56 protein-coding genes and 1 other RNA gene (1 of these 57 running past the window's edge) are annotated in these 57,671 nt (G+C 45.2%); 20 read left to right on the top strand and 37 right to left on the bottom strand.

Annotated elements, in window-relative coordinates:
- The 6 genes from ASD24_RS21325 to ASD24_RS21295 all read right to left on the bottom strand — a co-directional run.
- On the bottom strand, nt 1-846 hold the 5' portion of the coding sequence (locus ASD24_RS21325) for a glycosyltransferase family 4 protein (protein ID WP_056700326.1). Its footprint begins 291 nt before the window's first position; only the first 846 of its 1,137 coding nucleotides appear in the window; the start codon lies at nt 844-846; its stop codon lies beyond the left edge, outside the window.
- A gap of 240 nt (nt 847-1,086) precedes the next feature.
- Nucleotides 1,087-1,641: a GNAT family N-acetyltransferase gene (locus ASD24_RS21320; RefSeq protein WP_056700323.1), complete on the bottom strand. Its 555-nt coding sequence runs from the start codon at nt 1,639-1,641 to the stop codon at nt 1,087-1,089.
- 100 nt (nt 1,642-1,741) lie between these two features.
- A complete protein-coding gene (locus ASD24_RS21315; RefSeq protein WP_056700320.1) occupies nt 1,742-2,866 on the bottom strand; it encodes a hypothetical protein in 1,125 nt (374 codons plus the stop codon).
- Between the two features lie 109 nt (nt 2,867-2,975).
- On the bottom strand, nt 2,976-3,779 hold the full coding sequence (locus ASD24_RS21310; RefSeq protein WP_056700318.1) for a Cof-type HAD-IIB family hydrolase: 804 nt from the start codon (nt 3,777-3,779) through the stop codon (nt 2,976-2,978).
- Nucleotides 3,780-4,501: 722 nt separating this feature from the next.
- Nucleotides 4,502-5,248 carry a pseudouridine synthase gene (locus ASD24_RS21300; RefSeq protein ID WP_056700315.1) on the bottom strand — a complete coding sequence of 249 codons (747 nt, stop codon included), beginning with the start codon at nt 5,246-5,248 and terminating at the stop codon, nt 4,502-4,504.
- Nucleotides 5,245-6,936: an RsmF rRNA methyltransferase first C-terminal domain-containing protein gene (locus ASD24_RS21295; RefSeq protein ID WP_056700313.1), complete on the bottom strand. Its 1,692-nt coding sequence runs from the start codon at nt 6,934-6,936 to the stop codon at nt 5,245-5,247. Before ASD24_RS21295 ends, ASD24_RS21300 begins: the two co-directional genes overlap by 4 nt.
- A gap of 242 nt (nt 6,937-7,178) precedes the next feature.
- Here ASD24_RS21295 and ASD24_RS21290 point away from each other — a divergent pair, with 242 nt between their 5' ends.
- Nucleotides 7,179-7,724 (top strand): thioredoxin family protein, encoded by a 546-nt coding sequence (locus ASD24_RS21290; RefSeq protein ID WP_056700311.1) that lies wholly within the window; start codon nt 7,179-7,181, stop codon nt 7,722-7,724.
- Nucleotides 7,725-7,792: 68 nt separating this feature from the next.
- On the opposite strand, the gene ASD24_RS31355 is transcribed toward ASD24_RS21290, so the two are convergent.
- The 4 genes from ASD24_RS31355 to ASD24_RS21275 form a co-directional block, all read right to left on the bottom strand.
- Nucleotides 7,793-7,918 (bottom strand): hypothetical protein, encoded by a 126-nt coding sequence (locus tag ASD24_RS31355; RefSeq protein WP_268795351.1) that lies wholly within the window; start codon nt 7,916-7,918, stop codon nt 7,793-7,795.
- A 47-nt stretch (nt 7,919-7,965) separates the two neighbouring features.
- Complete coding sequence (locus tag ASD24_RS21285; protein WP_056700308.1) at nt 7,966-8,448, bottom strand: DUF309 domain-containing protein; 483 nt, start codon at nt 8,446-8,448, stop codon at nt 7,966-7,968.
- Nucleotides 8,435-9,250: a GTP pyrophosphokinase gene (locus ASD24_RS21280; RefSeq protein ID WP_056700306.1), complete on the bottom strand. Its 816-nt coding sequence runs from the start codon at nt 9,248-9,250 to the stop codon at nt 8,435-8,437. The genes ASD24_RS21285 and ASD24_RS21280 overlap by 14 nt, the downstream gene beginning before the upstream one ends.
- 131 nt (nt 9,251-9,381) lie before the next feature.
- Nucleotides 9,382-10,479: a quinone-dependent dihydroorotate dehydrogenase gene (locus ASD24_RS21275; protein WP_056700305.1), complete on the bottom strand. Its 1,098-nt coding sequence runs from the start codon at nt 10,477-10,479 to the stop codon at nt 9,382-9,384.
- 339 nt (nt 10,480-10,818) lie between these two features.
- Between ASD24_RS21275 and ASD24_RS30785 the strand changes: the two genes are divergently transcribed.
- A complete protein-coding gene (locus tag ASD24_RS30785) occupies nt 10,819-10,956 on the top strand; it encodes a hypothetical protein (RefSeq protein WP_164848664.1) in 138 nt (45 codons plus the stop codon).
- A gap of 99 nt (nt 10,957-11,055) precedes the next feature.
- On the opposite strand, the gene ASD24_RS21270 is transcribed toward ASD24_RS30785, so the two are convergent.
- From ASD24_RS21270 to ASD24_RS21260, 3 genes are all read right to left on the bottom strand, one after another.
- Nucleotides 11,056-12,477, bottom strand: coding sequence for a L,D-transpeptidase family protein (locus tag ASD24_RS21270; RefSeq protein WP_056700302.1), 1,422 nt, complete (start codon nt 12,475-12,477; stop codon nt 11,056-11,058).
- A 192-nt stretch (nt 12,478-12,669) separates the two neighbouring features.
- Nucleotides 12,670-12,912 carry a ferredoxin gene (locus tag ASD24_RS21265; RefSeq protein WP_056700300.1) on the bottom strand — a complete coding sequence of 81 codons (243 nt, stop codon included), beginning with the start codon at nt 12,910-12,912 and terminating at the stop codon, nt 12,670-12,672.
- A gap of 118 nt (nt 12,913-13,030) precedes the next feature.
- Entirely contained in the window at nt 13,031-14,332 is a 1,302-nt protein-coding gene (locus tag ASD24_RS21260) for a DNA polymerase IV (RefSeq protein WP_056700298.1), read from the bottom strand.
- Between the two features lie 711 nt (nt 14,333-15,043).
- Here ASD24_RS21260 and cimA point away from each other — a divergent pair.
- Nucleotides 15,044-16,663: a citramalate synthase gene (gene cimA, locus ASD24_RS21255; RefSeq protein ID WP_056700296.1), complete on the top strand. Its 1,620-nt coding sequence runs from the start codon at nt 15,044-15,046 to the stop codon at nt 16,661-16,663.
- 125 nt (nt 16,664-16,788) lie between these two features.
- Here the strand turns inward: cimA and ASD24_RS21250 are convergent, their stop codons facing one another.
- Nucleotides 16,789-17,340: a TlpA family protein disulfide reductase gene (locus ASD24_RS21250; RefSeq protein ID WP_056700294.1), complete on the bottom strand. Its 552-nt coding sequence runs from the start codon at nt 17,338-17,340 to the stop codon at nt 16,789-16,791.
- A gap of 207 nt (nt 17,341-17,547) precedes the next feature.
- On the opposite strand from ASD24_RS21250, the gene ASD24_RS21245 reads away from it, so the two are divergent.
- Nucleotides 17,548-18,042 carry a Mov34/MPN/PAD-1 family protein gene (locus tag ASD24_RS21245; protein WP_056700291.1) on the top strand — a complete coding sequence of 165 codons (495 nt, stop codon included), beginning with the start codon at nt 17,548-17,550 and terminating at the stop codon, nt 18,040-18,042.
- Here the strand turns inward: ASD24_RS21245 and ASD24_RS21240 are convergent.
- From ASD24_RS21240 to ASD24_RS21230, 3 genes are read right to left on the bottom strand one after another with little or no spacing between them, the layout of a single operon-like run.
- Entirely contained in the window at nt 18,028-18,765 is a 738-nt protein-coding gene (locus tag ASD24_RS21240; protein ID WP_056700289.1) for an exonuclease domain-containing protein, read from the bottom strand. The two genes, ASD24_RS21245 and ASD24_RS21240, sit on opposite strands and share 15 nt — an antisense overlap.
- On the bottom strand, nt 18,762-19,847 hold the full coding sequence (locus ASD24_RS21235) for a DUF294 nucleotidyltransferase-like domain-containing protein (RefSeq protein ID WP_056700287.1): 1,086 nt from the start codon (nt 19,845-19,847) through the stop codon (nt 18,762-18,764). The genes ASD24_RS21240 and ASD24_RS21235 overlap by 4 nt, the downstream gene beginning before the upstream one ends.
- A gap of 41 nt (nt 19,848-19,888) precedes the next feature.
- Nucleotides 19,889-21,292 (bottom strand): ammonium transporter, encoded by a 1,404-nt coding sequence (locus ASD24_RS21230; RefSeq protein WP_056700285.1) that lies wholly within the window; start codon nt 21,290-21,292, stop codon nt 19,889-19,891.
- A gap of 352 nt (nt 21,293-21,644) precedes the next feature.
- On the opposite strand from ASD24_RS21230, the gene ASD24_RS21225 reads away from it, so the two are divergent.
- Together ASD24_RS21225 and ASD24_RS21220 are read left to right on the top strand one after the other, a co-directional pair.
- On the top strand, nt 21,645-22,073 hold the full coding sequence (locus ASD24_RS21225; RefSeq protein ID WP_056701120.1) for a MerR family transcriptional regulator: 429 nt from the start codon (nt 21,645-21,647) through the stop codon (nt 22,071-22,073).
- 28 nt (nt 22,074-22,101) lie between these two features.
- Entirely contained in the window at nt 22,102-22,782 is a 681-nt protein-coding gene (locus tag ASD24_RS21220; RefSeq protein WP_056700283.1) for a zinc metallopeptidase, read from the top strand.
- Nucleotides 22,783-22,819: 37 nt separating this feature from the next.
- Here ASD24_RS21220 and ASD24_RS21215 read toward each other — a convergent pair whose 3' ends face one another.
- Complete coding sequence (locus ASD24_RS21215; protein ID WP_056700281.1) at nt 22,820-23,731, bottom strand: LysR family transcriptional regulator; 912 nt, start codon at nt 23,729-23,731, stop codon at nt 22,820-22,822.
- A gap of 84 nt (nt 23,732-23,815) precedes the next feature.
- Entirely contained in the window at nt 23,816-24,442 is a 627-nt protein-coding gene (locus tag ASD24_RS21210; RefSeq protein WP_056700279.1) for a rhomboid family intramembrane serine protease, read from the bottom strand.
- 144 nt (nt 24,443-24,586) lie between these two features.
- On the opposite strand from ASD24_RS21210, the gene tpx reads away from it, so the two are divergent.
- A complete protein-coding gene (gene tpx / locus ASD24_RS21205) occupies nt 24,587-25,105 on the top strand; it encodes a thiol peroxidase (protein ID WP_056700278.1) in 519 nt (172 codons plus the stop codon).
- Nucleotides 25,106-25,338: 233 nt separating this feature from the next.
- Here the strand turns inward: tpx and ASD24_RS21200 are convergent, their stop codons facing one another.
- From ASD24_RS21200 to ASD24_RS21190, 4 genes are all read right to left on the bottom strand, one after another.
- Nucleotides 25,339-25,731, bottom strand: coding sequence for a DUF1499 domain-containing protein (locus ASD24_RS21200; protein WP_056700276.1), 393 nt, complete (start codon nt 25,729-25,731; stop codon nt 25,339-25,341).
- 172 nt (nt 25,732-25,903) lie between these two features.
- Nucleotides 25,904-26,094: non-coding RNA, 6S RNA (gene ssrS / locus ASD24_RS30020), on the bottom strand.
- A gap of 51 nt (nt 26,095-26,145) precedes the next feature.
- Nucleotides 26,146-26,955 carry a YesL family protein gene (locus tag ASD24_RS21195; RefSeq protein WP_056700274.1) on the bottom strand — a complete coding sequence of 270 codons (810 nt, stop codon included), beginning with the start codon at nt 26,953-26,955 and terminating at the stop codon, nt 26,146-26,148.
- 201 nt (nt 26,956-27,156) lie between these two features.
- Nucleotides 27,157-28,740, bottom strand: coding sequence for a DEAD/DEAH box helicase (locus tag ASD24_RS21190; protein ID WP_056700272.1), 1,584 nt, complete (start codon nt 28,738-28,740; stop codon nt 27,157-27,159).
- A 302-nt stretch (nt 28,741-29,042) separates the two neighbouring features.
- On the opposite strand from ASD24_RS21190, the gene ASD24_RS21185 reads away from it, so the two are divergent.
- From ASD24_RS21185 to ASD24_RS21170, 4 genes are all read left to right on the top strand, one after another.
- Nucleotides 29,043-29,864: a YitT family protein gene (locus tag ASD24_RS21185; protein WP_056700271.1), complete on the top strand. Its 822-nt coding sequence runs from the start codon at nt 29,043-29,045 to the stop codon at nt 29,862-29,864.
- Between the two features lie 174 nt (nt 29,865-30,038).
- Nucleotides 30,039-30,227 carry a hypothetical protein gene (locus ASD24_RS21180; RefSeq protein WP_186380855.1) on the top strand — a complete coding sequence of 63 codons (189 nt, stop codon included), beginning with the start codon at nt 30,039-30,041 and terminating at the stop codon, nt 30,225-30,227.
- Nucleotides 30,228-30,387: 160 nt separating this feature from the next.
- Complete coding sequence (locus ASD24_RS21175) at nt 30,388-31,569, top strand: putative glycoside hydrolase (RefSeq protein WP_056700266.1); 1,182 nt, start codon at nt 30,388-30,390, stop codon at nt 31,567-31,569.
- Between the two features lie 189 nt (nt 31,570-31,758).
- The gene (locus ASD24_RS21170; RefSeq protein ID WP_056700263.1) at nt 31,759-33,108 is read left to right on the top strand and encodes an MATE family efflux transporter; all 1,350 of its coding nucleotides are present in this window, start codon (nt 31,759-31,761) and stop codon (nt 33,106-33,108) included.
- Between the two features lie 65 nt (nt 33,109-33,173).
- Here ASD24_RS21170 and pfkA read toward each other — a convergent pair whose 3' ends face one another.
- Entirely contained in the window at nt 33,174-34,145 is a 972-nt protein-coding gene (pfkA, locus tag ASD24_RS21165) for a 6-phosphofructokinase (RefSeq protein ID WP_056700260.1), read from the bottom strand.
- A gap of 54 nt (nt 34,146-34,199) precedes the next feature.
- A complete protein-coding gene (locus tag ASD24_RS21160) occupies nt 34,200-35,279 on the bottom strand; it encodes a tetraprenyl-beta-curcumene synthase family protein (RefSeq protein WP_200956179.1) in 1,080 nt (359 codons plus the stop codon).
- Between the two features lie 178 nt (nt 35,280-35,457).
- On the opposite strand from ASD24_RS21160, the gene ASD24_RS21155 reads away from it, so the two are divergent.
- Nucleotides 35,458-36,798 (top strand): hypothetical protein, encoded by a 1,341-nt coding sequence (locus ASD24_RS21155; protein ID WP_056700257.1) that lies wholly within the window; start codon nt 35,458-35,460, stop codon nt 36,796-36,798.
- 36 nt (nt 36,799-36,834) lie between these two features.
- Nucleotides 36,835-38,007 carry an MFS transporter gene (locus ASD24_RS21150; protein ID WP_056700254.1) on the top strand — a complete coding sequence of 391 codons (1,173 nt, stop codon included), beginning with the start codon at nt 36,835-36,837 and terminating at the stop codon, nt 38,005-38,007.
- Nucleotides 38,008-38,177: 170 nt separating this feature from the next.
- Here ASD24_RS21150 and ASD24_RS21145 read toward each other — a convergent pair whose 3' ends face one another.
- Nucleotides 38,178-38,375, bottom strand: coding sequence for a cold shock domain-containing protein (locus ASD24_RS21145; RefSeq protein WP_056700251.1), 198 nt, complete (start codon nt 38,373-38,375; stop codon nt 38,178-38,180).
- A 163-nt stretch (nt 38,376-38,538) separates the two neighbouring features.
- Between ASD24_RS21145 and ASD24_RS21140 the strand changes: the two genes are divergently transcribed.
- The 5 genes from ASD24_RS21140 to ASD24_RS21120 all read left to right on the top strand — a co-directional run bounded on the left by ASD24_RS21140 (nt 38,539) and on the right by ASD24_RS21120 (nt 42,623).
- On the top strand, nt 38,539-38,772 hold the full coding sequence (locus tag ASD24_RS21140; protein ID WP_056700248.1) for a hypothetical protein: 234 nt from the start codon (nt 38,539-38,541) through the stop codon (nt 38,770-38,772).
- A gap of 4 nt (nt 38,773-38,776) precedes the next feature.
- Nucleotides 38,777-38,962 (top strand): hypothetical protein, encoded by a 186-nt coding sequence (locus ASD24_RS21135; protein WP_056700245.1) that lies wholly within the window; start codon nt 38,777-38,779, stop codon nt 38,960-38,962.
- Nucleotides 38,963-39,161: 199 nt separating this feature from the next.
- The gene (gene pepF / locus ASD24_RS21130) at nt 39,162-40,952 is read left to right on the top strand and encodes an oligoendopeptidase F (RefSeq protein ID WP_056700240.1); all 1,791 of its coding nucleotides are present in this window, start codon (nt 39,162-39,164) and stop codon (nt 40,950-40,952) included.
- Between the two features lie 135 nt (nt 40,953-41,087).
- Nucleotides 41,088-41,468 (top strand): LapA family protein, encoded by a 381-nt coding sequence (locus ASD24_RS21125; RefSeq protein ID WP_056700237.1) that lies wholly within the window; start codon nt 41,088-41,090, stop codon nt 41,466-41,468.
- Between the two features lie 117 nt (nt 41,469-41,585).
- The gene (locus tag ASD24_RS21120; RefSeq protein ID WP_056700233.1) at nt 41,586-42,623 is read left to right on the top strand and encodes a M42 family metallopeptidase; all 1,038 of its coding nucleotides are present in this window, start codon (nt 41,586-41,588) and stop codon (nt 42,621-42,623) included.
- 176 nt (nt 42,624-42,799) lie between these two features.
- Here the strand turns inward: ASD24_RS21120 and ASD24_RS21115 are convergent, their stop codons facing one another.
- The 4 genes from ASD24_RS21115 to ASD24_RS21100 all read right to left on the bottom strand — a co-directional run bounded on the left by ASD24_RS21115 (nt 42,800) and on the right by ASD24_RS21100 (nt 47,394).
- On the bottom strand, nt 42,800-43,741 hold the full coding sequence (locus ASD24_RS21115; RefSeq protein WP_056700230.1) for a hypothetical protein: 942 nt from the start codon (nt 43,739-43,741) through the stop codon (nt 42,800-42,802).
- Between the two features lie 250 nt (nt 43,742-43,991).
- Nucleotides 43,992-45,938: an ABC-F family ATP-binding cassette domain-containing protein gene (locus ASD24_RS21110; protein WP_056700228.1), complete on the bottom strand. Its 1,947-nt coding sequence runs from the start codon at nt 45,936-45,938 to the stop codon at nt 43,992-43,994.
- Nucleotides 45,939-45,992: 54 nt separating this feature from the next.
- Nucleotides 45,993-46,571, bottom strand: a complete 579-nt coding sequence (locus ASD24_RS21105) for a TetR/AcrR family transcriptional regulator (RefSeq protein WP_056700222.1) — start codon at nt 46,569-46,571, stop codon at nt 45,993-45,995.
- A gap of 13 nt (nt 46,572-46,584) precedes the next feature.
- On the bottom strand, nt 46,585-47,394 hold the full coding sequence (locus tag ASD24_RS21100; RefSeq protein ID WP_056700219.1) for a DUF92 domain-containing protein: 810 nt from the start codon (nt 47,392-47,394) through the stop codon (nt 46,585-46,587).
- A gap of 265 nt (nt 47,395-47,659) precedes the next feature.
- Here ASD24_RS21100 and ASD24_RS21095 point away from each other — a divergent pair, with 265 nt between their 5' ends.
- Nucleotides 47,660-48,076: a hypothetical protein gene (locus ASD24_RS21095; protein WP_056700216.1), complete on the top strand. Its 417-nt coding sequence runs from the start codon at nt 47,660-47,662 to the stop codon at nt 48,074-48,076.
- 108 nt (nt 48,077-48,184) lie between these two features.
- Here the strand turns inward: ASD24_RS21095 and ASD24_RS21090 are convergent, their stop codons facing one another.
- From ASD24_RS21090 to hemE, 6 genes are all read right to left on the bottom strand, one after another.
- Nucleotides 48,185-48,817: a fumarylacetoacetate hydrolase family protein gene (locus tag ASD24_RS21090; RefSeq protein WP_056700212.1), complete on the bottom strand. Its 633-nt coding sequence runs from the start codon at nt 48,815-48,817 to the stop codon at nt 48,185-48,187.
- A gap of 103 nt (nt 48,818-48,920) precedes the next feature.
- Nucleotides 48,921-49,673, bottom strand: coding sequence for a glycerophosphodiester phosphodiesterase (locus ASD24_RS21085; protein ID WP_056700209.1), 753 nt, complete (start codon nt 49,671-49,673; stop codon nt 48,921-48,923).
- Between the two features lie 80 nt (nt 49,674-49,753).
- Nucleotides 49,754-51,166, bottom strand: a complete 1,413-nt coding sequence (locus ASD24_RS21080) for a CapA family protein (RefSeq protein WP_056700207.1) — start codon at nt 51,164-51,166, stop codon at nt 49,754-49,756.
- A 153-nt stretch (nt 51,167-51,319) separates the two neighbouring features.
- Nucleotides 51,320-52,744 carry a protoporphyrinogen oxidase gene (gene hemY, locus ASD24_RS21075; protein WP_056700206.1) on the bottom strand — a complete coding sequence of 475 codons (1,425 nt, stop codon included), beginning with the start codon at nt 52,742-52,744 and terminating at the stop codon, nt 51,320-51,322.
- Complete coding sequence (hemH, locus tag ASD24_RS21070) at nt 52,744-53,694, bottom strand: ferrochelatase (protein WP_056700204.1); 951 nt, start codon at nt 53,692-53,694, stop codon at nt 52,744-52,746. The genes hemY and hemH overlap by 1 nt, the downstream gene beginning before the upstream one ends.
- Complete coding sequence (gene hemE / locus ASD24_RS21065) at nt 53,687-54,751, bottom strand: uroporphyrinogen decarboxylase (protein WP_056700202.1); 1,065 nt, start codon at nt 54,749-54,751, stop codon at nt 53,687-53,689. Before hemE ends, hemH begins: the two co-directional genes overlap by 8 nt.
- Nucleotides 54,752-54,953: 202 nt before the next feature.
- On the opposite strand from hemE, the gene ASD24_RS21060 reads away from it, so the two are divergent.
- Nucleotides 54,954-56,165, top strand: a complete 1,212-nt coding sequence (locus tag ASD24_RS21060; protein WP_082560499.1) for an MFS transporter — start codon at nt 54,954-54,956, stop codon at nt 56,163-56,165.
- Between the two features lie 120 nt (nt 56,166-56,285).
- Here ASD24_RS21060 and ASD24_RS21055 read toward each other — a convergent pair whose 3' ends face one another.
- The gene (locus ASD24_RS21055) at nt 56,286-57,485 is read right to left on the bottom strand and encodes a cytochrome P450 (protein ID WP_056700198.1); all 1,200 of its coding nucleotides are present in this window, start codon (nt 57,483-57,485) and stop codon (nt 56,286-56,288) included.
- Nucleotides 57,486-57,671 lie beyond the last annotated feature (186 nt).

Genomic DNA, 57,671 nt, shown 5'->3' with positions numbered 1-57,671 from the left:
CTCCGCACGTGAAGGAAGTACAAAAATATCAAAGAACGGCATAAATTCCTCAGGATGCAGCGTGTAACCATAAAATATCGTTTCGTTATATATCCCAAGGCGCTGTGCCAACTCCTCCAGATCAGGGCGAATTGGTCCATCTCCGATAATATGAAGAACGTAATCTAGTCCTCGATCCTTAAGTTCCGCGCATGCCTTGAACAGAATATCCAGACCTTTGGCCGGTACAAGGCGACATACGGTAACTAACTGTGGGATGGCATTGTCATGTGCAATCGGTTTAAACCTTTTTTCATCGAATCCATTGGGTATAATGCCGATGATATCCGGTTGTTGAACATAAGCACCCAAATAACCACGGAACGAGTCAGACACAGTTAACAACCGCTCTGCCTGATGCTCCAGCTCACGGTAAATCGCCACCAGGAATTGATGTTCCAATCCATCGGGCTCGATCCGGCCATTCAGAATCAACTCTCGCTCATAACTGGAGTGAATCGTTTGAATGAGAGGGGTGTCTGGGAAAACCTTTTTCATCGCAAGACCGGCAATTGGATGATGTGCGTGGATGAGATCATACGGCTTCTGGATTCGTAATTTAGTCCACCATAAGTAATCACGATACGTTTGCATATATTTCTGAACAATCGGACTGTCCTGATACAGTGTCCAATCGAACGTCTCAAAAGCAATATCTTCTTTACCTTTGTTGCGGATACGTTTGGGTAGCGAGAACAGATCCATCTCCCATCGTGGAGTTGTGAACCTCTCTTGCATATACGGTATCATAGAGGATACACCTCCGGGCTGCTCCGGAGGAAAGAATAGCGCCTGCAGCAATTTCACCGTTAGTTTCCCCCTTTCTTGCTTCGATCTTATAAGTACATCTTCAATTATGATATATTAGAACGTATGTTTCAGTAAAGCAATAACTGCACATTTCCTCTCCATTCTTCTTACACTGGGATAACATGTTACATGATGAGTCATTTCTCCCTTTATCATTATACGTGCATAATAAGAGCCGGTGAGCTGCAATCTACGCTCCCGGCTCAGTATATTTATTTTATTCAGTACGCAATCAACTTAACATTCATTTAATCCTAAAGACTTCTCATACGTGCTATATCCCTCAGCATCACCTACAAACGTGTAACCATGGCGAGCGTAAAACGCATTGAGAGTGGTATTGTCCGCACCACAATCCAATCGCATCGTGTGTTTACCCTCAAACTGAATGCCTTCGGTCGCCCAGTCCAATATACTGCGTCCAAGACCCGTCTTAGCATGCTTTCTACTAATGGCTAGGCGGTGCAAATAAACTGCTCCATCTTTCGCATGTGCTCTCGTTCCCCATAGTTTACTGTCCCAAGCACTCGGCTTACGCATCAGAATGACCATTCCAGCCACATCAGCGCCTTTTTTGAACACAAAAACATCACCACGCCGAATGGCGCCTTCCGTATCATGCGAATCCTCTCCCTCTAGTAGGGCACTCCATTGGGATGAACCCTGACTCCGTAGCCATTCCGCCGTCTCTGTCAGAAGAGCCATTACCGCCTCCGTATCTTTTGGCTCAGCCAACGTAGCTCGAAAGTCTTCATTAATGATATCTTGAATGATTGTAAATGATTGCTCCATCTTTCTCCGCACTCCTTTGTCTCTTATGAATAATGGAACTATACCCGGAAATGAATATTTCGTCAAAAAAGCAAATAAAAAAGTAAAGAGCCGCAGCCCTTTACCTGTCAATCCTTGCTTCATCAATAATCTGATTGCGATATAACATCGTCAGATGCAACGTATCGAACTCAAGCTCTTTGTCCAGTTCCTTCAGAAGCACCTCAACTAAGCTCTGTCGCTGCACATTGGTACCTGGAATCTGATAATCCATATATCCGGTTAGATCCGGATGTGAAGTGTCAATTGTAGCTGTTCCCACCGGTAGTCCACCACGTTCCTGAAGGTACAGTGCGTACTCACGGAACTCTCGGTCTTTACGTACAAGCATGACGTAAGAGATATCCTCTACATCTCTGTCTTGCATCTCATCTACAGTTCGGCCTGTTGTATCGTATTGAGAAGCATTACTTAGGGCACTAACTGCTCGGTATTCGTCATCCGAAGTTACATCATCTTCATCTGCATGATCATCTTCCCCAGCAAAGTCACGGTGTACCCACTCTACCGAATCGAATTGGTTCCCCTGATGCCAGAAGTGAATCGCGATCGTATCGATCAATTCTTCATCCAACTCTCGCACAAGCAACTCTGCAGCAATCTCTTGCTGTTGTTCATCCGGCTCGTCATACCAGTGAATTTCCCCTTGGACATCTGCTCCATACTGTTTCAGCGTCGCTTCGGCAAGTTCTTGACCTTGTACATCATTAAATACATACGTCGATATGTTGCGTCCCGCTGATACTAGTTCCATCTCCAGCAGTTGCTCCTGATCCTGATATGTAAAAGATTCATCTTGCGAGCCGGGAATGATCTGAATCTCACTCACATCCGTATCATCGTAATCCCTATCATATATGTTCTCATCTTCGTACCATTCCACCTCAACCTCGGTATCGGGTTTCAGCAACACCGAACGCAGTGTTCCGCAGTTGACTAACACTTCGTAATAATCAGCTTCCACCGCATCAACAAGCGCACGAACATATTCATGTACCTTGTCCATAACGATTTCTTCAGATGTTTCCGATAGCGATCCACGTTCCAATTGAAGACTTCCCGATAACCGATCATTCTCTCTATACACGACTAAAAGAGAACCTACGTATTGACCATGTACCATAACATCCAGTACTTCGCCGCCTAATGTTCGCAGATTCGGAATGAGCTCCACATGTAGTTCCATGAATCCGTCCTCCTTGGTCTTCTAAGATTATTCTCTTAGGTTGCCCAGGAAGACAGTAGATTATGAGATCAAACCTTAGCGTTTTCTAGTTCGTACGTTTAATTTGTTCCTATTCACCTAATACATGTTTCCGAATCGAATGCGCCACTCCCTGATCATTGTTCGAAAGTGTCACTTCATCTGCAGCTGCTTTCACTTCATCAGGAGAATTGTCCATAGCAATTCCTTTGCCTGCATAGGTCAGCATCGTTATATCATTATAATAATTACCAATAGCCATTACCTCAGAGGGCTGAATGCCTTTGGATTCAGCTAATCTTTTCAATGCTGTACCTTTGGTTGCTTCAGGGTGCATCAGATCAATGAAAAAGTCTCCACTACGTGTCATGTAGTAGGGAAGATTCCAGTTCCCCCACTCTTGCTGTACTGTGTTCATTTGCTCTAACGGTCCAAAGGCCGTAAATTTGACAAGCGGTTCCGTTAGATCTGCCCACTGGGGCAACTGTTGTGGCTTCATCATAAAGTTGCGGTACATCTCTTGTACTTGCAATTCCAGCCCTTCCGGCTGATCCACATACAATCCAAATGCCGTGTTAATGTCAAAATGAACTCCATTCTCCCGACAATACGTGATAAACGGCTCTAGCCCCTGACCCTCCATAGCAAAACGATGAACAATTTCACGTGTGCTTACTTCAGCAGTTACCGCTCCGTTATGTGTTATCACATAGCCTGCCAAACCCATCTGCTCCATAAAAGGAATTGTGTTGGCTGGCCCTCTTCCTGAGCACAGCACAATCTCTATCCCTTGACGGGATGCACGAATCAAGGTTTCTTGTGTCATCTCAGTTAGTTCATGGTGATCGTTCAGCAATGTTCCATCGACATCAAGTGCAATTAATTTATATGTCATTTTGTATTCACTCCTTAAATAGGGGGGATCGCACCCACCCAAACCCTCCCTTCCGAGGGAGGGCCCCAGAGGGCTCTGCCCTCTGGACTCCCGTTTGCGGAAGCGGCGGTGGGTCGGGTCTTGCTATGTAACGGTTGGTGTCGGAGCGCTTGTCTGCCAGGATCACCGCTAAATATAGCGGTGATCCTGGCCAAGCTTACCGGGACCATCTCGGGCATTGCTGCGCTCCTTGCCCGGGCTCCCTGCTCCGCTTCGCGAAGGGCGGGAGCTTTGCGCCTTTGGCGCGTGGGCATGGCTGCGCCTCTTGCCCGGGCTCCCTGCTCCGCTTTGCGAAGGGCGGGAGCTTGCGCCTTTGGCGCGTGGGCAAGGCTTCGCCCCTTGCCCGGAGCTCCCTGCTCCGCTTCGCGAAGGGCGGGAGCTTTGCGCCTTTGGCGCGGTGGGCAATGCTGCGCTCCTTGCCCGGGCTCCCTGCTCCGCTTCGCGAAGGGCGGGAGCTTTGCGCCTTTGGCGCGGTGGGCAAGGCTTCGCCCCTTGCCCGGGCTCCCTGCTCCGCTTCGCGAAGGGCGGGAGCTTTGCGCCTTTGGCGCTAGGGCAAGGCTGCGCTCCTTGCCCGGGCTCCCTGCTCCGCTTCGCGAAGGGCGGGAGCTTGCGCCTTTGGCGCGGTGGGCAAGGCTTCGCCTCTTGCCCGGAGCTCCCTGCTCCGCTCCGCGAAGGGCGGGAGCTTATTTGCGCAGAATATTTAATTCTTCTGCGGTAAGTTCGCGATAGCTGCCGAGCGGTAGATCGGCTGCTAGCTGCAGGTCACCCATGGCTACTCGTTTGAGGTAAACCACTCGTTTGCCAACAGCCTGAAACATACGTTTTACTTGGTGAAACTTGCCTTCGTGAATAATTAACGATATGGATGAATACACACCCTCATCCGTCTCTTCGTGATGAAGAATCGTTAGATCCGCCGGTAAAGTTTTATAGCCATCATCCAACTGTATACCTGCCTTGAATTGCCGGATATCCTCTTCATCCACCCGTCCTAATACACGAGCTTCATACGTCTTAGGAACGTGTTTACGTGGGGATAGAAGATCATGCGCAAGCGGCCCGTCATTGGTTAGGATCAGCAGACCTTCTGTGTCTTTATCCAGACGTCCAACCGGGAACGGGTTGAAGACACGATCCTCTTTGCGGAGTAAATCTAATACCGTTCGATCTCTATTGTCTTCGGTAGCCGACACAACACCCGGTGGTTTATGCAACATCAGATAGATCATTTCCCGGTAGACGATCCGTTCGCCATCTACCTCGATGACATTCAGGTCTGGATTCACCTGTAATCCGCTATCTTTCACAGCCTTGCCATCCACTTGTATGCGGCCTTGCTTCACTAACTTTTTGAGTTCACTTCGTGTACCCACACCCATATGACTCAGGATCTTGTCCAGACGCAAGGTCTGTTTTCCCTTTCCACTCATACCGATGTCCACCTCCAGCCTGCCGGATATTCATTTTTCAGCACGCCATCCAGCCATTTTCCCCAGCCAGCGGCATAACCATCAACACACACTAAAGCATAACCCTTGGCAACTACTCCCGCCTTGAGCTGAACCCGAGACTCCTCAACATTTAAAGTCTCTCCTTTTAGATACCTCACCGCTTCACCATTTGCAGAATCCAGGTTGATCACTCGCACCGCCTCTGCACTATGCAACGCACACGCCAACGGATGGGATGGCACAAATCGTCCATTTTTCACCGTTCCCATGAACCATCCAGGACGAATGACTTTAAGTCCCTTTAGACGCTCAGCACCTACCGAAGATTGATATACACGGTCACCGTAATACACCGTTTCTCCTGGAAGCTCTATCTCCAGATGGTCTTGTACAAACTGCTTGTAGATGATCTCCGGTTCCAGCTGCTCTGTTCCACGACCCTGTCCACGTCGCTCTGATTTGCGTCCGCCACGTTCGTTTCCTTTCACCTGTTTCCCCTTCGATTTCCCATCATAGTCCTGTCTAGGTTTGTTCTCTCTCGCCTCTGTTCTCAGAAGACGCTCTCGTTTACGATCGGCTTTACTAAGGGGGGCAGACGCTGCAATGAAACGCTCTTGCTCTGAATCATGCTCAGTATCGACATGCGCTCTATCATCTGCTACTCCGTCCACAATGTCATCCACCTCTGAATCCACCAGATCTTGTCCAGCGAAAGATTGACTCCGATGCTGTAGCACCGCCACATAATGACCTTCCCCTTCTAACAAATGAGGCCATAATCTCGCTGTTCCAGCCACTTGATCCAATACCAATGCTGTCTCCTGAGCCGTTTCTGGCATAGTTTGACGCACCCAATCAGGTCTACCCGGCTCAAATCCTGCTTTATTAGGGATGTCTTTCACAACAAAATCAGGATTCAACTTCAGAAATTCCGCAATCATTGCTTCATTTTCTTCAGGTGCGAATGTGCATGTCGAATAAACGATCGTACCTCCTGGAGCCAGCAATCTTGCAGCCGTCTCTAGAATGTCTCGTTGCATCAGAACACACTTATCAATGGAATGATCCTCCCATGATTTCACCATGTCCTCATCTTTGCGGAACATACCTTCCCCTGAACAAGGAGCATCTATTAAGACCTTATCAAAATAATGGTCAAATGCACCTGCTATGCGCTCTGGAGATTCGTTCAACACAACTGCATTTCGAACTCCGTATAATTCCACGTTTTTGGCAAGTGCCTTCGTTCGTTCAGCATGAATATCATTGGTTACCAGCACACCCTTACCTTGCAGTTTGGCTGCAATCTGGGTAGACTTCCCGCCTGGCGCAGCACACAGATCAAGCACTCGGTCTCCTGGCTGTACGCCTAATAATTCAACAGGGGCCATCGCACTCGGTTCTTGAATGTAATATAGACCCGCATGATAATAAGGATGCAAGCCCGGCTTCACCCCGTGAGGCACATATAAACCTGTCCCACACCAAGGAATGGGACGCAAGTCGAATGGAGCGATCTGCTCGAATGACTCCATGGATATTTTTAACGTATTCACTCTCAGCCCCGCATGCGGGGACTGATCATATGATGACATAAATTGTTCAAATTCATTACCGAGCAATGTTTTCATTCGCTCAGCAAATTTCAAAGGTAGCTGTACAGCCATAATTGCACTCATCCTGTCCTGTTATAATACCAGCATCTCTTAGAATGCCTACATCTTGCTCTATGTTATCATATCCGAGTTTTGCTGTCTTATCGGTTCAGTAGATATTCCACTACAGCCTGTAATGTTGTATAATGACAAGTAGGTTAATTCTTGAGCAAAAATTCGGTGTATTATGCATATTATCCCAGACTATATTTTTGCCAAAGCCATATCACGATATGAATAATGGGGGATGTTCAATGAAATCTAAGAAAAAGAAAAGTGCCACGATCCTTATTTTCCTAGGCATTTTTGTCATTTTGCTAGCCGCACTTGTACTGGTGAATCAACAATCCAAGAAGCAGATGGATGCTGTAGAGAATGCGTATGGTATTCCGGCTTCCAAGCTCACTTCAGCTACTCGCGAATTGCTCGATGATCCGAATTACCAACAAATTATTTTGCCTGGTGATATGAAAGCTAAGATTGATAACAAAGAAAGCTTTTTTGTTTATTTCTTCGCATCTGATTGCTCACACTGCCGTGCTACAACACCTCAATTGATGCCTCTAGTGGATCAAGAAGGTATTCAATTGCCACAGTTCAACCTACGTGAGTTTGACTCTGGATGGACAGATTACAATATCGAGTTCACACCAACGCTTGTTTATTACCAAGACGGTGTTGAGAAGGATCGCATGGTTGGCGGACTTCAGGAGAATGGCAGTGATAACGGCTATACCCTGGATGACTACAAACAATTCTTTGAGAAATACAAGGATAGCGCAACGCCAGCAGCAAGCTAAGCACAAGTTCGGTGTTATGGATACCGTTACTTGGAGATGTTGTTGATGGAGGGACAAGCATTGAGCACTTAGGTTGTACTGCTCCATACTTGTCCCTCCTCTCCTTCTCTATCCATCGCTAGAATACGAAACACCCCGATCGCCTGTAAGGCATGATCGGGGTGTTTTTTATATTTTTCCTGCAAGGCTGTCACAGCCCTGTCAGCAACGATGCTTGAGCTTGAGTATCATGTATCCCGTTTTATTGCTCTTTCTGCTGCAATGCCTTCATCTTCTCTTCATAGATCCGTCCACGCGTCGGACTTCGCCGCTGCGGTATGTTAGGTTTCACGTGCTGGCTTCTTTGGCTAACAGCTTGAATCAACACTTCATCCTGAATCACAATCGTTAGATCACGATAAGGCAAGCTGTCCGAATCTGAATCTGTCAGTCCCTCTAACAACTCACGAACTTCTTGGACTAATCGTCCAAGCTCAATTCCCTGTTGGGCAGCAGGATACGTCTCCAGAAGCTCTAATGCACTTTGAAACATCATCCGCGCTCCACGAAGATTGCCGTTTCTAAAATGATACAGTCCAACGGCAATTTGCAGCATCCCTTTATAAAATGAATCACGCTCACATTTTAACCACAGTTCTTCCAACACTTCATGGCATTCAAAATAGTCCTGATCGCGATTAAAGTAGATTAAGTAGTCGATGTACAGTGGCTCATAGCTGTTCATCTGGGTTCTCGCCCTTCCTCGCATTGTTCAAAAGTGCCTTCACATCATCTAGAAGGTCTTTAAGCCCTTCCATGTCATGACGCTCCCAGCAATCATTAAACCGTTTCTGGGCTTCAATCGCTTCATTCACTAGGTGGTAGAAATACAATTGATGTATGATGTTCAGTGTTCTTGATACGATATTAGAGTCATCCTCAAATGCCTTCTGTGCCTCAAGGATTTGCAATCGAATTGCAGACATCTCATTATCAAGTACAAATGCAGCTTCAGCCGTCTTTTTCAGCCTAGCTCGCATATCATCGGGAAGACTCTCCCGAAACTTATAACTGAGGGAATGTTCGATGGTCGCCCAGAAATTCATCGCTAACGTCCGGATCTGAATCTCGGCCAACACGATTTTTTGTCCAAGTGCCGTCTGAACAGGGTATTCAATGATCATATGGAAACTGCGGTATCCACTCTCTTTGAAGTTGGTAATGTAATCTTTTTCAATGAGAACGGTTAGATCCTTACGTGCGCGAATATATTCGGCCACTCGGCGAATATCATCCACAAACTGACACATAATCCGTATTCCTGCAATATCCTCTATCCCGGTTTCTACCTGATCCAGCGGCACATTCAAACGCCTGGACTTCTCCAAAATGCTGGATATTTTTTTGACACGACCCGTCACGAATTCGATTGGAGCGTATTCTTCCCTTTTCTTCAGCTCCGCCCGCATTGTCTTGAACTTAACCTTCAATTCCTCTACCGCTTGTTCATAAGGAAGTAAAAATGTACCCCAGTCTCTACCGTCCATGCTTATGCCTCCTGTCTCTATAGCGTCCCCTATATTACCTATTATACATGATGTTTGTCGGGGGGAAGAGTCCCGTACAATTAACCTCTTCCAAGCTTCTATATTTTGCTATTGGGGAACTTCCTTCTCTTCTACTTGTGCTCCGCACCTACCGCTTCGGAAATATGACTATAACCATCTTGGCGCAACAATTCGCGCAATCCGGCATGGATGCGGCGGTTTACTTCTGGCCCTTCATAGATCAGAGCTGTATAAATTTCCACAAGGCTTGCTCCCGCCTTAATTTTCTCATAAGCGTCCTCGCTTGTAAAAATACCACCTGAGCCGATAATCGGGAGCTTACCTTCGGTCTGGCGATAGATCTGACGAATGATTTCCGTAGAGCGATCACGGAGTGGCTTACCGCTTAGTCCACCTGTTTCCTTCGCATGCTGGTGAGACAGCCCCTCCCGACTAATCGTCGTATTGGTTGCGATAATACCGGCTACACCGCTATCAGCTATCGTTCTCACCATATATTCAAGCTCCTGATCGTTGACATCTGGTGCAATTTTGACAAGAACGGATTTGGCTGCGCCACCAACAATTGCTCGCTGGGCTTCCATCTCATTCATAACCGCAGCAAGCAATTCTTTTAATTCATTCCCATGTTGCAGATTACGCAAATCCGGTGTATTTGGTGAGCTAATATTGACGACAAACAGATCAGCATATTGGTACAGTGCTCGGATGCACTTCGCATAATCTAGATGCGCCTCTTCATTTGATGTTGCCTTGTTCTTACCGATATTCACAGCGACTGGAATACGACGTCCCTTCAGACGAGATAGTTCACCTGCCATCGCTTCCGCACCCAGGTTATTGAATCCCATACGGTTCACTAGCGCCTCATCGGGAGGCAAACGGAATAATCGTGGCTGATCGTTTCCTGGCTGTGCTAGAGGTGTTACAGTACCCACCTCCATGAACCCAAATCCAATCGAAGAGAACCCCGTTACTGCTTGTCCGTTTTTGTCCAGACCTGCTGCTAATCCTACAGGCGTAGGGAAGTGGCATCCAAACATATCCACTGCGAGATCAGCCGTTTCACGCACACCATACATCACACGTAAACCAGAGGGCACCGGGCGTATGCTTCCCATACCACTAAGGCCACCAATAATGAGATGATGAGCCTGCTCAGGGTCCATTTTGAACAATAGCGGTTTTGCAAGACTTCTGTATAACAAATCGTTCACTCCGTTCTCGTCCGGTACGCTTTTAAAAAAAGGCTTTCCCGTCTTTTCATATGTAAAAAAACACTCTATACACAAGTCTATCCGTTTCTTCTTCAAAAGGAAAGTGATTTACGTATAGACACAATCATTTATTCAGATCATCCAAAGATCGGATTCAAGTATACGCTTTCCGCAAGAATGCTATGATCAGATCCTTACACACGATACCGATTCTTATTTCAAAAAGGCACAATAAGAAATCTACCTGCATACTGGAAAAGAGAAGGGGAATTCTTTACAATGATACCATAGTCACATTAATAATAGCTCGATGATAAGGAGGAACAGCTCATGGCTCCCAAACGTAAACCACCAACACTTCAGCAGAAAAAAGAAGAAGTGAATCGAAAAGCTATCATCTGGACAGCAGCCAGTGTGGTCGGATTAATCATTATTATCAGCGCACTGATTATTATCGCCAATATGTAAATGAACCAACCCATGCTTCACATTTTACATAATCATTAAGCAGGCTGTATAAGGGCAGTTCGATGATGATGAAGGTGCATTATTGTACGATGTATGTACCTAGTTCAACCAGTGATACGTCTTGTTCGGGTTATTCTGCTTAGGCACGAGCGTGTACTTGTAGCGATCCTTTGCTTCTGGAACAACCACGGTTTCTGGAAGCAGATCCGTCCCAATCCGCACGGGAGTACCCTGAGGAGCAAGTGCGAATAGTTCTTCCACGTCTGCCTTGTTCATCCTCACACATCCAAGGGATTCATCTAGTCCGATACTATCCGGCTCGTTGGTCCCATGGATGGCATAATTGGTATCCGAGAGCTGCATTCCCCTCGTCCCAAACTCTCCGTTGGAGCGACCATTCGGATTGACCACTTTATCACTGATGACAAAGGTACCTTCTGGCGTTCGATCTCCGCCTAGACCCACCTCATAATTACGAATAATCGTGTTTCCACTGAGGAGCGCGAGCCTATGATTCTTCTTATCCACAACAATCTCGAGCGGTTCCTTCAGGAAAGGCTCGCCACCTAACGTATCTCCAAACACATCTGCTGAATCTACTGCGTTTTCGCCTGCGGCGGTACCCGTTTGAGCCTCGGTTTCCTTACCTTGTTGATGCATTGCAAGTAGAACAGGGAACATTTGACTCATGCCAGGCGAGGTCTCACCTAGCACATTATTAGGAAACGGCTGAGCAAGTTGGTTCACATTTTTGGGCCAAGATCCATTTTTTTTTCGATAAGTTCCGATTGCACTAGACAACGATGCTGCCACCTCTTGCTTGGCCGTCCAAGCCGCTGCTAACTGTTTCACTTCCGTTGAAACCTCTGGAGGCTCACAGTCACACTGCTTCGCATCATAGCTTTGAGCTGTCAATCTTCCTTTGTTGTTGGTCTGTATGATGTATTTCACTGGCATATTACGTTTCCACAACGACCATTGATCAGACACCTGCATACCGAGGACGGCTGACGTCTGCACGTTCGATCCCGCACTAGCCCAGGCTGCAGCTAATGCAGTTTCACCTTGACTTCCACCCCCAAAGGTGCCGGCAGTAAATACACTGGAATCGTTACCCTCTGGATCTGCGACCGATGCCTCACCAGCTTGTTCTTCCTGATCTTCCGTTGCAGCCAGCGCATCTGTGAGTGCTGTAGCTGTATCACGGCTGAACCCAGGAGCATCGGCAGGCGGTACTAACGCAAGCACCAGCAACATTAACAAGGTTAACCATAACTTGCGAACCCGTTGTTTCTTCTCCTTTTGCTCGCCCATCTCCACGAGTTTATTCTGATAATCCACCCATATATCTGCTGGCGCTTTACTGCGCTCAAAAGCTTCATATACCTCCCCAGCCTGTTGAAAGCAGTAATTGGCTTTGGCTTCTTGGCCTTCATTCAAGTACTCCTTGCCAAGCAAATACCAAGCCATTTTATTATCTGGGTGTTTCTTGACATATGTACGTAAATGAGTATTTTGCATCCGATCCTCCATCAGTTCGCCATTTTCCGTTTCTTCCTATATATCGGCAGATTGACGATTGAAATCCATAGGACTTGAGTCCTCGGATTACTTTCGATCATTTTCTGGCACATACGTGTAAACAACGAAAAAGCACGTCCCACTGTGAAAGACAGCAGAAAGTGCTTAGCATGTTACAATATAAATAATGGATTAACCTTCTTTGTTAAAAGGCTCATCCGCAACTTTAATGGAATCTGTAGGGCATCCGTCGCAAGCGTCCTGCATATCATCGAAGAACTCATCTGGAATAGCTTTGATCCCTTTGTTTGCATCACCATCGAAGATTACTTCTGCCAAGCCTTCATCGTCGTAATCGTAGATGTCAGGTGCAGTTGCTCCGCAAGCTCCACATGCAATACATGTATCTTTTTCAACCCAAGTATATTTACTCATTACAATCTCTCCTCCTAAAAATTCACAAACGTACAGTATTTTTATCTAGAAACATATTAATACAAAGTAAGAGTAATTACAAACAATTTTATAACCGCAAGTCTCTATTATGCCTTATTTAATCAAGACTTTGCAAATTATCTTTTTGCAAGGAAGTCCCCCGTACTTTATGGTCGCGCAGTAACACGGATGGATCGTCACCGATCATACCCGCGGTTACAACCGCATTTTCCCCGAATTTGTCACGCAATTGATCCATGATTCGAATCAAGCTCTCTTTCTTCGGCTTCTGCTCATATTCAAACAGATCCATCTGAATGGCAGATTCCTCACGCGGGATCAACGTTTGTAGAGTGATACCTAACATTCGAACCGGCCTCCCACTACCCCAGTGTTTAGCGAACAACGCACAAGCTTCCCGATATATGATGGACGAATCCTCTGTAGGCACTTCCATTAACCAAGAGCGGGTAATAGTCTTCATGTCCGGCGTACGAATGGTGATCTGAATGCCCTGACTCAACATTTCATGCTTACGCAGCCTTCTGGCGACCTGGTCACTAATATTTAATAGAACCCGCTGCACATCATTCATATCCGATATGTCCGCTGGCAGTGTTGTTGTATGCCCGATGGACTTGTTCGCTTCCCGCTCAGCTTGCACAGGCGAATGATTAATCCCTTTAGCTGAATTCTTCAACCAGGTACCGTTGACACCAAATAGATCTCTAAGCATTCGCTCATCTGAATGAGCAAGCTGTCCAATTGTCTCAATACCGATCTTCTTTAGCTTCTCCGCTGTTTTCTTACCTATGCCAAACAGCTCATTGCAAGGTCTATGCCATAGAATTTTAGGCACGTCTCTCATTCGCAGAATTGAAATCCCATTAGGCTTTTTCAGATCCGATGCCATCTTAGCCAGCAGCTTATTAGGCGCGATTCCAATAGAACAAGGTAATCCTAGCTCCTCTCGAATTCGATCCTGTATGCTGGCTGCTATCTCCATAGGTGTGCCGAACTGTTTCGAACCGGTGATATCTAGATAACACTCATCAATAGAGGTTGCCTCAAGCAGCGGTGTATAGCTATATGCAATTTGCATGAATGCTCTGGAATACTTCCGATATAAATGAAAATCAGGTCGAATCACAATTAAGTCAGGACACTTCTTCATGGCCTGGTGGACAACCATGCCTGTTGATATCCCTCTGCCTCTAGCTACGTAAGAGCAGGTTACAATAACCCCTTTTCGCACCTCACTGCTGCCAGCCACAGCCGTCGCTTTGCCTCGATATAACTCAGGCTCCTCTGCTTCATGCACAGAACAGTAAAAAGCATTCATATCCACATGCAAAATGACCCGCCCGGCGGTAGGATAATATTGTTCAACATGGGTATAGCGCGTTCCGTCTGAAGACATATTTAACCTCCGCCCTTCGTATACCGATTCGTAGACCATTGGAAATGTAACATCACATCCACAATCTATAGTTTATAATATTCCAGTTTCTTATGTAAAATTATTTATAGAGCTTGTTCAACAACTCGCATTTATACAACCTTTTTTCATCCTGTTGATCATCCTCTTGGAATTCAAACTGCTTCAATGAACTTGCAATAGATTATGATTAGATGCAAAATGCTTCTCGTTTAATGAATTCCATACCTTTAATAGCTTCATCTATACCTTATAATAGCTTCATCATGACTCGATCCAGTTTATTTCTGAATGGACTTGATGATCAATCGAACGATCACCCAAATGCCGACTCCAAATATGATTGTAGCTATGAATCAAATAATTGTAATTTCCTTAATAAAGCTCAAGACATCTCCCTCCTTTATCCAATTCTAACAAGCATAACATAATTTTCTCAGTCGTTCACGCTGTGCTAAAATTCAAAAATCCTATTTTTGTTACATGAAACTGCGAATTCTATGTAGCATTTGGCTATAATGGTGCTATAATAATTAATTATACAAATTCACGACTTTAGGACAAATCAACGCAGCGAGTTTAACACAGTGTAGCGTTGCAGAATCGAAGGATTGATACAACTTAAGCTTTTCTTACTTTTCCAACTAATCAATTAACTTTTAAAAAAGCGCTTTATCTCAAAGGAGGATCTTCATGTCAAAGGCCATTTCCATCTTCGATACGACTTTACGTGACGGCACACAAGGGGAGGGTGTCAGCTTATCGGCAGATGACAAGCTCAAAATTGCCAAAAAGCTAGATGACCTGGGTGCTCATTATATTGAAGGCGGAATTCCGGGCAGCAACACCAAGGACATTGAGTTTTTCAAAAGAGTCAAGGAATTGAACTTAAACGCCAAGGTGGTTGCATTTGGCAGCACACGTCGGAAAGGCTCTGTCGCCAGTGGGGACGCTAACTTACAACGAATTCTTGAATCAGGTGCTCATGCAGCGACTCTTGTTGGGAAGTCATGGGATTTCCACGTGCACACTGCACTGCAAACCACTTTAGAAGAAAACCTCTCCATGATCTATGACTCTATCGCCTATCTTAAACAAAAGGGAATGGAAGTCATTTTTGATGCAGAGCACTTCTTTGATGGCTTCAAACATAATCCAGAATATGCCCAAGCGGTGCTAACCAAAGCGCATGAAGCTGGAGCGGACTGGCTGGTTATGTGTGACACCAACGGCGGAACGATGCCCCATGAGGTGCATGAAATTGTATCCACACTCTATCGCGGACTGCCCTTAGCTCAGCTTGGCATTCATACGCACAATGACTGTGAACTGGCTGTTGCCAACACATTAAGCGCAGTACAAGCCGGTGCAAGACAGGTACAAGGTACGATGAATGGATATGGAGAACGTTGTGGTAATGCCAACCTGGCTTCCATTATCCCTAACCTACAATTGAAGCTTGGCTATGAGTGCGTGTCTGAAGATTCGATGAAACAACTGACCAACGTAGCACGCTACGTAAGTGAGATCGCGAATGTTAACATGCCAATTAACCAGCCATACGTTGGTAATGCCGCTTTTGCTCACAAAGGTGGAATTCACGTCTCCGCCATCTTGCGCGATTCCCGAACGTATGAGCATATCGTGCCAGAACTTGTTGGGAATAAACAACGTGTACTTGTCTCCGAACTCGCTGGACAAAGTAACATTGTGTCTAAGGCTCAAGAACTCGGGCTTGAGTTCGACCCTAGCAGCGAAAATTCTCGCCAGATTATTGAGAAAATCAAAGATCTGGAGCACCAAGGCTACCAGTTTGAAGGTGCGGATGCTTCACTCGAATTATTGATTCGTGAGGCCAATGGAGACATCAAAGAACTATTCACCTTTGAATCTTTCAAAATGCTAGTGGAGAAAACAGCCGGAAAACCCGTTGTTTCCGAAGCTTTTGTTAAATTGAATGTAGGCGGAAACAGTGTGTACACCGCTGCGGAAGGTAACGGCCCTGTCAACGCACTCGATAATGCTGTTCGTAAGGCGCTTGTACAATACTTCCCTTCACTCGGTAACATGCACCTTTCTGACTACAAAGTACGCGTCCTGGATGAGAAAGATGCTACAGCAGCCAAAGTACGTGTTCTGATCGAGTCCAAAAATACGGAAAACACATGGAATACGGTTGGTGTATCTGAGAACGTCATTGAAGCGAGCTGGGAAGCACTCGTGCACAGTTTCCGCTACGCGTTACTTCAGGAAAACATACAGGACGAGCCTAGCATCGTTTCAATCGCTGCACATGGGCTAAATAATCATTAAACGCATATTTCCCGGAAAATAAAAGAAGCGCTCTTCTCCAACATCGGAGAATGGGCGCTTTATTTTGCATTGAGATATCATTTTTCGCCTTATTGAAGACAGGATCGGGATTTCCCTTTAAACAGTTACTTTTTAATTACTTCCTTGATTTTACGCTCCAACTCTTCCTCAGGTAAAATACCAAGAATAACCTCCTGAATCACGCCGTTGGCATCAATCAGTACATTTGTAGGAAATGCCACTCCGTTATACTTTGCATAAGTAGCTCCGTCCTCATCCAGCAAGATCGGGAAGGTAAGCTTATACTCATCTACAAAGGCTTTGGCATCCTTAAGTTTATCGTACGATGTCACATTAACACCATACACATCTAATTTATCTTTGTACTTTGCCGCTAATGCATTGAGCTCTGGTGCCTCCTGTTTGCATGGCTCACACCAAGACGCCCAAAAGTTCACAAATATTGCTTTATCCTTAGCCCCACCTACATTGTAGGTTTTCCCGTCCATTGCTGTTAGAGAAAACCCAGGAGCAAGCAACCCTGCACGAGGCCCAGTCTCCGTAGGAAGAGGTTCCTCCTGCTTGAATACCGCTGCAATCCCATCCCCTGCATTCTGCACCAACGCAAAACCAACGAGCAATACAGCAACAAACCATATGTATAGATTTCTTTTCACGGTTATTCACCCTCTTATTGTCAGTATCCCGCATGATTTTAACGTTCATATGGAACAAACCCATATCCTCTCTCATATTGTACCCTTTTCCTTAAAAATTTTACAATCTGAATCCATAAAAATTGGACTTTTTTAACAGCTTCTATAAAATAAAATGAAAAAGGACTCCTGCCGAAACAGGAGCCAAAGAGAGAGGGGTGAATACAAATGGCAGCACTTCGTGGACAGCAGAACACACTCTACATCCCTTCCTCCGTGGAGCAAGAAATGTCGGAGTACATGTTCCATTCGCTGCCGCAGGAAGCCTGCGGGATTGTGCTGGGTGAAGCTGCAGCGGGCGGCATACGAATCAGTCGGTTTCAGCCCATTCGTAACGTAGCACCTGACCCGCTGCATCATTTCCAACTAGAACAAGCGGAATGGATTCGTTGCATCTTTCAGGAACCTACGCTTATTGGCGTATTCCACTCCCATCCTCGAACAGAGCCGTTACCATCTCTGGAGGACATCCACGCCCTTCCGACTTTCGCCGGTTTGCTGAACGTATATCTCATTGGATCACCTGTTCATCCCAGTGATTCAACAAGTCATAACAAGATGAACTTACATGCTTATGAGATTGAATCCGCGACACAGACACCTGATGAAGTTAATGAAGGTAGCACACATACATTACAGCCACTACAATTACGCATGACTTAATTGAGTGTACAGATCTCCCAACGTTTCTACGTTATGCTGAATCATATCTTCCAAGTAACAGGACCACAGTTGCGCCGTCATCTTCGCATCTTCCAGAGCATGGTGACGACCCTGAATGGTAATGCCTCTTGATTCCAGCAGCTCATCCAGCCCGTAACCTGGCCTACCAGGCTCCAGCCATCGCGCCAACATCATCGTGTCGATCAGCCGGTGTGTAAGCCTTACCTTGGTAGTACGCCACAACGCTGCATTCAGAAAAGCACGATCATGCCCACTCGCGTGTGCGACGAGCACACTACCTCCGACAAATGACATAAAATCATGTAATCCCTCCAGTAGGGAGGGTGCATCCAATGTCATCTCCTGCGTAATGCCCGTTAGTTCAGTGATATGTTCCGGAACTACCGTCTTGGACTGTACCAACGTGTAGAACTGCTCACCCTCCACGATGGCACCTCCATTAATCCGTACTGCTCCAAACGAAAGAATCTCATCTCCATGTTGAGGTGAAAAGCCCGTCGTTTCCAAATCGAACACAACTGCGTCCAACTCGTTCAACGGGGTGTGAAGCACCTCCGGTCTACGTTGTTCTCTCATCATAGAACGGATAAAAGCCATGTGTTGCGCCGTAGGGGCTCCCATTATGGAAGCGATGGCGGAAGGAACCCCTCCCTGACGCAGCGAATTCCAAAATCCTGTATTGCCCCGTGCCGGCTCTCTCATGGACGTCTCCTCTCCGCGAAACGCAGCTGTCGTTGCAGTGCGCGGTGCACACGACGTACCAGCCCTAATGTATTCCTCAGTTCATAATGCACTTGCTTTTGTTTCATTTGTTTCTCATCTAAAAATCCACTGCTCTGCTGTAGATCCCCTTTGAGCACCACCGGAGTATTACGCCGAAATTCCAGTGCGGATACGAAAGCTCTTCCAGCCGCATCCAGCAAGGTAAGTGGGACAGCCTCCAGCGAAACCAATCGCTCTATCCGCTTGAGTGTGGATGTTTCTTTAATCCCATGCTGTAACGCCAGAAATCTTGCGCTATTAACCAACGGAATGTATAAACCATATTTCACATCAAATCCTCCTGCATGTTCACCAAAACGCTCAGTGACCACCTGCCCAAGAATATTTAATGTAGCTTTATGTTTAACTGTATTGCGCAGAACAGCATCAGAAAGCTCAGGCACCTGTCTGAACCCGGAGTAAAATTCGTTAATCCATTCTTCCGCAAGTCGATGATCTCCTGTAATAAAGCGCATATCTGAAGCGATAATGAGATTACGAACCGGCTCCCAGGCTAGATCTGAACGCCATTCCGACAGCTGTTGTTTCCAAGCCTCAAGCGTCTTTCTCCACAGCCGCTCGGAACACATGACCTTACCTTCACATTTGGCATACCCAAGCTCTTCTAACACATCGGTAATGCGCTGACCTAGCTCAGCATAATAGGATTCTTTCTCTTCATGCGGCATATCACTAATGATCATGCCATTGTCCTGATCACTCCATAATGTTGACTCTTCCCTGCCTGAACTACCAAAAACGATAAAGGCATAGGGGACGGGAGGTTGGCCGAAGCCTTCCTCTACCATCCCCTGGATGCACAACTCTACTGCTTTCCGGGAAATCCGGTCATGCAGCTCATTTACCGTTTGGTACCATTCAACCTTCGACAAGGAAGCGGACAACAATTCCTGGAGCTCATTCTGTAATACGATTCGTGCCTGGCGCAATTCTTCAACAGATGCTGCAACATCTATTTCCGTATAGGACCAAGAATGGTTGATAAACGGGATGGGTTCCATCATGTCCGGCCTCCTTGAAGCATGATTCAGCAATCTTCAACTTAGGAGCTGAACGTACCGCCTCCGTTGGATTTGCTTTCTGCATGTTTCATTTGCTCAGGATACCCGTAAGTACCATGTTCGCTTATATCGAGACCCATTGTTTCTTCTTCTTCCGTAACACGGATACCCATAAGGGCTTTCATTCCGCCCAGGATGATGAAGGATACAACAAGTACGAAGGCAAACGCGCCGACTAGACCGAGAAGCTGTACGCCTAATTGGTGGAAACCACCGCCATAGAACAGACCCGCTTGACCTACACCCGCATGCTCAGCAAGCTCTGGTGTAGCAAACAATCCTGTAGAGATCGCGCCCCACATACCAGCAACACCGTGTACAGAGAAAGCATAGATTGGATCGTCAATACCTTTACGATCGAAGTATTGCGCTGTGAAGAATGTGATAATACCTGCCAAAGCACCGATTACGAGAGCTGCCCAAGGCTCAACGAAAGCACAAGCACCTGTGATTGCAACGAGTGCCGCAAGCACACCGTTCAACATACTAGGGATATCCGACTTACCAAGAACTGCCCAAGAGATCAACAGTGCAGCTACACCACCAGCAGCGGCAGCTACGTTGGTAGTCAGAGCAACATAACCGAAGAATCCATCATCCAAAGCCGTTAATGTACTACCTGGGTTAAATCCGAACCAACCAATCCACAGAAGGATAACACCGAGTACAGAGTACACTTGGTTATGACCTGGGATAATGTTAGGTTTGCCGTCTTTGTTGTATTTACCGATACGCGGTTTCAACAAGATGGTAGCTACTAACGCTGCTGTCGCACCAGTCAAGTGAACGACCGTCGAACCTGCAAAGTCTTGCATACCCAGCTCTGCGAGCCAGCCGCCGCCCCATACCCAGTGAGCAACAACAGGATACATTATAATGGTATAAAGAGTACCGAAAACGATATATACGCTCATCTTTGCGCGTTCAGCCATACCACCGCAAGCGATGGCTAATGATACCGCAGCAAAAGCTAGATGGAATACAAATTTAACGGTCAGTGGAACATCGGAGAATGCTAATGACTCGAAGGAAGCAGCCATTTGGTCACCACTCAGGAAGAATCCTGTTGTTCCAAAGAATGCATTACCGTTACCGAATCCAAGGCCGAAACCTAGAGCCCAGAACGCAATTACTGAGATCCCCAACGTCAGGATCGTTTTACCCGCAATATGTCCTGCGTTTTTCATTCGTGTTGAGCCTGCTTCAAGTAGAGCAAATCCCCCTTGCATCAAGAACACCAACACAACAGCCAAGAACGTAAAGGCTGAGTTCAAACCACTTTGAAGCTCGATATTAGTCGGCCCCTCAGCAGCAGCGAATGCGCTGACCGGAAAAGCCAATAAAGTAAGCATTACTAACACCGAAACCAACCATTTCTTTCTCATGAACCCCACTCCCTCACATGTTAAGTTTCTTCACACATCGTGAAACTCTTAATGTCATTATAAGCAGAAGACAGGAAAGTTGACAAGAGTATTTTCAACAAAATTGAAAAATATTTCTGGGAATAAAGTCATACGTCTTTTTCTTGCACTTAAGTACATAATCATAGGATGTGAGCACATAGATATAGACGGATACACCTCTCATCTTCAAAGCATAACGTTTGACTGTACGGTTAAAGATCATGTATCATATCTATTAGTAAGAAAAACTGGGCGAACTGTATTAAGCCGCAGGTGGAATCTACAATTCCCTACATTTGAACTTGCAAGCGAGGTGAATATCATTGGGGATATGAAACTATTTAGAATTGGCGAACTTGCCAAGACCGCGGGTGTAAGCGAACGGACGATTGACTATTACACAAAACTGGGACTCATTGACCCTGAAGAGCGTACAGAGAAAAATTATCGTCTCTATAGTAGTGAAACCTTAACCAGACTAGAACGTATTGTACAAATGAAACAAGAGAAGTATAGTCTCGACGAGATTAAACAATCTCTTCAGAAGTGGAGTCTGGTGAGTACTGAAGAACAGGTTGCCCATAAACTGAGTACCTTAGAACTTCACGTGCAGCAGCTTGAGCGCGAGGTTAACGAGCTCAAACCTCTCCTTGGCGAGATGAAACCTGTACAAGCACGCAAAATGATGGCAGGGCTGCTCACGAAGAGCGCAGGTACGATGGAAGCACTGAAAATTCTGCTCGAAAACACCATGATGTAACTTATTACTAGAAAGTGGAGGAATGAATATGAGTTTCAATAACGGTATGTTCGTTTTGATCATTATCGCGTTCTTGCTCTCCTTATGGGCGCAATTCCGCGTAAAAAGTACGTTTAGGCGTTGGTCTGATGTACCCAACCTAAATGGAATGACTGGTTACGACGCCGCTCGTCACATGCTTGACGCTAACGGCCTACACGATGTTCCGATTGAACCCGTTCGCGGAACCCTCTCTGACCACTATGATCCAATGAACCGGGTCGTTCGATTGTCAGAGCCCGTATACTACGAGAATTCGATCTCAGCCGTTTCTGTAGCGTGTCACGAGGTTGGACATGCGATTCAACATAAAGAAAGCTACCCAATGCTTGCACTGCGTCACCGGATCTTCCCAATCGTGAACTTCGCATCCGGTCTGGCTCCATTCTTGCTGATCGCTGGTTTCCTCTTCAACGCTATGAACCTTGTCGGTATCGGTATCATCTTCTTCTCCGTTACCGTTGCTTTCCAACTGATTACCTTGCCGGTAGAATTCAACGCCAGCAACCGCGCACGTGAGATTATGGTATCCGAAGGATATATCCGCAACGAGGAAGAAAAAGGTGTGGCAAAGGTACTGAACGCCGCAGCTCTGACTTACGTTGCTGCAGCATTAATCTCATTGCTTGAATTGATTCGTTACATCGGAATTTTCAACAGCCGTGACTAATTAAATACCTAACCTAAACAAAAACAATACCCCACCGTTAACCGGATGGGGTATTGTTTTGTTGTAGACCGAAATAATTTAATAGAAATGACCGGAACGACTGTGCCACAAGCGGAAGCTTATCATCCGCCCGATGAATTAATCCAATCGTGCGTGTCACTTTGGGATGGGAGATTGCTACATGGGCTGGCTGCAAAGGGTTCGTTTGAAATAGAGCCATCTCAGGAAGAAGACTGACCCCCATACCCGCTGCAACTAATCCTCGAATCGTATCTGTTTCTTCACCCTCAAAGGCGATTTTGGGTGTGAATCCAGCTTCGAGACAAGCATGCCATACAATCGGTCTCAGCGAGTAGCCTTTGCTGAACAACACGAACTTGTCATCTTTCAGCTGTTCTAACGCAATCGTTTCTTCATTGGCAAGTGCATGGTTAGGCGGAAGGATTGCATGCAATTCCTCCGTAAGCACAATATCTCCAGCAACCTGATCGTGCTTCTCCGGAAAAGGAGAAATGAACGCCAGATCCACTTCAGCGGACAGCACGTCACGAATTAGGGTAGGAAACATGCCTTGCTTGAATCGGAATTTAACATTAGGATAACGCTGACGAAATGCGGCCACAACAGATGGAATTAGATGAATACCCAGACTGTGCGGAAAACCAATCCGAATCTCGCCATGTTCAGGATCCAAAAATTCATGGACTTCTCCAACCGCTTTGTCCAAATCCTTCAAAATTCCTTCTATGCGTTTACAGAAGAGCTGCCCCACAGCAGTTAATTGCAGATTTCGCCCCTTCTGCATAAACAGATCAACACCGAGTTCTTCCTCCAGTTGATGAATTTGTCGACTTACCGCAGACTGCGCCACATGCAATTCTTCCGCAGCCTGGGTAACATGCTCCTTCTGTGCTACTTTCAAAAAGTAATGCAACTGTCTTAATTCCACTTAGCCTGATCGCTCCATTCTGCTATACCCTACTTATCCTTACATGCATACCAAGATCACAGATCGTCTTCATTACCATTATTGTTACTTCTTTAACATCCGCGGACGCCACAACCGAATGATAAGTCCATAAATAAAGAATCCACCTAACAAGCCACCTAAGTGGGCCATCCAGTTAATCCCCGACATCGCAAACGAGAATATAATTCCGAATACAAGCAGTGTATATAACGTTTTGCGCGAAGATTCATCCATGATGGTTCGCTGAAACAAGGCAACATACAGAAACGCACCATAAATACCGTACACTGCACCCGAGGCACCCACGGATATAGTCGTTTGCCCCAATGAATTGTACCAAGCAAGCGCAAGCACATTACCCAAAACACCGCTGGCAAGGTACAACACTCCATACCTGATCGACCCGAGGATTCGCTCCATCGGAGGAGCAAACACAACGAGAGCAAAACTGTTGAATAACAAGTGACTAAAACCAGCGTGTAGGAAAATGGAGGTAAAGTGCCGCCACCATTCCTCCGAATAAACCGGAAGGTTCGTCAGTGCCCCCCACTCGACCAAGGTTACAGGATTAGTTGAACCACCATTCAAAGACAAAAGAATGAACATCACTACATTCGCAACTAATAACATTGACGTCAAAGGGAAAAACTTCAAATAACTCTTCCAGTTCTCATACCTAATAAATATCATACGTTTCTACTTTCACTCCACCCTGTCAGATCGGCTTTCATCTGATCCACCGTAATAAACTGCGTCCGCATTGGACAATGTCTTTCATAAAAGATTATAATGGATTTTGGCACGGATCACCAATTAATAAGGAGGAACATTATTATGGCACAAGAACGTACAGGCGCAGCTACATTCAAAGGTAACCCTATCACATTGATCGGTCCTGAACTGAAAGTAGGCGATCAAGCACCTGATTTTACACTCAGCAAAAACCTGATTGAAGAAGTATCTCTGAAAGACTATGCAGGCAAAATTAAATTGATTAGCGTTGTTCCTTCCCTGGACACCGGCGTATGTGATGCGCAGACTCGTCGCTTCAACGTTGAAGCTGGAGAGCTCGGAGACAACGTAGTTGTCCTGACTGTAAGCGTAGACCTTCCGTTTGCACAGGAACGGTGGTGCGGAGCAGCCGGCGTAGACCGCGTTGTTACTTTGTCTGATTACAAAACACGCTCATTCGGTGAAAATTACGGTGTTCTGATCAAGGAATTCCAACTGGACATGCGTTCCATTTTCGTAGTGGATGCCGAAGATAAGATTACATATGTGGAGTATCTGCCTGAAATGACAGAATCCCCTAACTTCGAGCAAGCCATTGCTGCAGTAAAAGCTCTGCTGTAGAAGTCATACACGTCCCAGAACAAAAGCGAGGAAGGCTCACCTTCTCTCGCTTTTTGTTTTGTCATCATCTATATAGGACGTGTTTGAAAACTCGCTGAGGTGCATCTTTTACCACCTTTTCGCCCTCCGCTGCGTCACTCTCCCTCGACGTGCCCCGGCACGCCTGCGGAAAACTTCCTTGCTTGGAACGAAAATTCGGCAAAATCTGCGTCCTTTGGAGTTTTCAGACACTCCTAGTCATTTGTTTTGTATTTTGCCAGCTTCTTATCAAGCACAGAAAATAGATTCATAATTGTACGATAATTTGATCCCAGATCTCCAAGTGAACCACGTGAAGCAGAATACATATCTACCGCACTACGCACAGGGCTAACTGAGATAATAGAAACGGTGATATCCATCGTCCGGCCAAACGTTGTACGTTTTTCCAAGATAATCTCTCCAACAGATGGCACTTCGTGCAGCACTTTATAACCTGGAATTTTCTTTAGTGTAGAAGAAACCTCTTCCCACGCTCTCTCTTTAGATAGGTTATAATACCGTGTTTTTAATTTGGGATCCTTGGCTCGATCGCTGGTTCCCTCCATACTTCGGATGATACCTACGAGCGTTCTCTTTAAGGTCAAGACCCTTCCTCCTTTGAGTGTAACCGTTCCATTTATGTATTCTAGTGTAACATTGTTCAAGAAGTAACAAAAGGGTAAGCCGCATTTTTAACAAAAATACGATTCTCCTCACAAAAAAGCACCCTGATATTCCTGGATTAGAGGAAAATGTCAGGGTGCTGTACTTGTAACATAGGAACCCGCCTATGCCGTCCGGCTACATTGTCTTATGAACCTGCTTGGCAGGTGGGTGGTCGCAAAAATGAATTTGAAGTCCCCATGTCGTATAGACAGGGCGTTTCAGCAACATTTTGTATAGATCTCCCGAAGACATCATCATTGGTTCAAAACAACGAATAACCGAAACGTACATCGCAGGATGTACAGTTATTATATCCCTAACTGTGTAAAAAGTAAATGCCGACAAAGTAAGTTTCATTTTCGCAGTGTTTCGTTTTTGTCTTCCACAGGGCTTGCACCCTCAATTGTTTCGACAGCATCTCCCGCTTGTGCTGCTTCCTCTTCTTCCTTCTGCTTCTGCATTTTCTCCATCTGCTCTTGCATCTTCATGAAAGTAGCATAGAAATTGAAGAACGCGAACCAAGCAATAATGCTTACAATAAAGAAGACAAACAATACTGGATATCTTGAGCCGATGTAAATTAACAATCCACTTCCCAGCAAAGTTGAAAATACACGAAACGGTCTAATCAGCGTTAACAAAACTGCATTTTTGATAATTAATCCAATCGACATATGGTAGTGCACAACCATTGAGAAAAAGTTAAACAGTGAAACGAACAATAACAGCAGCAACACAAGCATTATAATACCTACGAGCTGCATATTTTTGAACTGTGTCATATAAACCGTGTAATCTAGATACATAATGGCAAAAAGCAGCGTATAGAATATACCACCGATCAAACTTTGTTTGTAATTCTCTTTGTAACCTACAAAGAACGTGCGAAAAATCGGTACATCCGTATCACCCATATTCCATTTACGTACAACCGTAAATAAAGCCGAGGTTGCCGGGAATAGTGTAAGCGGTGCCACAATCGCCATAGCCCAGTTCATTTGTAATGACTCGTTAGCCAAGTTCTGTTGCATTACCAAGACCTTCATAATCATGAAAAACAAGAATGGAGACGAGCAAATAGCCCACAACAAGTTGGTTGCGGCAAGTCGTGTAATCCACTCTGTAAGCCTGTATATCCCGCCCATAGCTCCTTTAAATTCCAAACATTTCTCCTCCTCCGCAGCCTTGCGTGTAACCTGAAGTCTAATATTAATATACCTTATTTTATATAGTAAAAGCCAGTACTTCCCGAAAAGAGATGATTCACCCGATCTCGTCCTACGATCTTTCACATACAAAAAAAGGAATGAGGCAGTCACCTGCCCCATTCCTTAGATCACACTTATATGTTATTGAATTAAATGTTATTCAAAAGATGAATCTTTGGCAGGACGACGTCCTTCATTGTTGCTTGGACGAGGTTTACGGTCACGGTTGTAACCACCTTCTCTGCTTCCACTACCACCGCTGTTACGATCGCGGTTGTAGCCACCACGTCCGCCGCCACTGCTGTTGCGATCACGGTTGTAGCCGCCACCGCCACTGCTGCCGCCACTGCGGTTACCACTGTAACCTGATGGTTTACGTCCACCGGAGCGAACATCTGGTTTACGGCGTTTAGCACGGATCGGATCTTCTGGAGTCAGATCAACTTGTGCATCTTTTTTGTCACCCGTCAGGAGCTTCAGAGCAGCCGACAAGAGTTGAACAGAATCATATTGCTCAAGCATTTGAATGGCAATGCCTTTGTATTCGTTCAGTTCACCAGATTGTACGATTTCAAGCAAACGCTCAGCTGTCAAACGTTGTTTACCTTCTACAGCCTCTGCCATTGTTGGTAATGGTTTACGTGGAATACGATGACGTGTTACACGCTCAATAAAGTGCAAGTGATCGATCTCACGCGGTGTAACGAATGACCAAGCAGCACCCTCTTTACCAGCACGGCCAGTACGACCGATACGGTGAACGTAGCTCTCAGGATCTTGCGGAAGGTCAAAGTTCACAACGTGAGTTACACCGGATACGTCGAGACCACGCGCAGCAACGTCAGTTGCAACGAGTACGTCAATGCTGCCGTCACGGAACTTACGCATTACAGTATCACGTTGGTTTTGAGAAAGGTCACCATGGAGACCATCAGCAGAATATCCGCGTTTTTGCAATGCTTCAGCCAATTCGTCAACACGACGCTTCGTACGTCCGAATACAATTGCAAGTTCTGGAGATTCCATATCAAGCAAACGGCTCAATGCCTCGAATTTTTGACGCTCAGGCACTTCGATGTAAGCTTGGTCAATCAGAGGTGCACTGACTTGTTTTGGAATTACGGATACATGCTCAGGGTTGTTCAAGAATTGTTGAGCCAATTTTTGAATGTTTGGAGGCATTGTTGCCGAGAACAACATCGTTTGACGCTCAGCTGGGACTTGTTTCAGGATGGATTGAATATCCTCCATGAAACCCATGTCGAGCATTTCATCTGCTTCATCCAATACAACAGTTTGTACATCTTCAAGTTTGATGGTTTTGCGATTGATGTGATCTAGGAGACGTCCAGGTGTACCAATGATAATCTGTGGTTTTCTTTTCAGTGCACGGATTTGACGAACGATGTCTTGTCCTCCGTAAATTGGCAGGGAGCGCAAACCTTTGAAGCGGGTGAGTTTTTCGATCTCTTCGGCAACTTGGATCGCAAGTTCACGTGTAGGTGCCATAATGAGGGCGCGGATTTTTTCGTCACTTTTGGAGATTTTGCTGATCAACGGAATACCGAATGCAGCAGTTTTACCCGTACCTGTTTGAGCTTGACCGATCAAATCTCTGCCTTGAAGAGCAAGAGGGATCGATTTGGATTGAATCGGTGTTGCTTCTTCAAACCCGAGTTCGGTGATCGCTTGCAGCACCAGTGGTTCAAGATTGAAATCTGTGAAATTTAAATTTGTCAAAATTATTCATACTCCTTCTATATGGTGGACATGGTGGACAATCCACTTTGTTGTCTGTATTCTTAAGTAGCGTTAATATTTATAGGGTATCCCATATGGGCAAATTATTTTCACCATCAACATAATTCGTGAATGGGTCCCCAACATAAGACTAAAACTACACACAAGCATTTGAAACATTTCAAATTTTATTAATACATTTGGAAAAAGTTTCCTACTCAAGAATATCCACAAATCATTATATCACAAAACAATTCAAGATTACCAGCAATCTGGTTTTAAATATAAATGAGGTGATTAAATTGCCCAAAATAATTTGGCACTGTTTAGTGATCATTTTGGGTGCTGCAGCTATTGCCTGCGGCTTCAACTGGTTCTTAATTCCGCATCAAATGCTTAGCGGCGGGGTATCCGGTATTTCCATGCTTCTGGGTTATTTCACAACCCTGAGTCTTAGTATAATGTATTTTGTTCTTAACATTCCCTTGCTCATCGCAGGTTGGTTTATTCTTGGACGACGTTTCATTATATTGAGTATTGTCTCTGTAGCAGCCACATCCTGGTTTATCGGTTTGCTGCCTGTTTTTGCTGTGTCACCAGATCCACTACTTAGCTGTGTGTTTGGTGGTATTCTTGTTGGATTGGGCACAGGCATTTCGTTCCGAGTGGGTGGCTCAACTGGTGGGCTTGATATTGTTGGTTCGATCTTCACACGCAACCGTGACTTCCCCATCGGTACCGTTATGGCCGGTATGAACGGAGCAATTATTATGCTCGCTGGTTACTTGAGTGATAATTGGACTATTGCCTTGGCATCCATGGTATCCATCTATATCACGGGTAAAGTGCTGGATCTGATCCACATCAGCCACATCAAAGTAACACTGTACATTATTACGAATGAGACCGAGGCTATGCTGAAGAAATTACTCGTTCGTCCACGTGGGGTTACAAAGATCAAAACCCAAGGAGCATACACCGATATCGAAAAGGACATGTTAATGACTGTAACGACTCGATATGAGCTGGTTGAGATCAAACGAATCATTAAAGAAACCGACCCAAAAGCATTTGTGAATATTGTGGAAACGGTTGGCGTTATGGGTTCCTTCCGTCGAAGTTGAGACACCTGTACGGTTAACAATTATCATAAATGTGGTATAATAATTGTGCACGGCTCCTAAATATGATGTATAGCAGGATCTGCCCTTCAATTTCACAGGCACTTTGCTTTTCCGATTCGCGCCGAATGACTTACCATTTTGGAATTCGAGTAGGAAAGGGTGATTATTGTGGATATGGAAACGGTAAAACTGTTTGAGATCGTCAACAAATGGTGCCCGGAAATGCTCCCTTTCTTGAAACCGAATGAACTCGACTCACTGATCGTCCTCCGAGATGGGCTGGGCATCTTGGAGCAGGGAGATGCAATGGAAATCATTCAGTACAGTATTTGTGAGCATCAGAACGATATTTACATTCAATAATTTTTAGATTGATCACGCCGCTTCTTGTGGGGGTTGTCCCCATTCAGGAAGCGGTTTTCATTTTTTACACATGTTTCATTACTTAGTTAATAAGGTTAAAAGCCGGGAGAGGTTTACTGTATAACACTGACATGGAAATACATAAAAGGAGTGGAATACAATGAATATGTTTTGGGCCTTACTTGCCATGGCCTGGGGAAGCTTCAGCGGTTCTTCGGTAACATCGGATCAGGGAGTGCAGGCATTGCCATCGATAACGAGTAACTTTAATACAGCCATTATTCAATCTCAACAAGATCAGGTGGTCATCGATGCAGACAATCCCCCTGCTAAAATTGATCCTCAACCCGACGCACCCATTGTCAAAGGTATTTATGTAACTGCCTATAGCGCTGGTGGGGCACGCATGAAAGAATTATTGGAACTAGTAGACAATTCAGAGTTGAACTCCATGGTCATCGATATTAAAGACGATCTAGGATATATTACATACCCCACAGAAAATAAAACGTTACTGGAAATGGGCACATCCCAACCCTTCATTCGGGATATTGATGCACTGATGAAAAGACTTCAGAAACATGATGTATATCCCATCGCACGCGTCGTCGTTTTCAAAGATACCATTTTGGCTGAAAAGAATCCGGAACTTTCTTTTAAGAACAAAGACGGAAGCGTCTGGGCTAACAGTAAGGGAGACAGCTTTGTGAACCCTTATAGTAAAGAGGTGTGGGATTACAATGTTGCAATTGCCAAAGAAGCAGCAAAACTAGGATTCAAGGAAATTCAGTTTGACTACGTTCGGTTCCCGGAAGGCTTTGAGAATCGTGCGGATACGTTAAAATATACGAAAACAGACAAGTCACGGGTTGATATTGTGGCTGAGTTCGTGCAGTACGCTCGTAAAGAGCTTGCTCCATTGGGTGTAAGAGTATCTGTCGATATTTTCGGATATGCGGCATCTGTCCCTGCTGCTGAAGGGATTGGACAGGATTTTGTGAAGATATCAGAGAATGTAGATGTGATCTCACCCATGGTATACCCTAGTCATTACTCAACAGGCTGGTATGGTGTGAAGGATCCAGACAAAGATCCATATACAACGATCAAAGGATCCATGGAAGACACACATAAGAAGCTTGATCCAACGAAAGAGCTTAAACCGATCATACGGCCATGGATTCAAGATTTTACGGCTAGCTGGTTAGGTAGTGGACATTACGTGAAATACGGGAAGAAACAAGTGGAAGACCAGATTAAAGCGATGAAGGATATGAATGTGGATGAGTATCTACTCTGGAATGCATCCAACCGTTATACGCCAGGTGTTAATTACGAATAAATATTGAAGAAGGCACTTATCCCAAATTATTATGTAACGACAGCCCGCACCGTATTAGACGGAGCGGGTTTTTCATGCTGCACTGCCCTTCTCTGTTCAAACGGAATAAAATCATCTACAATAAGTAGCTGTCCAGTAATGACACGATGATGATAACTTTATGAGAATAGCGAGGCGCCTCACGTGAACATGACCACAACAAGCTTTTCACAGAAAGCAAAACAATTTTTGATCATATTTCTACCCATCTTCACCACACAGATCGCCTTATCTGCCATGTCTTTCTTCGATACCAACATGTCAGGCAAATTTTCTCCATCTGACCTAGCAGGTGTAGCCATTGGTACAAGTCTGTGGATGCCTGTACAGACAGGCCTTAGTGGTATTCTGATCGGAATAACACCTGTTGTTTCCCATTTACTTGGCGCTAAACGCAAGGATCAGATCGGCTACAATGTTATACAGGCTTTATATCTTGGTTTTGCAGTCAGTTTACTCGTTCTTGCCGCTGGAGCCTTGTTGTTAAAACCCATTTTGAATGCTATGCCGCTGGAGCCGCGAGTGGCTCAGGTTGCTCTTTACTTTTTGAGCGCCCTTGCTTTCGGCATTACTCCCCTATTCGGGTATACCGTTCTCCGAAGTTTTATGGACGCTCTCGGACAGACGCGAATGAGTATGTTAATTACGTTGATCTCATTACCTGTGAACATACTACTGAACTACCTGCTTATTTTCGGACGTTGGGGTTTTCCTCAATTAGGTGGTGTAGGCGCAGGGGTAGCAACAGCTTTTACTTATTGGCTCATATTTCTAATCAGTCTTTTCGTTGTACATCGGGTAGAGCCATTCGCTCAGTATGGCATCTTCCGTCAAATGTCTAAAATATCCTTCGGAAAGTGGAAAGAACTTCTCAAAATCGGAATCCCCATCGGATTCGCTACATTTTTTGAAACTTCCATTTTTGCAGCTGTTACGTTGTTGATGAGTCGTTTCGATACGATTACAATTGCTGCTCACCAGGCTGCCCTGAATTTCGCTTCTACGCTCTATATGTTACCTGTAAGCATCTGTATGGCTCTTACGATCCTAGTAGGCTTTGAAGCAGGTGCTGGGCGCGCCAAAGATGCGAAACAATACAGCCTTCTTGGCATTGGCGGAGCGATTGTGTTGTCTTTGTTAACCGCCGTCGTTTTACTTGTATTCGGCGAGCAAATTGCCGGCCTCTATTCGAATGATAAGCAAGTTATTGCACTGACGCAGCACTTTTTGATCTATGCGATCTTCTTTCAGATTTCGGATGCCATCGCTACGCCGACGCAGGGAGCGCTTCGAGGGTATAAAGATGTGAACCCTGCTCTCATCATTACGTTTGTAGCCTATTGGATCATCGGGCTGCCGGTTGGATATATTACAGCCACGTATACGTCCCTTGGTGCTTTTGGTTACTGGGTTGGATTGATTACAGGTCTGGCTGTCGGTGCAGTAGCATTGCTGTGGAGATTGTTCCTGGTACAGCGAAAAGCTGCCACTGAAGCATAAATGTGCAAGCACAAAAAGAGCACGGCCCTTGATAAGGGCTGTGCTCTTTTGTTGTTACTTATTTATTATTGGGACAAACGTTGTGCCAGTTCATACGTTTCCACATCAAAATCTTTTTTCGTATTCACGACTTTATCAATATCGGTGAGGACAAGCTCACCTTTGATAATACCACAACCCTTATCCGTCTCACCTGCAATCAGGCTGCGAACAGCGAAGTCACCTAGTCGGCTTGCCAAGTTACGGTCGAATGGAGTTGGTGTACCTCCACGTTGAATGTGACCCAGCACCGTTACTCGCGGTTCATAAGTAGGACAACGCTCCATTAATTCTTTTGCAACATCCTCACCTTTACCTACACCTTCTGCAACGATGATGATACTGTGACGTTTGCCATGAGCGAAGTTAGCTTTCATCCGATCTGCTACTTCATCCATATCAAACGGTACTTCAGGAACGAGAATCGTTTCCGCACCAGAAGCAAGTCCTGCGTGCAGAGCGATATCGCCGCAATGACGACCCATGACCTCAACGATGGAAGAACGCTCATGGGAAGACATCGTATCACGCAATTTGTTCACTGCATCAACGACTACACTTACCGCTGTATCGAATCCGATGGTGTAATCAGTGAATGAGATGTCGTTATCAATGGTTCCTGGAAGACCCATCGTGTTGATCCCCAGCTTACTCAACTTGTTCGCACCATTGTAAGAACCGTCTCCACCGATAACAACCAAACCGTCGATACCACGAGCACGAAGAATATCCGCTCCCTTTTCCTGACCTTCGGCCGTGTAGAACTCTTTACAACGCGCTGATTGTAGAACTGTGCCCCCGCGTTGGATGATATCACCAACACTACGGAGATCCATTGGGAAAATATCGTTGTTCAGAAGGCCTTGGTATCCACGCTGCACACCATATACCTCAAGACCATGAAATAGTCCGCTGCGAACCACCGCACGAACGGCCGCGTTCATCCCTTGTGAATCGCCACCGCTCGTTAAAACTGCGATTTTTTTTACTGCTGTCATGATGTTTCTTCCTCCTCTAGTTTCACTTCAGGCTCCCGCAACCAATCGCCTGACTTACATGTGCTTGCGAATCCAGCGACTAAAGATAAAGAAAAACACTCTTGTCATTGGACTCTTCTTCATCAAACGCTTGGAAATGGCGCGAACTTCATGTTGTTCGCTTACTTTGGGATCAGACAGGTAAATGGCAAGTAATCCTTCAATGATCATTCGGTGAAAGGAGCTTCCCGGAATGTTCTGCACATCACTGCGCGCCATCTCCACAATAAAAGCAATTCGGTCCAGCATCGTCTCTACATTCTCATAGTAATTACAGAAGTTGAGATCTCCCCCGACACGATCCTCATCCTGGTCGATTAAATAATCGAGCATAATGTGTAGTGCGCATACATGCGGAAAATAGGCGGTGTGGATCGAGGCCGCCTGCTCTTCAGTTAGCTGTTCGTCGCTCGCAGCCAAAAACAGCATGAATACGCCCAGCGTAGAGCCAGTAGCGGCGGCAAATTCGTTCCAGCGAAACTGAGGCGTGCGGTGACGATGCTCCGACCACCATTCGAGCAAAGCCGTTTCTCTCAGTTCCGGTTTGATATGCTTATATACCTGCAGGTCCGTGTATAGGCCTGCCAGATCCTGAATTTGAGGCTTGGCGGACGCATACCCAGGCAGCTGACGAGTCAACTCCTGACATGTAGTCACCAGATTCCGCAAGTACCCACCGTCATCCTGCTCCTCACGAAGAGCATAATAATTGACTGGTGTTGCCTCGGGATCTACCGCATCAAGCATGGATTGATGGAGCAGACGAAAGTCGTTCGGATCCATCGATGTGCTGCGGTCACACAAATTGTCTAAATAATCACTGATTGTTTGGTAAGCAACAATTAGCGGAATTAAGATATGCCTCTTCGGCATATCGGGCAAAGCATAGACCGTACCACCTTCGCAGTGGAATTGCTTGTCCCTGATGCTAGCGAGAGCTTGGTTGCGCAATTCCTCATTCGGAATTTTTTCAGCCTGTTCACGCCACTCATCTAATTTTTTCCGCGTCTCCGGAATCGTGTACTTGTACACCTTTCTCATCAAATCCAATGAATTCCGTGGATATTGATGACGACTCTGATTTGATTGGCTCAAAATAAATGTGCCTCCACTTGGTTGATACGTATTAGAGCGATTTTTAACCAATCCTATTATAATATGAACCCCTTAATTGTACAAATGATGTACCGCATAATCAGGGCAAAAAATCGCTTCCACTGTCAAGGGTTTATGATATACTAGCTTTATTTGAATCATCAAAGGAGTCCTTCACATGACGTCAAGTGAACCGCTCTCGTGGAGACGGTTATTTGCTTTTTTTGTGCCTCTCGGCATATCTGCCTCTCTTGTCACCATCTCTCACGTTATCATCAATAGTACGCTTGCCCGCTCTGCTCATCCAGAGACGATCATTGCTAGCTATGCAATTGCCGGTAGCCTGCTTACTCTCACCGAACGCCCCTCTACCTTGTTACGGCAAACTTGTTCTGCACTCGTTCGGGATCGACTTTCTTTTCAAGCACTCACCTTTGTAACCAAAATTTTTCTCGCCTGTGTTCTTTTGATCGGATTCGCCATTGTCTATTCCCCTATTGGTACAGGTGTTTTCAAATATTTATTTGGCGTAAGTCCAGATTTGTTATCCCATGTTATCGATGTGTATGAAATTCTGATGTACGTCAGTATTTTCTCTGTTATCCGTAACGTCTATCAAGGCATTATCATAACGAATAATCGAACAAAGTGGCTGACCATCGGCATGTTATTTCGCTTAGCCGGAATGTACGGTCTGTCCCTATATTTTATCTATACTGATACGATTAATAGCGGACGTGTAGGTGCCATCATTTTTGCGGCAGGCATGATGATTGAGGCATTGGTCAGTTTTATCGAAGGAAATAACATTAAACGAAATATGCCTGCTAAGCTCGAGGATCATCCCGTCGAAACGAGAAATGATGTGTTTCGATTCTACAAACCTTTATTGCTGTCCAGCTTTGTCGCACTATTCATCGGACCGGTCATTAATATCGTGCTTGGCAAAACAACGGGTATCGCCTTAGCGATCTCTTCTTTTGCTATTGCCAGCAGTTTGATGCAGCTGATGCTGAGCTTTTTTACGTACATTCACCAGATTGTACTGAATTTTTATGAGATTGACGCTAAATTAGTCAAAAAGTTTGCACTCGTCACTGGATTTATCCCTTTTGCCATGACCGTATCGATTGCATATACACCGCTGGGTCCATGGGTGATGGAAAATGTCATGAGTGTTCAGGGAACTCTATTAGAGCAAAGTCTGTGGACGTTGCGTGCCTTTGTACTCTTTCCTCTGATCTCGCCTTTTCTGGATTACAGCAATGGGCTCATCTTATTACGAGGACAGACCAAAACGATGTTTCGCTCACAAACAGCCAATGCAATCTGCACGATTATCGTTCTTCTTATTTTAGTGAGCATCTTCCCAGCCTGGAATGGAATGATTGGAGCGGTTGCGCAATCTCTGGGGTTACTTGCGGAACTGGTTATCGTGTGGTTGGTCATTCGGCGTACGACCAAAGAACCTTCAATGTCTGCTCGATCCTCTAGGAAATCGACTTCACTGAAGGGTTAATGCTGGAAAGTTATTTAGGATTGGAGTTTTCTCAACATGAAATTAAGTCATAACGCCCGCCCAGATCAGACCTGGTTGCGGGCACTGATGTTTACTATTTTTGGTTCAACCGTACTGGTGGTTTCTTACTTCCAACTATTCTTCAGTCACCTTGGGTTCTCTCGCGCAGAAATTGGTTACCTGTACGGGATTGGCCCACTTGTATCCGTGTTCTCCAACATGTTCTGGAGCATGGCGAGTGATCGTTACAAAACAGTACGTAAAGTCATGATCATCTTGCTAGCAGGGCAATTTATTACTGGTATTTTGCTAGCCAATGCGACAACGTTTGGAGAAGTCTTTATACTTGTTTCTTTATTTTACTTCTTCTATTATCCGATCTATCCGCTTGCAGACACGATGGCCATTACGACCGCTAATAAATACGGCAGGAATTTCACGACCATACGTGTATTTGGTTCAATTGGATATGCGTTCTTCGCCCTCACCATCGGCTACTTTCTTGGCTCGTTTGGAGTAGGTTGGACGATGTGGTTATGTATAGTCCTAGCTGGAACTACGTTCCTCATTAGCTTACGACTGCAGGATCAACCATCTGGTGGCAGCACTAAGATGGATCTGTCGGGATTATGGGCTATTTTAAAACGCCGAGATGTGCTGAGCTTTTTCGCCTGTGTTTTTTTGCTTGCCATGGGTCATCGAATGAATGAAGCTTTTCTCACCATTACGCTCAAAGAATTGGGCGCTGGCGAAGGCTTAATTGGCTGGTCACTACTAATCTCTTCTGTGAGCGAAATTCCAATTTTCATGTTACTGAGTAAATATGGCAGTCGGTATAAGGAGTTGCCTTTGATTGCCTTCGCCGCACTGATGTATGCCCTACGTCTATTACTAATGTCGATATCTCATACACCTGAAGCAGTGGTCGCTATTCAATTTATGCACAGTGTAACATTCGGTATATTCTACGTTACCGCAGTTCGATACATTACCAACCTCGTGCCAGATGAATACCGCGCGACAGGCATGGCTCTCTTTACGATCGTATGGTCTAGCTTAGCTGGTTTGCTTAGTGGAACATTGGGCGGACTCCTGATTCAGCATGCGGGTCGACAAACCTTTTACCTGACCGCGATGACCTTCTCTCTAGCTGCGTTGCTTGGATTCGGCCTTAAACTATTATTCGGCGTTACCCGTCGAACAGGTTGATGAAAGTGAAATTCATTTAAATTCTCAGCAAACTGAATTAAATACGTCAAAACTACACATAATGATATATAATCATCAAAAAAAGCACAGCCTCCTAAATAGGGACTGTGCTTGTGTTCGTATATTCAGCTATAAGTCATTTATAAGAAGTCCGTTGACCGGAAAGATTCTTACAATTTAGTTACGTTAGCTGCTTGAGGACCACGGTTTCCATCAGTGATTTCGAATTCTACCGCTTGACCTTCTTCCAATGTTTTAAAGCCGTCGCCTTGGATTGCGGAGAAATGTACGAATACGTCCTCGCCGCCTTCAACTGAAATAAAGCCATAGCCTTTTTCTGCATTAAACCATTTAACTGTACCTTTCAAATGAACAACCTCCTAAAAATATCGCCATCTATGGCGAATACCCTTATTATACTGTAAGCCCCTCCATTTTGCAATTTTTCTTTTTTATAAATCCCGAAAAAATTTGCTTTGAATCGTAGGGTACGGTATCATTTTACCAAAACCGTTAGTTTGGAGACTACCTATGATAAAAAAACATGAAATATACAAAACAGACAAATGGAATATGATGACTGTGGAAGTACAAGGCAAGTATCTCGTGCTTCGTGAAATCTCGGAAGAATGGGGCGAGGAATGTCATACGTTCTTAAGCCGTCCAGCCTTAATGCATTGGGCTGAGCGTCGTTTCCCAAAAGCTGATTTTGAGAACCGCGAGGATGAATGGCGCCAGCTGATGGCTGCCTTCAAAGAGGTCTAAATTGATGCAACTCGATTCAAGTAACGTCGTCATATTTATTATTCTTGCCTTTTCCCTAGGGATTGTGCTGATTCTGGGACGTAATTCCATCCCGGATCGACTGAGACGAGGCATGGCTCTTATCGCCACTCTTATGATTTGCTTTGCTTTTTTCCTAATTGTATATTTCCTCTACAATATGGGAGCTTAGCTTCTCAAATAATTCAACGTACGCCTGGTCATACTATATGAAATATTGGTATGGCTGAGGAGGAAATACGTTGAATTATCGCAGATCACTTGCTATTTTACTGGTTTTTAGCTTGATTCCTTCGTCTCTGCCCCTTTCAGCGGTCGAGGCGAAGACTGCTTCATCCATAGATTCATCATTACCATTAAGGAGGATTCCCATGAGTCAATTATTGAAACGTTCCGAGGTACCAACTGAACACACTTGGAAACTGGAAGATTTGTTTGCCGATCAGAAAGCTTGGGATCAGGAGTATGAAGAAGTCTCTTCTTTGACGAAGAAAGCCTCCGAATATCAAGGCAAACTGGATAAACCCGAAGCATTAAAAGCATGTTTCGAACTTGAAGATGACATATCTCTCAAGATCGAGCGCCTTTTTGTTTACGCACGCATGCACCAAGATGAAGACACAGCTAATCCTACATATCAAAATCTTTCCCAAAAAGCGCAAAAGCTGAGTGTTCAAGTTGGGGAAGCACTTTCGTTTGTAACACCTGAGATTTTGGCACTTCCAGATAATCAACTGGATGCATTAATTGCTGATGAGCAGCTTAGAGCTTACAAGTTCACTTTAGAAGAAATGAAACGGGAAAAAGCGCATGTCCTGAGCAAAACAGAGGAAGCTTTGCTCGCCCAAGTGGGCAACCTCTCTCAAGCTCCGCAAACGATTTTTAGCATGTTGAACAATGCGGATCTCAAGTTCCCAAAAATCAAGGATGAACATGGAAACGAAGTTGAACTGACACACGGCAGTTATATTCAATTCCTGGAGAATCCGAACCGTGAAGTTCGCGAACGTGCTTTTAAGGCAGTTTATGAAACCTATGGTAAACAAAAAAATACAATTGCTGCTGCCCTAAATGCCAATGTAACGAAAAATATGTTCTATGCAGACGTACGTAAGTACCCTTCTGTACTGGAAATGTCCCTCTACGGTGACAACATTCCGAAGGACGTATACACCAACCTCGTGGATACTATTCACGAAAGTCTTCCTTTGCTGCACCGTTACATGGATCTGCGCAAGAAACTGCTTAATGTGGATCAACTCCATATGTACGATCTTTTTGCTCCACTCGTAGATGAGTACAAGATGGATATTACTTATGATGAAGCAAAACAAATCGTCAAAGACGGCCTGAAACCGCTGGGTCAGGATTATGCTGATACACTTCAGGCAGGTTATGAAAATCGGTGGATCGATGTATATGAGAATGAAAACAAACGCTCAGGCGCTTATGCATGGGGAGCTTACGGCACCCATCCTTATGTCCTGCTCAATCACAAGGATAATCTGAACAGCATGTTTACACTTGCTCATGAAATGGGTCATGCGCTGCATTCTCATTATTCAGATACAACTCTTCCATATCGTGATGCGCAATACACTATCTTCCTTGCTGAAGTTGCATCCACCACGAACGAAGCATTATTGATGGATTATCTATTAAATAAATCAACCGATCCAAAAGAGAAGTTGTATCTATTAACTTATTATGCAGATCAATTCCGCACCACTGTATTCCGTCAAACGATGTTTGCCGAATTCGAGAAGATCATTCATGAACGTGCGGAGCAAGGTGACGCACTTACTCCACAGTTACTATCCGAAATTTATTATGATCTGAATGTACAATATCATGGTAAAGACATGGCGGTGGACAAAGAAATCGAAATGGAATGGGCACGTATTCCCCACTTCTATAACAGCTTCTATGTGTACAAATACGCTACAGGCTTCTCAGCCGCAACAAGCTTCTCGAAGCAAATTCTGGAAGAGGGTCAACCTGCTGTAGATCGCTATCTTGGTTTCCTGAAAAGTGGCGGTAGCGATTACTCCATCAACATTTTGAAAAAAGCTGGCGTGGATATGTCCTCGCCGCAGCCGATCCGTGAAGCTATGAGCGTGTTCAAAGAACTGATCGAGCAGATGGAAGAACTAACCAAATAAGGTTGTTATTCCATCCCTACGACCTGCATCCCTTGCCCAGTTGGGCAAGGGATTTTATAATCATTGCAGGATACAACCTTAGATTAATGGGGTAATGTATCTTAGTCCTGAATTGTTCAACAAGGAGGCAACACCATGAAAATGCAATGGGCGCTTATTGCAGGTCTTGTTTTTGCACTCTTTACCGGAATATTTGCTGTAATTAATGTGAATTCGGTGGAGGTTAACCTGCTATTTAACACGTTCCAAATCCCGCTAATTCTTCTGATTCTCGGCTGTACGCTGATCGGCGGAATTATTGTAGGGTCATACGGCATCTATCGCCAATATCGACTGCAGCGTGAAAACAAACAGTTGAAGTTACGCGTATCTGAATTAGAGAATGCCAAATCAAGCACTGACACATTCGATTCCTACGCTTCGATGGATACAATCGGAACAACTGAACCGGAAGGTTCTATCGCCAACGATTCTATTGAAAGCCAGCGTAAAGGAAATCCGACAGGTACGTTGTAAAAAAGCAAACAGCCTGCTGGCCTAAGGAATGGGTGAGTTTCAACACTCCTGCCAGACAGGCTGTATTTGTTATTGCGTTTGTACCATAACAATGATTTTGAAGGGGGAAGTTGTACCATGGCATTTACCATTAATGAATCTTATGTCTTAACTCTGCTAAAAAAATTGCTCGATACACCGAGTCCAAGTGGATATACACACCATATCATCGAGATGATTCGTGAGGAAGCCGAGAAATTAGCCATTCCTTTTGAACTAAACAATAAAGGCGGAGCAATTCTTACACTGGCTGGGCAAGATTCATCCAAAACGATTGGACTTAGCGCACACGTTGACACACTAGGCGCAATGGTTCGCTCAATTACTTCATACGGCACCTTGAAGCTAACGTCTGTTGGCGGTTTCTCCATGCAGAGTATTGAAAATGAATACTGTACAATTCATACTCGGGATGGTAGAAGCTACACAGGTACCATTCTCTCTCTCCACCCCTCAGTACACGTCTATCCGGATGCACGTACCTTCGAGCGAAAAGAAAATCATATGGAAGTCCGAATTGATGAGATCGTTAATTCCAAAGAGGATGTATTGGGACTCGGCATCTGTGTCGGTGACTTCATTTCCTTCGATGCCAGAGCTGTGATTACACCAAGTGGTTATATCAAATCAAGACATCTTGATGATAAAGCCAGCGTTGCTGCCTTGTTTGGCATACTGGAGTCTGCTCACCGCGAGGGATGGAAACCTCTACATAACGTGTCCTTGTTAATCTCCAACTACGAAGAAGTTGGGCACGGGGCATCCTATATTCCTGCTGAGATCAGTGAGATGATCGCTGTAGATATGGGAGCTATGGGTGATGATCTCAGCTGCAAAGAAACCGATGTATCGATCTGTGCCAAGGATTCTTCGGGCCCATACGACTATGAGATGACAAGCCGCTTAATCGAGCTGGCCAAAGAAAGCAAAATGGATTACGCCATCGACATTTATCCGCAGTATGGCTCAGACGGTTCCGCTGCCTTACGTGCCGGCAACAACATTCGAGCTGCACTCATCGGTCCAGGGGTACACGCCTCTCATTCTATGGAGCGCACACATAAAGATGCCGTGCTAAATACCGCGCGACTGCTCACAGCATATATAACAACCTAATAAACTGATAGTCAGGTAATAAGCAATTTTCAATGCAAAAAAAAGCACTTTCCGTTTTCTATCAATATGAAGTTGAATAACCTGCAACTGGTATTTAACGTAAATAGGGTACGTCTTGCACCATAACATAATGGATGCAGACGTACCCTATTTAGATATTTTTATAGATATTAAGCCTAATCGGCAAGCTCAATATGTTGATGATAACGACGCTCCAAGCTCTCCTTGGTTGCCTGATGGGCACGTATTTCATTTTTGAGCACGTGCATAGTACGGCGAATCGTACTTTGTCCCTCCTGCACCTGAGACTCAGCTTTACGAATTTTGTCCTGAACCATCCAATCTACGAAGAGATTATCGAAAAAATAATCAGCGAACGATAACAAACCTCCGAGTTCTAAATCGGCTTTGACCGCCATTTTGACATCATCCAGCTCCTTCTGGAAACGTTTCAGATGTCGTCCAGCTTCATTTATGGCAGATTGTGCATCATCCATCCGGCTACGCTTGATATGAGTGGATATCATCCCGCCACCCATCATATCGTACACTCCCCAGTTCCCAGCTGACTTTAGAGCCTCTGCTGCACGATCCAAAGCGAGCATTAGACGTTTACCTTCTCGTTCCGCCTCTTGTAGCTCCTTCAATTCCCCGATGACATGCTCACGATCCTCTACCATCTGTTGCAGTTCGTGATCTCTCGCTAGCAAACGGTGTTCCTTCTTGCCCCATAGCTGCTTGTAATCACTTTCCCAAAACTGAAGTTCACGTTGTCCATCCAGCTCATGCTGTACCTGCAAACGCTGTTCTTGTATATCCTGTAACATACGGCATGCCGTGTCATACTCAGCTTTGCTCTCCATAAGCTCCAGCTCTTCCTTCTCTAACCGTTCCTGTTTCTTACCAATTAAATTATAGAAAAATGCCGACAATGTCATGCTTTTTAGACGATCTACATCGCTTTGTTCCTTTTCCAGATGCTCCAAACGTCGCTCTACTTTCGCTTTCCATTCGTTCTCTTCCTCATTCAGTTTCGCCAGCCTACTCTTCCACTTCTCGTAAATTCTCCCCTTTTCCTTCAGAATCGCCAATTGTTCATTTATTTCTGTATAACCCATGTGGTACCAGCTCCCTCCTATGGAATTCTTTACTTAATACAACGTAATAAAAGGAGAAACGTTTCATATTTAGTCGTTAATACTTTTAAAGAAATCAAACAAACGCGTAAACTTTTGTTATATAAAAAAACCCTTTTCATCAGCAACATAATGTCGCGTTTGAAAAGAGTCCTAGTTAAAACTAATAGGTTAAATCGATCTTAACTTACATCTTGGCATTGTATCTTGCCATGCTAATCATAAAACAATCTTATGATTTGCTTTTCTCAATTTGCTCTGCAAGTTCATTCAAGTACGTCCAACGTTCCATCAGTTCTTCTAAATGACGCTCAGCCTCTGCCTGTTCTGCCATTAACTCCTGCAGACGGGCAGAGTCACTGAAGGATGCCTCCATATCGGTATTGATTCGTGCCAGATTAGCTTCAGCCTTCTCAATATTCTCATCAATTAGATCATACTCACGTTGTTCCTTGAAGCTGAATTTCAGCTTAGGCTTCGCTGTAGAAGCAGCCGACTTACGTTCATCCGTTGAGGATTTGGAATCGGTACTTGCCGCCGCACTGTTTGTCTGAGAGGACGTAACCGTACTAGATGTCGCATTCTTCAACATCCATTCCGCATACTCACTATAATCGCCCACATGAACCCTTACAGCACCTTCACCTTCAAAGGAGAGAACCTTATCTACCGTACGATCCAAGAAGTACCGATCATGGGATACCACGAAGACAACGCCAGGGAAGTCATCCAGATAATCCTCTAGAACAGCCAAGGTCTGGATATCCAGATCATTCGTCGGCTCATCAAGCAGTAAAACATTAGGTGCAGCCATTAATACACGAAGCAAGTATAGTCTACGCTTCTCCCCACCCGACAACCGAGAGATTGGTGTCCATTGCGCTGTAGGCGTGAAGAGAAAACGTTCTAACATCTGCGATGCGGTAATTAGCGAACCATCTGCCGTTTTCACGTTCTCAGCAACTTCCTTGATGTACTCAATAACCCGCAGCGATTCATCCATCTCCTGATGTTCCTGTGTGAAGTAACCGAGGTTAACAGTTGGCCCCACAGAAACCTCACCTGCGTCCGGTTCTAGCTTGCCGGAAATCATCTGTAACAGCGTCGATTTACCACTACCATTCGGACCAACGACCCCTACTCGATCTCCTGGTACAGCGATGTAACTCAGATCTTCAATCAGTTTACGTCCACCTGCAGATTTGGATAAATGCTCAATCTCCAGTATCTTCTTCCCTAAACGGGTGGAGCCAACAGAAACGTCCATTGAGCCGGAACGGTTCAGCCCTTGTTGATCTTTCAATTGCTCATAGCGATCAATTCTCGCTTTTTGTTTGGTCGTACGAGCTTTAGCACCGCGTCTAATCCAAGCAAGCTCTGTACGCAGCAGATTTTGCCGCTTCTGCTCTGATGCAGACTCACGTTCTTCTCGCTCTGCTTTTAATTCTAGGAAACGGGTATAGTTCGCCTCGTACCGGAATAATCGTCCATGGTCTAGCTCAAGCATGACATTAGCAACACGATCGAGGAAATACCGATCATGCGTAATCATCAAGAGCGCTCCACGACGTTTTTGCAAATATTGCTCCAGCCACACAACAGAGTCATTATCAATATGGTTGGTCGGCTCATCCAGAATAAGCAGTTCACACGGATGAATTAACGCAGAAGCTAGAGCTACCCTTTTACGCTGTCCTCCAGACAATGTGCCCATACGTGCATCAAACTGTCGTATGCCCAGCTTAGATAGAATGCTTTTGGCTTCGCTTTCCATCTGCCAGGTCTGGAGCTGTTCCATCTGTTGATTCAAACGCATCAGACGCTCTTGCAAGGCTGGGTCAGAAGAATTAAGTTCCAATAATTCCATCGTTTCGGTATATTCACGCACTGTCTTCATCTCAGGGCTGTCGCCTTCAAACACTTGTTGCAGTACGGTATTGTCTGGATTGAATTGAGGATTTTGCGCGAGAAATTGAATTCGTACATCGTTCCCGATGGCAATGTGTCCACCATCTGCAGGCTCAATGCCTGATATTACACGTAGGAACGTTGACTTTCCTGTTCCATTCACACCTACGACCCCAATTTTATCTTGATCCCCCATACCAAATGAGGCATCCTTGAACAATATTTTTTCGCCATAGCTTTTTGAAATTTGCTCTACAGTCATTATGTTCATTGTTTGTACCTACTTCTCTGTAAATTGATATTCGATATAAGTTGTTACAGCGTTCTACACTTGAATGAACGAACGGCAGCCATCCAAGAACAGTGCAGCTGCAAAGGAAATGCGTTTGTTCAGATCGTCCTCGTTAAACTCCGGATTAAGCATAATGTCCATTTTCAGCCGATCTAGAATTCCAATATAAGCCTCAGCTAACAGCACAGGCTCAGGTACATTGGCGCTTTTCAGCACCTCACATACCATACTCATATATTCATTCATGAACCCTTTCATAAACTTCATCAGATCAGGGTCATTATTAGGTGCCATAAAAAATAGTTTAGTATGATTACGCCGCTCGTAATAATAAGTTAAATGCGTCTTCGCGATAGCACCAAGCTTGTCACCCGTATTTTCATTGGATTTCAAAGCATAATCAAGCCGGCTAATAAAGCTATTACAATCCCGCTTCGATACGGCAATAAACAATTGTTCCTTGCTTTTAAAGTATAAATAAATCGTGCCCTTTGCAATGCCTGCCTCGTCTGCAATATCAGACATCTTGGTCTCATAAAATCCTTTTGAACCAAAGATACCATAAGCCGCATCCAAAATAGCCTCTGATTTGTCTCCTTGAACAGTACTCAACAGTACTCCCTCCCTACAACGCCAAAATAATCCCCAATACAATAGCCAAACATCCGCCAATGACCGAGCTTAGCACGTTTACCAGATCGTTACTCATCCATGACCATCCACGCGAATGCACTGTTGCATGGCCGCAATGTTCAGCAACCTCGACCTCGCGTCCGCACACCGTACAACGATACATGTGCTGGAGCGTCGCACCTAGATAAGAATCTGCAAATGCGCCTCCAAGCCCACCGACTAGTCCAACCATCATCCAACCGAACAAGCCTAGCCCTTCCAGTCCCGCAATCCAGGAAAAGAAAAACGCACCTAATCCGATTAATGCTCCACCCACAGCAGCAGCCATAGTTCCTAGCCAGGATACCCCTCCCGAAGTACCAGGTGTAAGCACCTTCCATGTCACTACTGAGCGTGGTGGTCTACGACTCAGGCTTCCCCACTCCGTCGCCCATGTATCCGATGTAACGGTAGCCATTACACCGATAAATGCATACATCCAGAATGGATGTGGAGCAATCCAGTTTCCTAGACACAGCACCATGCCTATGCCACCGTTAGCCAGCACTTGACCAGCGTCCCGGTTTCCTGTTTTGGCATACGACTTTTCCAGCTCCTGCTTGCGATCCTTATGATATTTGGAGAGTAGCGTTGAGGTGATGAAAAATAATAGCAGCGTCCCAAACCAGAACAGGTTACCTGCCCCATAATAAATCGTACCCATCAGCACAGCCGCTAGGCTGCCAGATCGAGTAAGTGATTTTTTCCGGTAGGCTGCTCCAGCTACGATTAAAGCGCACACCGCGCCAATGATCCAGTTCATACATTCTCCTGCACATGGTAGCTCACATCGCCCACATGTTCATTTTATTTTTGAAATCTAATTATACCACGGTTTGATCCTAATGCCGAAATACGAACTCACTAGCTAATCACAAGATAAACTCCGCCCGAAATATGGAATTCATTACCACATGTGTTTTATCTCTATTTAAGTTTGACTTCAGGTTCTTCAATTACACTAAATCTAGAACTAGTACATAGCAAGTGAACTTTAATAATTCCAAATTGAAATGAGGATGACCTTTATGAATATGAAACGTGTAATCATTGTTGGTACGATGATTGTAACGATGTCTTTTGCCGGAACGGCTTGGAGTAAGTCCGCAATTACACCGATTCCCCTTGCCAAATGGTCTATTATCAGCATGAACGCAACGGAACAGAGTGAACAGAATGAGGATGCGTTGCTTCATGCGCTTAATCAAACTTCGGACGTCTCACTCATTCGAGATTTGTATGCCGGTAAATCGCTACGAATGATCGCTGAGGCGAACGACGGTGATATCGATGCGGTCATTGAACTACAAGTCGCTGAGCTAAGCAAACAGTTGGATGAGCGACTCGCGAATGGAAGCATTAGCTTGGAACAGCATACTGCACAACAAGCAGAGCTCACCTCGTTAGTGACTGAGAGCGCTAATACCTCATATCTATCCATATAAGTTGCAGAGACAGTAACTAGGCTTAATCAGCTATCATTGGCATATAAAAAAGGAGCGTTTACACGCCCCTCTTGTTACTCATGTTACTCACAAGCAAATGCTCCATGATTAATTAGCTGCCACAATCGTGCACTGGCCTACAGACTCGCCATTCCAAGTGAGTTCAAGAACATCGCCAGCTACAGTTGATCCTACACCCTCAGGTGTACCTGTGAAAATGATATCGCCTTCTCCAAGACCGTAGTGTTGTCCCACGTAGTCCACAATCGTCTGGAGATCGAAGATCATATTACGAATATTGCCGCGCTGAACTTCTTCACCATTTTTGTTCAGCGTAAAATCAGCGTTTTGCAATGAATCTACATCTGTGAAGGCTTGAAACTCCGTGATCGGCGCTGAATTTTTGAATCCCTTGGCTGCAGTCCACGGATGTCCCTTTTTCTTAATCACTGACTGCACATCACGCAATGTAAAATCGATACCAAAAGCATACGCATCAACGAGGTTCACAATAGAAATTCCAGGCTGATAGTTCTGTCCGATTCGAATCACTAATTCGGCTTCATAGTGTACTTCGCCTTGGGTAGAAGGCAATGCAATTGCTTCTCCATTAAGCGGAACCACCGCATGAGAAGGTTTCATAAAGATCATCGGTTCATCCGGTACTGCATTACCCAATTCTTCAGCGTGAAGTTTATAATTGCGTCCTACACAGTATACGTTACGAATATTTGTCAGCATCGGTTGATAACCACCTTTATCAGATTCATTAGCGCAGATGAAGAATGTATTTTGCTTTTTTCATATAAGTACATATTATAATTCACTTCGAAATGATTGCAAATTAGGGTCTGAAAAAATGACGTGCTGTTTCGTGGAACGCCTTCTCCCACACATCAGGACAGTTCGTACATAACATTAGCGAAGGATCGATTGCGGCGAGGCGCTTCATGATCGTTTTGTCGTCCACTGTCCAAGCCATCACCTGAATCTCCTCGTGTTGCATCTCACGCATCAAGGATTTATCCACATTGGTATAACCGATGGACAGGAAGCTGCACTGCAATTGTTTTAATCGAGCTACCAGATCGCCTGGACGAGCATCAATGATCAATCCCGTTTGGAACTCTGGTGCAATCTCTTTAGCTTTAGCTAATGCTTTGGGTTCAAAGGAAGTCAACACCACATCATGTTGCATATGTCTCTGTCTCACTTCATGAATGACGGCGGCTGGAAGATCTGGATACATATCCCCTTGCGTTTTCAGTTCAATATTCAGTCGAACCTTGCCACAACAGCGATCAAGCACCTCGCCAAGGGAAGGGACCCGTTCTCCTACGTAGCTTTTTCCTTTCCATGATCCTGCATCTAACTTCTCTATATCCGACCAATTCGTCTCCCGTACGAGACCCTCTCCGTCTGTTGTTCGATTAAAGGTAAAGTCATGAATGACAACGGGGACACCATCACGTGAACATTGTACGTCCAGTTCGATCCATTGTACTTGGGGTTGTTCCATAGCAAGCTCAAAGGCTGCCATCGTATTCTCTGGTGCAATGGAAGAAAAACCACGATGCGCGACACAGCTATTGTTCAATCTGATCCACTCCTCCACAACGTACTAGCTTCATTCATATACTACTTACCCACTTACATCTTCGATATGTTCAAGACTAATTAACTTGGGGAAGCAACACCGCTGGCATCAAAGCGAACACCTGGTGAAAGTTGAGTCATCTGCTGTAACAGTAGCTTATTAGCTTCACCTAGCATAGGAATGGCCTGACCCAGTGCAGCCTCATAAGGAATTACCTTCATACTGCATTTGGCTTCTGCACTACAGCGAGCTTGAAATACAGCCGTTTTCCATGTTTCCTCTGTGGTTGATTTGGAGAAAATAAAATTACCTGTACTGTATGCGATCCATTTGCCCTTATAGTATTCCATGCCTTGTAACACATGCGGATGACCCCCTATAACAAGGTCTGCTCCTGCATCTACAAATTCATGTGCCAAGCGCGTCTGATCATCATTGGGCGTACTCACTCGCTCTACTCCCCAATGCGCCACAACAATAACGAGATCCGCATTCTTACGTGCATCCTGAATTGCTTTTACCGCGGCAGTGGAATTGTAGGCTTCAGCTACACCAGCTCGATTGCCTTCTGCCTTCCAACTCGCCTCAGGTACGACACGGCTGAAGCCAAGTAATGCAATTTTCATTCCTTTACGCTCCAGATATGTAGGCGCATATGCCTCATCCTGATTCATTCCTGATCCGGTGTGAGCGATTCCATATTCCTTCAGATAACCTAGCGTATCCACTAGACCTTCGACACCCTGATCCAAAATATGATTGTTCGCGAGATTAACCGCATCAAATCCCGCATCTGCCATAGCCGCTAACGCTTTGGGCGAAGATTTGTATACATATGTTTTGTTAGCTGCACCCGTACCACCAGTCGTTACCGGTGTTTCCAGGTTTCCAATTGTCAGGTCATCATCCTTAAAGAGGTTGCCTAACTTCTGAAAGGGATAATCGTATCCATTCTTCTCCAGCAGCTCAGCTACTTTTCCCGAGAACTGTATGTCCCCGACAAAATGAATCGTTACGTCATTAGCTGAATGAACAGGCTCTTGGTTCCCCGGTGCTGCTGCTGAGCTACCGTTCCCTTTAGAGCTGTCTGACTTAGACGGTTTGGCCGGCTGCTTTACGTCCGTTCCAGACGTATCTTTCGAATCCATGTTGGCAGCATCTTCCGTGTTGTCCGACTGGTCATTACTAGTTTCTTCAGCATCTTGGTCATTGGACACAGCCGGCTCCTCTTCCACAGTATCATCCGTCTCAGGGGTTGCCTCAGGTGTCGTTAACGGGTCACCACCTTGAGGTTCTACCTCACCAGAAGATTCTGGAGTGACCGTTGTCACCTCCACCGCACGATCTGCCTGCTCTCTCATTTCAATGGCATAATACAAGCATACAAGTCCGATCATTACTATTAGCAACAAATTAATGACCCAAACGATCCGTTTGCGAGTACGTCTCGTTTTTTTCTTTACTTCACTTCGTTGGGATCTTGGCGGATACATAGGCAACTCCTCTTCTTTACAGCAATCTTAATCATTATACCAGCCATGGTATGGAATGGTATAAAAAAGCTGTCTTTCCTGTAGAAAATCTACGCTCAAGACAGCTCTATATGAGATTGTTCAACAGAGTTTCTTTCGAACATTCAAACTCTGTTAATTTGCAGCAAGTTGCTGTACTGCTAGCATCGACATTTCTTTTGCCTGTCTAATGCAGTCAGGTAATCCCACACCTTCATAACCCGCACCCGCGATATAAACACCAGGCAACTGTTTGCCAAGCTCTTCACGCAATGCGGAGATATGCTCTAAGTGACCTACCGGATATTGAGGCATCGACTTGCGAAGTCGAGTGATCTCAGCAAAAATTGGCGTGGCTTCAATGCCCATTGTCTCTCGTAGATCCTTCATCACCAATTCTGTGAGCGCATCATCCGGAAGCTCCACATTCTGCTCATCTCCGGAACGGCCAACATAACAGCGCAGCAGCACTTTATCATCTGGGCTAGTATGTAGCCACTTCGTTGATGTCCATGTGCAGGCAGTGATGTTGCGGCCTTCCTTACGCGGAACGAGGAAGCCAGAACCATCGAATGCATGCTCTACATCCTTTTTCTCAAAGGCAAGCACAACATTGGCTACAGATACATAATTAATCGCATCAAGTGCCGCCGTATCCACATGGGGTTGCAGTAACGATGATGCTACATACGTAGGCACTGTAATTACAACCTCATCCGCATCAAGACTATGACCATTGTCCAATTGAACCTTATATCTAGCTTCACTTCCAGCCTGAACATCCAGTGATTGTACTGAAGTATTCAGCAGTTGCTCGACATCTTGTAGATCATGCACAAGTGCATGAACAAGACTCTGAAGCCCCTGACGGAAATTAAGAAAAGCACTTTTTTTCGTGCCTGTGTGAGTTTCTGCAGGTTTGCGACCTGTCATCATGCCTCGAATTAGGCTGCCATAATCTCTCTCAACTTCTCCGAATTGAGGAAAGGTAGCTTGTAGACTTAGTCGGCGCATATCCCCTGCATAAATGCCCGCTAGTAACGGTTCAGTTAGATTCTCAAGCACTTCCGTACCTAGGCGTCGTTCAATCATATAGCCTAATGACTCATCTTCTGTTGTACGTTTTGGAGGAATGAAGAAATCCATTAACGCACGCATTTTGCCTGCGGGGGATACCAGACCACTCCGCAGAAAAGGTCTAAGCTCCGTTGGAATACCTAGAACGAGTCCTGCTGGCATAGGATGAAGCTTGCCACGCTGCATAATGTATGTTTTCTTGGACTCCGGATTCTGACTCACAAGTTCGTGGTCAATCTCAAGTTCCTTAGCCAGATCAATCATCGCTGTTTTGCGAGCTAGGAACGAATCCGGTCCCTTTTCAACAACAAATCCGTCACGGTGAAGGGTCTCAATCATACCACCCATGGAGGAGCTTTTCTCCACCAGAGTAATTATGGGTTCAAACCCTGCTTCCCGATAATGCTTCCGTATATAGAATGCCGCGCTGAGGCCGGTTAGTCCGCCGCCTACAACGACGACACGCCGTTTCTTATCTTCCATTACACATCCGTTCCTTGCTGCCACTGGCTTAGAATGACGTCACTGAGCGTCTCCATGTAGAGTGGATCACTGTTCAGAGAATCTGTACGCATAAGACGCATATCGATCTCTTTAGCAATCGCTTTGGCCTCAATATCCAGATCATACAGGACTTCCAGGTGATCCGATACGAAACCGATTGGAGCGACTAACACATCCTCTATCTGCTCACGGGAAAGCTCCTGAAGTGTATCCAAAATATCAGGACCAAGCCACGGCTCGGCTGTACGCCCCGCACTCTGCCATGTAAATTGCCAGTTGGTGATACCCAATCGAGAAGCAATAACCTCAGAGGTTTCCAGTAGCTGTTGTGGGTATGGGTCACCGATATCTACAATTCGTGCCGGCAAGCTATGTGCGCTGAACAATACACGAACATCCCCACGTTTGGCTCCTGCTTCTTCAAACATATCTAACTTCGCACTTACGCGTGTAGACAGAGCCTGAATCAGCTTCGGATGCAGATGATAGCTCTCGATAAAGGACATCTGAATGCCCATTTCTTCGGCCTTCTCGCGTGCGCGCTTAATATAACTGCCTACACTCATCGTGGAATAATGGGGAGCAAGTACAATCCCGATGGCGGACTGGATTCCGTCTTTTGCCATCTGCTCCACACCGTCTTCAATGAAAGGATAAGCATGTTTGAGCCCCTGATAACATTTGAATTCTACGTCACTCGCACGCTCATCCTTGTTCAATGTTTCTTGCAACGCTCGAACTTGATTATCGGTGTTTTCCCGAAGGGGGAACACGCCTCCAACAATCGCTTCATAGCGATCACTAAGTTCCTTCAATTGCTCCGGCTCAGGTGCGCGACCTCTTCGAATATGGGTGTAATATGCCTCAATGCTCTCCATATTTTCAGGTGTGCCATACGACATCACCAGTACGCCTACAGTATTAGTCATTAGTTATAGTCACCTCACTCTTCAATGCTTCAGATGAATACTCATGTATATATGCTGTCAACTCTCTTAATTTATCAAGAGATGCTTCCGGAAATAGTCCATGTCCCAGATTGAATATATAGCCAGGCTCTTGGATACCTTGATCAATGATTACTTTTGCCTGTTGTTTAAGTAACTCCATCGGTGCAGTCAGCACATACGGGTCCAGATTACCCTGCACGGCAAATTTACCACCTAGTCTTTTGCGACCTTCGGAAATAGATACTCTCCAGTCCAATCCGATAACATCAGCTTGCAGATCTACCAGAGTTGGCAGCAGTTCGCCTGAAGCTACACCAGGGAAATAAATTTTCGGTACATTCAAATCGGACAATTCGGTAAAGATACGAGTAATCGTAGGCAACACAAAGGTTCTAAAATCATTTGGTGAAAGCGCACCTACCCAGCTATCAAACAACTGAAATGCCTTACCACCGTTGGCAATGTGTGCACGGACATATGTAATCACCATATCGCCTAATTTTTGCATCAATTGATGCCACATTTGCGGCTCACTATACATCATCGTTTTGGTTCGAATGTATCCTTTTGAAGGTCGACCTTCAATCAGGTAACTAGCAATCGTGAACGGTGCACCAGCAAACGTAATAAGTGGCACATCTAGTTCTTTATCCAAAATTCGAATGGTTTCTAATATATGTGACAGATCACCTTCAACGTCAATGGGACGCAAACGCTCCACATCAGCCGCTGTCCGAATCGGATTATCAATGACCGGTCCAATGTTTTTGACAATATCAAAATCAATGCCGAGCGAAGCAACCGGATTCATAATATCTGAATACAAAATAGCCGCATCTACGCCCAACTTACGGACGGGCATGAGGGTTACTTCAGCCGCGAGCTCGGGCCGCTGGCAAATTTCGAGCAAAGAATACTTTTCTTTAATTTTGCGATATTCAGGGTCGTAACGTCCAGCCTGCCGCATGTACCATACCGGAACACGGTCGACTTGTTGTTTGAAACTCGCCCGAATCAGACGATCATTATAGCTCATGTAAGAAGCCTCCAATAGTTTTTGGACTCATAATTACCATTATGCCCTTTTTGAAGTTCCGTAACAACCTCATACAGATGTGTTCCAATGACAATACTATGACATTCGTTACACCCCTCGCCCATATGCCAATTGTGTTATAATAGTAAGATGGTGTTTTTCGAGAATTACAGAAAAAGCTTTGAAAGGAAGTGAAAGCACTTTGAAAACATGGAAAGTTAATCTCATTGTGCTTTGGTTTGGACAATTTCTGGTCAACTCTGGTATGACCATGATTACCCCATTTCTGTCCCTTTACCTCGCAAGGGATCTGGGCGTGGTGGGCGAGCATGAAATTGGCATCTGGGCGGGATTCATTTTTGCAGCCAATTTCCTCACGTCCTTTTTGTTCCAACCCTTATGGGGCAAGTTATCCGATAAATATGGGCGCAAAATTATGCTGCTGCGCTCGGGGTTCGGGATGGCAATCGTTATTGCGTTGATGGGTCTTGCACAAAACCCTTGGCAATTGCTCTTATTACGCCTTCTGAACGGTACAATCTCAGGCTTCAACCCTGCCGCAGTCTCACTCATTTCGGGAACTACGCCCAAAGATCGTATGGGATTCGCGATGGGAATCAGTCAATCAGGACAAGTTGCCGGCACAATCTTAGGTCCACTCATGGGCGGTTTGTTAGCTGATGCTGTAGGATTTCGACCTATATTCTATATTACAGGTGGATTAATCTTCGCTGCTTCTATGCTTGCTATGTTCCTTGTAAGAGAGAAGTTTGATCGCCAAGAAGCAGCCAAGCTACCTGAACAATCCGTGTTGTCCGGTTTGAAGGAACTGAACAAATCACCACAATTACCTGTACTCTTCGCCGTAACGTTTCTGCTACAGTTTGCCATGATTAGCCCAATGACCTTATTGCCGCTATATGTGCAGGAGCTTCATGCTTCAACTGTAAATGTTGCGTTCTGGGCAGGACTAGTAGGGGCAGTTACCGGTATGTCCAATATGGTGATGTCACCATTCCTAGGGAAGCTAAGTGACCGAATTGGGGCACACAAGGTGCTTACATTTTCTCTCATTGGGACTGGCCTTATGTTAATTCCCCAAGCCTTTGTTCAGAGCGTGTGGCAGCTCATCTTAGTTCGGTTTGCAATGGGGGTATTTATGGGCGGTTTGTTGCCAAGTGTGAATGCCCTTATACGTTCGTACACGCCAGATGGAATGATCAGCCGTGCTTTCAGTTTCAATACAAGTACGCTTGCGCTCGGGAACATGCTAGGTGCAATTATCGGTGGTTTCATGGCCGGGTTTATCGGGATTGAGGGTTTGTTCATCGTTTCTGGTGGATTGTTACTTCTCAATATGGTCTGGGTTCGGTTCAAATTGTACAAAAGACCTGTCCGTATTGAAGAAACCTGAACATAATATAAGTTTGGCAAAACAAATTAGCATCGCCATTTGCAGTGTTCGCATGTAAGCATAACATGCAGCAAAAAGCCGCTTCAGCGCCATTTCAGGCCTGAGAGCGGCTTTCTTTTGTTATGGTCTTTCGTGAAATTGAATCGGATATTCCTTCACACCAAAGACAAAAGCGCTTTGAATTGGCTCTAATGGCGTTTTAGGGACTAACTGGATCTGTTCCATACGCTGGAGCAGCGTGTGCAATACAACTCTCGCTTCCAAACGAGCCAGTGGTGCACCCAGACAGAAATGAATGCCAAATCCAAATCCCATATGTCGGTTCGGCTTACGATCGGATACGAATTGATCTGCATCTTCAAACTGTGCACCGTCACGATTGGCAGCTCCAACCCAGGATATAACCTGTTCACCCGCCTTAATCGTTACATCTCTTAGTTCCACCGTCTCCCTCGCAACACGACCAATTGCCACGATCGGCGGATAATAACGCAGTGTCTCTTCTACGGCACTCGCGACCCGATCCGGATGCTCACGCAATTCATCTTGTAATTCGGATTGTTCAGAGAGGATACGCACTGCGTTTGCGATTAGGTTGGTGGTTGTCTCATTCCCCGCGGCAAGCAAGAGAATACAGAAATTGACCACTTCTTCCTCCGTTAACTTCTGACCCTCAATCTTTGCAGCGAGTAACAAGGAGATCAGGTCGTCCTGTGGCTCTAAACGGCGCTGTTCCATAATGTCTGTGAAATAGGCATATAACTCCCGCATGTTCTGCTGCTTCTCTTTGGCCAACTCCTGAAAGGCTTCTTCACTGTCATCGCGTGCGCCTTTCACAAGCACATCAGACCAATGCTTGAATTCACGACGATCTGAAGCCGGAACCCCAATCAGTTCAGCAATGACGATGACGGGCAGTGGTGTTGCAAGATCATCAATCAGATTCATCTTTCCTATCGATAGGTGCGGAGCCAGCAGCTCATCTGTGATTTCCTGAATCCGTGGCGCAAGAGCCTCTATAGCCTTCGGGGTAAAAGCTTGATTGACCAGATCACGAAGCTGTTTATGTTTTGGAGGATCTGTCGTTAACATACTGGAACTCGCGCGGTTACGCTCAGAAGAAAACAGCTTTGGATTTTTCAATACATACTGTACATCTTCATATTGAAATACATCCCAGCATTCACGATGCTCATCATATCGGACTGGAGTGTTCTCACGAAGCTCTGCATACACCTGAAAGGGAGATAATTGCTGCTCCTTGCTGTACAATTCTCGAATAGGAATATAATTGGCATATTTTCGAGGCGCTTGTTTCATCGTGCTTCCTCCAATCAATTATATATATTTATTTACATATAAGTTCGTATTCATTATATACGCAACTGGATGGATATTCCAACTAAATCAACGTAAATAAGCCTCTTGGCCCATCTTCTGCGTCTAACTACCTTAATTTTGTCGAAAGGTTATTATGTAATATTTAATAACACATAAATATCATAT

Source organism: Paenibacillus sp. Root52, from assembly GCF_001426865.1.
Lineage (GTDB): Bacteria > Bacillota > Bacilli > Paenibacillales > Paenibacillaceae > Paenibacillus.
The sequence above is the reverse complement of the archived record's forward strand: the minus strand, read 5'-3'. Positions and strand labels throughout refer to the sequence as shown.

Coding starts and splice junctions, on each gene's coding strand:
- ASD24_RS21320 (WP_056700323.1), bottom strand. CDS start 1,641: ATGGAGCAATCATTTACAATCATTCAAGATATCATTAATGAAGACTTT.
- ASD24_RS21315 (WP_056700320.1), bottom strand. CDS start 2,866: ATGGAACTACATGTGGAGCTCATTCCGAATCTGCGAACATTAGGCGGC.
- ASD24_RS21310 (WP_056700318.1), bottom strand. CDS start 3,779: ATGACATATAAATTAATTGCACTTGATGTCGATGGAACATTGCTGAAC.
- ASD24_RS21300 (WP_056700315.1), bottom strand. CDS start 5,248: ATGAGTGGAAAGGGAAAACAGACCTTGCGTCTGGACAAGATCCTGAGT.
- ASD24_RS21295 (WP_056700313.1), bottom strand. CDS start 6,936: ATGGCTGTACAGCTACCTTTGAAATTTGCTGAGCGAATGAAAACATTG.
- ASD24_RS21290 (WP_056700311.1), top strand. CDS start 7,179: ATGAAATCTAAGAAAAAGAAAAGTGCCACGATCCTTATTTTCCTAGGC.
- ASD24_RS21285 (WP_056700308.1), bottom strand. CDS start 8,448: ATGAACAGCTATGAGCCACTGTACATCGACTACTTAATCTACTTTAAT.
- ASD24_RS21280 (WP_056700306.1), bottom strand. CDS start 9,250: ATGGACGGTAGAGACTGGGGTACATTTTTACTTCCTTATGAACAAGCG.
- ASD24_RS30785 (WP_164848664.1), top strand. CDS start 10,819: ATGGCTCCCAAACGTAAACCACCAACACTTCAGCAGAAAAAAGAAGAA.
- ASD24_RS21270 (WP_056700302.1), bottom strand. CDS start 12,477: ATGCAAAATACTCATTTACGTACATATGTCAAGAAACACCCAGATAAT.
- ASD24_RS21265 (WP_056700300.1), bottom strand. CDS start 12,912: ATGAGTAAATATACTTGGGTTGAAAAAGATACATGTATTGCATGTGGA.
- ASD24_RS21260 (WP_056700298.1), bottom strand. CDS start 14,332: ATGTCTTCAGACGGAACGCGCTATACCCATGTTGAACAATATTATCCT.
- cimA (WP_056700296.1), top strand. CDS start 15,044: ATGTCAAAGGCCATTTCCATCTTCGATACGACTTTACGTGACGGCACA.
- ASD24_RS21245 (WP_056700291.1), top strand. CDS start 17,548: ATGGCAGCACTTCGTGGACAGCAGAACACACTCTACATCCCTTCCTCC.
- ASD24_RS21240 (WP_056700289.1), bottom strand. CDS start 18,765: ATGAGAGAGCCGGCACGGGGCAATACAGGATTTTGGAATTCGCTGCGT.
- ASD24_RS21235 (WP_056700287.1), bottom strand. CDS start 19,847: ATGGAACCCATCCCGTTTATCAACCATTCTTGGTCCTATACGGAAATA.
- ASD24_RS21230 (WP_056700285.1), bottom strand. CDS start 21,292: ATGAGAAAGAAATGGTTGGTTTCGGTGTTAGTAATGCTTACTTTATTG.
- ASD24_RS21225 (WP_056701120.1), top strand. CDS start 21,645: ATGAAACTATTTAGAATTGGCGAACTTGCCAAGACCGCGGGTGTAAGC.
- ASD24_RS21220 (WP_056700283.1), top strand. CDS start 22,102: ATGAGTTTCAATAACGGTATGTTCGTTTTGATCATTATCGCGTTCTTG.
- ASD24_RS21210 (WP_056700279.1), bottom strand. CDS start 24,442: ATGATATTTATTAGGTATGAGAACTGGAAGAGTTATTTGAAGTTTTTC.
- tpx (WP_056700278.1), top strand. CDS start 24,587: ATGGCACAAGAACGTACAGGCGCAGCTACATTCAAAGGTAACCCTATC.
- ASD24_RS21180 (WP_186380855.1), top strand. CDS start 30,039: ATGGAAACGGTAAAACTGTTTGAGATCGTCAACAAATGGTGCCCGGAA.
- ASD24_RS21175 (WP_056700266.1), top strand. CDS start 30,388: ATGAATATGTTTTGGGCCTTACTTGCCATGGCCTGGGGAAGCTTCAGC.
- ASD24_RS21170 (WP_056700263.1), top strand. CDS start 31,759: ATGACCACAACAAGCTTTTCACAGAAAGCAAAACAATTTTTGATCATA.
- pfkA (WP_056700260.1), bottom strand. CDS start 34,145: ATGACAGCAGTAAAAAAAATCGCAGTTTTAACGAGCGGTGGCGATTCA.
- ASD24_RS21155 (WP_056700257.1), top strand. CDS start 35,458: ATGACGTCAAGTGAACCGCTCTCGTGGAGACGGTTATTTGCTTTTTTT.
- ASD24_RS21150 (WP_056700254.1), top strand. CDS start 36,835: ATGAAATTAAGTCATAACGCCCGCCCAGATCAGACCTGGTTGCGGGCA.
- ASD24_RS21140 (WP_056700248.1), top strand. CDS start 38,539: ATGATAAAAAAACATGAAATATACAAAACAGACAAATGGAATATGATG.
- ASD24_RS21135 (WP_056700245.1), top strand. CDS start 38,777: ATGCAACTCGATTCAAGTAACGTCGTCATATTTATTATTCTTGCCTTT.
- pepF (WP_056700240.1), top strand. CDS start 39,162: ATGAGTCAATTATTGAAACGTTCCGAGGTACCAACTGAACACACTTGG.
- ASD24_RS21125 (WP_056700237.1), top strand. CDS start 41,088: ATGAAAATGCAATGGGCGCTTATTGCAGGTCTTGTTTTTGCACTCTTT.
- ASD24_RS21120 (WP_056700233.1), top strand. CDS start 41,586: ATGGCATTTACCATTAATGAATCTTATGTCTTAACTCTGCTAAAAAAA.
- ASD24_RS21115 (WP_056700230.1), bottom strand. CDS start 43,741: ATGGGTTATACAGAAATAAATGAACAATTGGCGATTCTGAAGGAAAAG.
- ASD24_RS21110 (WP_056700228.1), bottom strand. CDS start 45,938: ATGAACATAATGACTGTAGAGCAAATTTCAAAAAGCTATGGCGAAAAA.
- ASD24_RS21100 (WP_056700219.1), bottom strand. CDS start 47,394: ATGAACTGGATCATTGGCGCGGTGTGCGCTTTAATCGTAGCTGGAGCA.
- ASD24_RS21095 (WP_056700216.1), top strand. CDS start 47,660: ATGAATATGAAACGTGTAATCATTGTTGGTACGATGATTGTAACGATG.
- ASD24_RS21090 (WP_056700212.1), bottom strand. CDS start 48,817: ATGCTGACAAATATTCGTAACGTATACTGTGTAGGACGCAATTATAAA.
- ASD24_RS21080 (WP_056700207.1), bottom strand. CDS start 51,166: ATGTATCCGCCAAGATCCCAACGAAGTGAAGTAAAGAAAAAAACGAGA.
- hemY (WP_056700206.1), bottom strand. CDS start 52,744: ATGGAAGATAAGAAACGGCGTGTCGTCGTTGTAGGCGGCGGACTAACC.
- hemH (WP_056700204.1), bottom strand. CDS start 53,694: ATGACTAATACTGTAGGCGTACTGGTGATGTCGTATGGCACACCTGAA.
- hemE (WP_056700202.1), bottom strand. CDS start 54,751: ATGAGCTATAATGATCGTCTGATTCGGGCGAGTTTCAAACAACAAGTC.
- ASD24_RS21055 (WP_056700198.1), bottom strand. CDS start 57,485: ATGAAACAAGCGCCTCGAAAATATGCCAATTATATTCCTATTCGAGAA.